61 protein-coding genes (1 of these 61 only partly in view) are annotated in these 55,491 nt (G+C 57.6%); 45 read left to right on the top strand and 16 right to left on the bottom strand.

Going from position 1 to position 55,491, the window contains the following annotated elements; genetic code table 11:
• Window positions 1-211: the 3' end of a LysR family transcriptional regulator gene (locus tag ABD827_RS13890; protein WP_344965288.1), read on the top strand. It extends 680 nt beyond the left edge of the window; only the last 211 of its 891 coding nucleotides appear in the window; its start codon lies beyond the left edge, outside the window; its stop codon occupies window positions 209-211.
• Window positions 212-336: 125 nt separating this feature from the next.
• Entirely contained in the window at window positions 337-2,850 is a 2,514-nt protein-coding gene (locus tag ABD827_RS13885) for a sensor domain-containing protein (protein ID WP_344965287.1), read from the top strand.
• An 87-nt stretch (window positions 2,851-2,937) separates the two neighbouring features.
• On the opposite strand, the gene pckA is transcribed toward ABD827_RS13885, so the two are convergent.
• The 3 genes from pckA to hslR all read right to left on the bottom strand — a co-directional run bounded on the left by pckA (window position 2,938) and on the right by hslR (window position 6,077).
• The gene (pckA, locus tag ABD827_RS13880) at window positions 2,938-4,551 is read right to left on the bottom strand and encodes a phosphoenolpyruvate carboxykinase (ATP) (protein ID WP_344965286.1); all 1,614 of its coding nucleotides are present in this window, start codon (window positions 4,549-4,551) and stop codon (window positions 2,938-2,940) included.
• 170 nt (window positions 4,552-4,721) lie between these two features.
• Complete coding sequence (gene hslO / locus ABD827_RS13875) at window positions 4,722-5,582, bottom strand: Hsp33 family molecular chaperone HslO (RefSeq protein ID WP_344965285.1); 861 nt, start codon at window positions 5,580-5,582, stop codon at window positions 4,722-4,724.
• 102 nt (window positions 5,583-5,684) lie between these two features.
• Entirely contained in the window at window positions 5,685-6,077 is a 393-nt protein-coding gene (gene hslR, locus ABD827_RS13870; protein WP_344965284.1) for a ribosome-associated heat shock protein Hsp15, read from the bottom strand.
• Between the two features lie 162 nt (window positions 6,078-6,239).
• Between hslR and nudE the strand changes: the two genes are divergently transcribed.
• Window positions 6,240-6,797: an ADP compounds hydrolase NudE gene (gene nudE / locus ABD827_RS13865; RefSeq protein WP_298716830.1), complete on the top strand. Its 558-nt coding sequence runs from the start codon at window positions 6,240-6,242 to the stop codon at window positions 6,795-6,797.
• Between the two features lie 2 nt (window positions 6,798-6,799).
• On the top strand, window positions 6,800-7,618 hold the full coding sequence (gene cysQ, locus ABD827_RS13860) for a 3'(2'),5'-bisphosphate nucleotidase CysQ (RefSeq protein ID WP_344965283.1): 819 nt from the start codon (window positions 6,800-6,802) through the stop codon (window positions 7,616-7,618).
• Window positions 7,619-7,803: 185 nt separating this feature from the next.
• Here cysQ and metJ read toward each other — a convergent pair whose 3' ends face one another.
• On the bottom strand, window positions 7,804-8,136 hold the full coding sequence (gene metJ, locus ABD827_RS13855; RefSeq protein WP_298716824.1) for a met regulon transcriptional regulator MetJ: 333 nt from the start codon (window positions 8,134-8,136) through the stop codon (window positions 7,804-7,806).
• 197 nt (window positions 8,137-8,333) lie between these two features.
• Here metJ and metB point away from each other — a divergent pair, with 197 nt between their 5' ends.
• Complete coding sequence (gene metB, locus ABD827_RS13850; protein WP_298716821.1) at window positions 8,334-9,494, top strand: cystathionine gamma-synthase; 1,161 nt, start codon at window positions 8,334-8,336, stop codon at window positions 9,492-9,494.
• The gene (metL, locus tag ABD827_RS13845; protein ID WP_344965282.1) at window positions 9,494-11,929 is read left to right on the top strand and encodes a bifunctional aspartate kinase/homoserine dehydrogenase II; all 2,436 of its coding nucleotides are present in this window, start codon (window positions 9,494-9,496) and stop codon (window positions 11,927-11,929) included. The genes metB and metL overlap by 1 nt, the downstream gene beginning before the upstream one ends.
• A 79-nt stretch (window positions 11,930-12,008) precedes the next feature.
• Here metL and proX read toward each other — a convergent pair whose 3' ends face one another.
• From proX to argE, 12 genes are all read right to left on the bottom strand, one after another.
• Window positions 12,009-13,004, bottom strand: a complete 996-nt coding sequence (proX, locus tag ABD827_RS13840) for a glycine betaine/L-proline ABC transporter substrate-binding protein ProX (RefSeq protein WP_344965281.1) — start codon at window positions 13,002-13,004, stop codon at window positions 12,009-12,011.
• Window positions 13,005-13,021: 17 nt separating this feature from the next.
• A complete protein-coding gene (gene proW / locus ABD827_RS13835) occupies window positions 13,022-14,185 on the bottom strand; it encodes a glycine betaine/L-proline ABC transporter permease ProW (protein ID WP_344965280.1) in 1,164 nt (387 codons plus the stop codon).
• Complete coding sequence (gene proV, locus ABD827_RS13830; RefSeq protein WP_344965279.1) at window positions 14,182-15,381, bottom strand: glycine betaine/L-proline ABC transporter ATP-binding protein ProV; 1,200 nt, start codon at window positions 15,379-15,381, stop codon at window positions 14,182-14,184. The genes proW and proV overlap by 4 nt, the downstream gene beginning before the upstream one ends.
• Window positions 15,382-15,632: 251 nt before the next feature.
• The gene (locus ABD827_RS13825; RefSeq protein ID WP_344965278.1) at window positions 15,633-16,058 is read right to left on the bottom strand and encodes an NUDIX hydrolase; all 426 of its coding nucleotides are present in this window, start codon (window positions 16,056-16,058) and stop codon (window positions 15,633-15,635) included.
• A gap of 373 nt (window positions 16,059-16,431) precedes the next feature.
• Window positions 16,432-16,680: a GlsB/YeaQ/YmgE family stress response membrane protein gene (locus ABD827_RS13820; RefSeq protein WP_298716804.1), complete on the bottom strand. Its 249-nt coding sequence runs from the start codon at window positions 16,678-16,680 to the stop codon at window positions 16,432-16,434.
• 75 nt (window positions 16,681-16,755) lie between these two features.
• Entirely contained in the window at window positions 16,756-17,832 is a 1,077-nt protein-coding gene (locus ABD827_RS13815) for a DUF1513 domain-containing protein (protein ID WP_344965277.1), read from the bottom strand.
• Window positions 17,832-18,878, bottom strand: a complete 1,047-nt coding sequence (locus ABD827_RS13810) for an imelysin family protein (protein ID WP_344965276.1) — start codon at window positions 18,876-18,878, stop codon at window positions 17,832-17,834. Before ABD827_RS13810 ends, ABD827_RS13815 begins: the two co-directional genes overlap by 1 nt.
• Window positions 18,875-20,260, bottom strand: coding sequence for a di-heme oxidoreductase family protein (locus tag ABD827_RS13805; RefSeq protein ID WP_344965275.1), 1,386 nt, complete (start codon window positions 20,258-20,260; stop codon window positions 18,875-18,877). The genes ABD827_RS13810 and ABD827_RS13805 overlap by 4 nt, the downstream gene beginning before the upstream one ends.
• A 317-nt stretch (window positions 20,261-20,577) precedes the next feature.
• Window positions 20,578-21,840 (bottom strand): imelysin family protein, encoded by a 1,263-nt coding sequence (locus ABD827_RS13800; protein WP_344965274.1) that lies wholly within the window; start codon window positions 21,838-21,840, stop codon window positions 20,578-20,580.
• Window positions 21,841-22,061: 221 nt separating this feature from the next.
• Window positions 22,062-22,523, bottom strand: a complete 462-nt coding sequence (gene ybaK / locus ABD827_RS13795) for a Cys-tRNA(Pro) deacylase (RefSeq protein ID WP_344965273.1) — start codon at window positions 22,521-22,523, stop codon at window positions 22,062-22,064.
• Between the two features lie 347 nt (window positions 22,524-22,870).
• Window positions 22,871-25,507 (bottom strand): phosphoenolpyruvate carboxylase, encoded by a 2,637-nt coding sequence (gene ppc / locus ABD827_RS13790; protein WP_344965272.1) that lies wholly within the window; start codon window positions 25,505-25,507, stop codon window positions 22,871-22,873.
• Between the two features lie 358 nt (window positions 25,508-25,865).
• Window positions 25,866-27,017 carry an acetylornithine deacetylase gene (gene argE / locus ABD827_RS13785; RefSeq protein ID WP_344965271.1) on the bottom strand — a complete coding sequence of 384 codons (1,152 nt, stop codon included), beginning with the start codon at window positions 27,015-27,017 and terminating at the stop codon, window positions 25,866-25,868.
• Window positions 27,018-27,267: 250 nt separating this feature from the next.
• Between argE and argC the strand changes: the two genes are divergently transcribed.
• The 39 genes from argC (at window position 27,268) to ABD827_RS13590 (ending at window position 55,129) form a co-directional block, all read left to right on the top strand.
• Window positions 27,268-28,281, top strand: coding sequence for an N-acetyl-gamma-glutamyl-phosphate reductase (gene argC / locus ABD827_RS13780; RefSeq protein WP_298716776.1), 1,014 nt, complete (start codon window positions 27,268-27,270; stop codon window positions 28,279-28,281).
• 6 nt (window positions 28,282-28,287) lie between these two features.
• A complete protein-coding gene (argB, locus tag ABD827_RS13775) occupies window positions 28,288-29,085 on the top strand; it encodes an acetylglutamate kinase (RefSeq protein ID WP_344965270.1) in 798 nt (265 codons plus the stop codon).
• Between the two features lie 9 nt (window positions 29,086-29,094).
• Window positions 29,095-30,012, top strand: coding sequence for an ornithine carbamoyltransferase (locus ABD827_RS13770; RefSeq protein ID WP_344965269.1), 918 nt, complete (start codon window positions 29,095-29,097; stop codon window positions 30,010-30,012).
• Complete coding sequence (locus tag ABD827_RS13765) at window positions 30,012-31,223, top strand: argininosuccinate synthase (protein WP_344965268.1); 1,212 nt, start codon at window positions 30,012-30,014, stop codon at window positions 31,221-31,223. The genes ABD827_RS13770 and ABD827_RS13765 overlap by 1 nt, the downstream gene beginning before the upstream one ends.
• A gap of 360 nt (window positions 31,224-31,583) precedes the next feature.
• Window positions 31,584-33,464, top strand: a complete 1,881-nt coding sequence (gene argH / locus ABD827_RS13760; protein ID WP_298716764.1) for an argininosuccinate lyase — start codon at window positions 31,584-31,586, stop codon at window positions 33,462-33,464.
• 267 nt (window positions 33,465-33,731) lie between these two features.
• Window positions 33,732-34,043 (top strand): 30S ribosomal protein S10, encoded by a 312-nt coding sequence (gene rpsJ, locus ABD827_RS13755; protein ID WP_104487277.1) that lies wholly within the window; start codon window positions 33,732-33,734, stop codon window positions 34,041-34,043.
• A gap of 19 nt (window positions 34,044-34,062) precedes the next feature.
• Entirely contained in the window at window positions 34,063-34,701 is a 639-nt protein-coding gene (gene rplC / locus ABD827_RS13750) for a 50S ribosomal protein L3 (protein ID WP_298716756.1), read from the top strand.
• A 17-nt stretch (window positions 34,702-34,718) separates the two neighbouring features.
• On the top strand, window positions 34,719-35,324 hold the full coding sequence (gene rplD / locus ABD827_RS13745; RefSeq protein WP_298716753.1) for a 50S ribosomal protein L4: 606 nt from the start codon (window positions 34,719-34,721) through the stop codon (window positions 35,322-35,324).
• Window positions 35,321-35,623, top strand: a complete 303-nt coding sequence (gene rplW / locus ABD827_RS13740) for a 50S ribosomal protein L23 (RefSeq protein WP_071473729.1) — start codon at window positions 35,321-35,323, stop codon at window positions 35,621-35,623. The genes rplD and rplW overlap by 4 nt, the downstream gene beginning before the upstream one ends.
• Window positions 35,624-35,640: 17 nt before the next feature.
• Window positions 35,641-36,465 carry a 50S ribosomal protein L2 gene (gene rplB / locus ABD827_RS13735; RefSeq protein WP_298716737.1) on the top strand — a complete coding sequence of 275 codons (825 nt, stop codon included), beginning with the start codon at window positions 35,641-35,643 and terminating at the stop codon, window positions 36,463-36,465.
• Window positions 36,466-36,486: 21 nt separating this feature from the next.
• Window positions 36,487-36,765 (top strand): 30S ribosomal protein S19, encoded by a 279-nt coding sequence (gene rpsS, locus ABD827_RS13730; RefSeq protein WP_104487230.1) that lies wholly within the window; start codon window positions 36,487-36,489, stop codon window positions 36,763-36,765.
• Between the two features lie 10 nt (window positions 36,766-36,775).
• Complete coding sequence (gene rplV, locus ABD827_RS13725) at window positions 36,776-37,108, top strand: 50S ribosomal protein L22 (RefSeq protein WP_104487232.1); 333 nt, start codon at window positions 36,776-36,778, stop codon at window positions 37,106-37,108.
• A gap of 18 nt (window positions 37,109-37,126) precedes the next feature.
• Window positions 37,127-37,819 (top strand): 30S ribosomal protein S3, encoded by a 693-nt coding sequence (rpsC, locus tag ABD827_RS13720; protein ID WP_104487234.1) that lies wholly within the window; start codon window positions 37,127-37,129, stop codon window positions 37,817-37,819.
• A gap of 12 nt (window positions 37,820-37,831) precedes the next feature.
• Window positions 37,832-38,245: a 50S ribosomal protein L16 gene (gene rplP / locus ABD827_RS13715; protein WP_204796583.1), complete on the top strand. Its 414-nt coding sequence runs from the start codon at window positions 37,832-37,834 to the stop codon at window positions 38,243-38,245.
• Window positions 38,245-38,436: a 50S ribosomal protein L29 gene (gene rpmC, locus ABD827_RS13710; protein ID WP_104487239.1), complete on the top strand. Its 192-nt coding sequence runs from the start codon at window positions 38,245-38,247 to the stop codon at window positions 38,434-38,436. The genes rplP and rpmC overlap by 1 nt, the downstream gene beginning before the upstream one ends.
• Window position 38,437: 1 nt before the next feature.
• Entirely contained in the window at window positions 38,438-38,698 is a 261-nt protein-coding gene (gene rpsQ, locus ABD827_RS13705; protein ID WP_298716716.1) for a 30S ribosomal protein S17, read from the top strand.
• A gap of 157 nt (window positions 38,699-38,855) precedes the next feature.
• A complete protein-coding gene (rplN, locus tag ABD827_RS13700; protein ID WP_087036464.1) occupies window positions 38,856-39,224 on the top strand; it encodes a 50S ribosomal protein L14 in 369 nt (122 codons plus the stop codon).
• Window positions 39,225-39,235: 11 nt separating this feature from the next.
• The gene (rplX, locus tag ABD827_RS13695; RefSeq protein ID WP_298716702.1) at window positions 39,236-39,553 is read left to right on the top strand and encodes a 50S ribosomal protein L24; all 318 of its coding nucleotides are present in this window, start codon (window positions 39,236-39,238) and stop codon (window positions 39,551-39,553) included.
• Window positions 39,554-39,567: 14 nt separating this feature from the next.
• Complete coding sequence (gene rplE, locus ABD827_RS13690) at window positions 39,568-40,107, top strand: 50S ribosomal protein L5 (protein ID WP_104487245.1); 540 nt, start codon at window positions 39,568-39,570, stop codon at window positions 40,105-40,107.
• Window positions 40,108-40,118: 11 nt separating this feature from the next.
• Window positions 40,119-40,424, top strand: coding sequence for a 30S ribosomal protein S14 (rpsN, locus tag ABD827_RS13685; RefSeq protein WP_298716699.1), 306 nt, complete (start codon window positions 40,119-40,121; stop codon window positions 40,422-40,424).
• A 22-nt stretch (window positions 40,425-40,446) separates the two neighbouring features.
• On the top strand, window positions 40,447-40,839 hold the full coding sequence (gene rpsH / locus ABD827_RS13680) for a 30S ribosomal protein S8 (RefSeq protein WP_104487250.1): 393 nt from the start codon (window positions 40,447-40,449) through the stop codon (window positions 40,837-40,839).
• A gap of 9 nt (window positions 40,840-40,848) precedes the next feature.
• Window positions 40,849-41,382 carry a 50S ribosomal protein L6 gene (gene rplF / locus ABD827_RS13675; RefSeq protein WP_298716685.1) on the top strand — a complete coding sequence of 178 codons (534 nt, stop codon included), beginning with the start codon at window positions 40,849-40,851 and terminating at the stop codon, window positions 41,380-41,382.
• Between the two features lie 9 nt (window positions 41,383-41,391).
• Complete coding sequence (gene rplR / locus ABD827_RS13670) at window positions 41,392-41,745, top strand: 50S ribosomal protein L18 (protein WP_344965265.1); 354 nt, start codon at window positions 41,392-41,394, stop codon at window positions 41,743-41,745.
• Between the two features lie 14 nt (window positions 41,746-41,759).
• Complete coding sequence (gene rpsE / locus ABD827_RS13665; protein ID WP_298716680.1) at window positions 41,760-42,260, top strand: 30S ribosomal protein S5; 501 nt, start codon at window positions 41,760-41,762, stop codon at window positions 42,258-42,260.
• Between the two features lie 7 nt (window positions 42,261-42,267).
• Window positions 42,268-42,450 carry a 50S ribosomal protein L30 gene (rpmD, locus tag ABD827_RS13660; RefSeq protein ID WP_104487259.1) on the top strand — a complete coding sequence of 61 codons (183 nt, stop codon included), beginning with the start codon at window positions 42,268-42,270 and terminating at the stop codon, window positions 42,448-42,450.
• 4 nt (window positions 42,451-42,454) lie between these two features.
• Window positions 42,455-42,889, top strand: coding sequence for a 50S ribosomal protein L15 (rplO, locus tag ABD827_RS13655; protein ID WP_104487261.1), 435 nt, complete (start codon window positions 42,455-42,457; stop codon window positions 42,887-42,889).
• 8 nt (window positions 42,890-42,897) lie between these two features.
• Window positions 42,898-44,229 carry a preprotein translocase subunit SecY gene (gene secY, locus ABD827_RS13650; protein ID WP_298716675.1) on the top strand — a complete coding sequence of 444 codons (1,332 nt, stop codon included), beginning with the start codon at window positions 42,898-42,900 and terminating at the stop codon, window positions 44,227-44,229.
• Window positions 44,230-44,255: 26 nt separating this feature from the next.
• Window positions 44,256-44,369 carry a 50S ribosomal protein L36 gene (gene rpmJ / locus ABD827_RS13645; RefSeq protein ID WP_298716673.1) on the top strand — a complete coding sequence of 38 codons (114 nt, stop codon included), beginning with the start codon at window positions 44,256-44,258 and terminating at the stop codon, window positions 44,367-44,369.
• 137 nt (window positions 44,370-44,506) lie between these two features.
• Window positions 44,507-44,863, top strand: coding sequence for a 30S ribosomal protein S13 (gene rpsM / locus ABD827_RS13640; RefSeq protein ID WP_298716669.1), 357 nt, complete (start codon window positions 44,507-44,509; stop codon window positions 44,861-44,863).
• A 14-nt stretch (window positions 44,864-44,877) separates the two neighbouring features.
• Complete coding sequence (gene rpsK, locus ABD827_RS13635) at window positions 44,878-45,270, top strand: 30S ribosomal protein S11 (RefSeq protein WP_014290661.1); 393 nt, start codon at window positions 44,878-44,880, stop codon at window positions 45,268-45,270.
• Window positions 45,271-45,300: 30 nt separating this feature from the next.
• Window positions 45,301-45,921, top strand: a complete 621-nt coding sequence (gene rpsD / locus ABD827_RS13630) for a 30S ribosomal protein S4 (RefSeq protein WP_298716653.1) — start codon at window positions 45,301-45,303, stop codon at window positions 45,919-45,921.
• A gap of 25 nt (window positions 45,922-45,946) precedes the next feature.
• Window positions 45,947-46,936: a DNA-directed RNA polymerase subunit alpha gene (locus ABD827_RS13625; RefSeq protein WP_298716649.1), complete on the top strand. Its 990-nt coding sequence runs from the start codon at window positions 45,947-45,949 to the stop codon at window positions 46,934-46,936.
• Window positions 46,937-46,980: 44 nt separating this feature from the next.
• The gene (gene rplQ, locus ABD827_RS13620) at window positions 46,981-47,373 is read left to right on the top strand and encodes a 50S ribosomal protein L17 (RefSeq protein WP_104487274.1); all 393 of its coding nucleotides are present in this window, start codon (window positions 46,981-46,983) and stop codon (window positions 47,371-47,373) included.
• A gap of 221 nt (window positions 47,374-47,594) precedes the next feature.
• Window positions 47,595-49,739, top strand: a complete 2,145-nt coding sequence (locus ABD827_RS13615; protein WP_344965261.1) for a 4Fe-4S binding protein — start codon at window positions 47,595-47,597, stop codon at window positions 49,737-49,739.
• On the top strand, window positions 49,736-51,616 hold the full coding sequence (nosZ, locus tag ABD827_RS13610; protein WP_344965260.1) for a TAT-dependent nitrous-oxide reductase: 1,881 nt from the start codon (window positions 49,736-49,738) through the stop codon (window positions 51,614-51,616). The genes ABD827_RS13615 and nosZ overlap by 4 nt, the downstream gene beginning before the upstream one ends.
• Window positions 51,617-51,624: 8 nt before the next feature.
• Window positions 51,625-52,923: a nitrous oxide reductase family maturation protein NosD gene (locus ABD827_RS13605; protein WP_344965259.1), complete on the top strand. Its 1,299-nt coding sequence runs from the start codon at window positions 51,625-51,627 to the stop codon at window positions 52,921-52,923.
• A complete protein-coding gene (locus tag ABD827_RS13600; protein WP_344965258.1) occupies window positions 52,892-53,818 on the top strand; it encodes an ABC transporter ATP-binding protein in 927 nt (308 codons plus the stop codon). The genes ABD827_RS13605 and ABD827_RS13600 overlap by 32 nt, the downstream gene beginning before the upstream one ends.
• The gene (locus ABD827_RS13595) at window positions 53,790-54,626 is read left to right on the top strand and encodes an ABC transporter permease (protein ID WP_344965257.1); all 837 of its coding nucleotides are present in this window, start codon (window positions 53,790-53,792) and stop codon (window positions 54,624-54,626) included. Before ABD827_RS13600 ends, ABD827_RS13595 begins: the two co-directional genes overlap by 29 nt.
• A 2-nt stretch (window positions 54,627-54,628) precedes the next feature.
• A complete protein-coding gene (locus ABD827_RS13590) occupies window positions 54,629-55,129 on the top strand; it encodes a nitrous oxide reductase accessory protein NosL (RefSeq protein WP_344965256.1) in 501 nt (166 codons plus the stop codon).
• Window positions 55,130-55,491: the final 362 nt, after the last annotated feature.

Here is a 55,491-nt window from a genome sequence, read left to right as displayed (position 1 = left end):
GATGCGGGCGGTGCATGCCGGCCTGGGCTGTGCCTTGATTCCGGCCGGTAGCGTGCTTTTTTCCGAATTGCCGGGGGTAGAGTGTCGGCCGCTGGCGTTACCCGCCATGGCCCGCATCGGAGCCCTGGTGATGCGCAACGACGATCAGGCCAGTCCGCTGGCCCGGGGTTTTTTCGAGGTGGCAAAGGAGTTGTGGCATCCCCTTGTGTAGGCCGCGGCATGAGTGGCGATGTTCTATGATTAGTAGTCTCATCATCGCCGATAGACGGATATTCACCGGGAACGGTTAATTGAAAGGGTTTGATGGTCTGTTGGCTCGATAAAGCGGTAATCAATATGAGCATGGATATGCGAAGCTATGGCAATCAGGATGATGGAGTGACCGAGGGGGCCACGACCGAAAAGCGCGACGAGTGGTCGGAGTTGTGTGCCCTGGCAGCCAGGTGTGCCGATGCCGAACGCGCCTGGTTTGTATTCTTCAATGCCGATGGCTGCTCGCCCTCACCCGCTGTGGATAACCAGTGGCCGCCATTACCGCAGTGGGCGGCGGCGGATTATCTGGCTATCCGGCAGCAAGCGCGGTTTTATTGCCCCGTGTCACCGGCGGCCGACCCGGGCGCGGAGCGCTACATGGCGGTGCCCGCGTCGCGCGGGTCATTCGAGGGATTGCTGCTACTCGAATACCGGACAAGAGCCCCTCGGCTTGCGCCAACCCAACGTCAGACCCTCGATATACTGACAACCCACGGCGCCATGTTATGGCGCGAGCAGGAACAACATACACATCAGAGAAAACGGGAAGGCTCGTCCCGGCGTTTTCTGAGCCGGCTAAAAGGCATGTTTGATCATGTTCCCATCCCCATTAACGGGTTCGATTCGGCAGGGCGCTGCATTCTATGGAATCATGAGTGCGAGCGGATATTTGGCTGGAGTTTTGACGAGCTGAAACAACACGCGGCGCCACTGAATCTTTTTTATCCCGATCCCGAACAGCGACGTCAGGTGATCGCCACTTTTACCTCTCTCAACAGCTCGGTATTCCGTGAATGGCGGCCCTTGAACCGAAAGGGAGACGTGCTGACCATGCTGTGGGCCAATATCATGCTGCCCAATGGCCACATGCTCTGCGTGGGGCAGGACATCAGCACACAGAAAGACATCGAAGCCCAGCAGCGGCTGGCAACCAGTGTGTTCGAGTCGAGCTATGAAGGCATCATGGTGACCGATGCCGACAACCGTATTACCCATGTCAATCCGGCCTTTACCCGCATTACCGGATATTTGCCCGAGGATGTGATCGGTGGCTCGCCGGAGTTATTGCAAGCCCAGGATCATGACGACGATTTTTATGCCGAACTGTGCCGCCATCTCGACGCCCGCGAACACTGGCAGGGTGAACTGTGGAGCCGGCGCAAGAATGGTGAGTCCTATCCACTGCTGCTGGCGGTGTCGGTGGTCTGCGACGATGCGGATCGGGTGTTGCACCATGTGATTATTTTTTCCGATATTACCCATCTGAAGCAGCATGAAGCCGAGCTCAAGCACCAGGCCTGTCACGATGCTCTGACCAGGATCCCCAACCGGCTGCTATTTGGTGAATTGCTGGAACGCTCTATTGCCGGCGCCAGGCGTAACGAGGGCAGGCTCGCGGTGTGCTACCTGGATCTGGATGGTTTCAAGCAGGTCAATGACAGTCTGGGACACGCGGCCGGTGATCGGTTGCTCATCGAAATCAGCCGGCGGCTGGGTCAGATCACCCGTAGCTGTGATGCCCTGGCCCGACTGGGAGGGGACGAGTTTGCCCTGTTGTTTACCGGACTGCACAACGATCTGGAATGTGATGAAATTCTCGATCGGGTACTGGCGGTGATCCATGAGCCGATGGAGCTGGATGGTCAGCAGGTTCGGGTGTCGGCCAGCATCGGTGTGGCGCTGTCCCCGCAGGATGCGGATGATGCGGAGCTTCTGCTGCGCTATGCGGATCAGGCCATGTATCAGGCTAAAAAGCAGGGCAAGAACACCTATGTGTTCTTTGATGCCGAACTGCATCAGCAGGAATATCACCGGCAGCAGCAGTTTGCCCTGTTGTCGGCCGCCTTCAAGCGGAACGAGTTTCTGCTTTATTACCAACCACGGGTCGACCTGCTCAGCAAGCGCATGATTGGTGTAGAGGCGTTGCTACGCTGGCGTCACCCGCAACGTGGCATAGTGGCGCCCGCCGACTTTCTGCCATTGATTATCGGCAGCGAGCTGGAATTCGAGGTGGGGCTGTGGGTGATTGAGCGGGTATTGGCACAAATGACGGCCTGGGTGGCGCAGGGGCTGGAGTTCAGAGTCAGTTTCAATGTGAGTACCGGCCAGTTGATGCATGCGGACTTTATCGATGCACTGGGCCGCCTGTTGGCCCGCTATCCACAGGTGTCGCCCTCGTTGCTGGATCTGGAGTTTCAGGAGGCGGCGGTACTGGCCGACATCGATGGTTTGATTCCGGTATTGCAACGCTGTCGCTTGCTGGGGTTGGGTATTTTGTTTGATAACTTTGGCACCGGTTATGCCTCTCTTTCTCACCTCAATCGGTTGCCGGTGGACACCCTGAAAATCGATCGCAGCTTTGTCGGTGACCTGCTGTCGCAAGGGCATGATGTCGGCATGGTGGAAAGCGTGATTCAGCTGGCGGCGGTGCTGAGAATGAGCGTGATTGCGGACGGTATGGAAGTATCGGCTCAGGGTGAGCGCTTGCAACAGTTGGGGTGTCAGTATGTGCAGGGTTATGGCATCTCTCTGCCGATGCCGGCCGAGCAGATCGAAGACTGGCTGCAGACCTGGAACGACCAGCCGTCGTCCCATTGAAACCGCATTGAATGGCAAAAGCACGTAAAAAAAAAGACCCCGGCCTTGGCCGGGGTCTTTGCTATTGCCCGTTGTTGCTAACTGTAATTACAGCTGCGGGCCGGCGGCGACCAGGGCCTTGCCCTCGGGGGTATCGGTGAACTTGTCGAAGTTGTCGACGAAGCGTTTGGCCAGATCCTGTGCCTTGACGTCCCACTCGGCCGGGTCGGCGTAGGTGTTACGCGGATCCAGAATGGAGCCGTCTTCCACGCCCTGCAGGCTGGTGGGAATGGCCATGTTGAAGTAGGGCATTTCAACAAACTCGGCATCTTCAATGGAGCCGTCGAGGATGGCATTGATGATGGCACGGGTCGCCTTGATGGAAATCCGCTTGCCGGTGCCGTTCCAGCCGGTGTTGACCAGGTAGGCTTCGGCGCCGGCTGCATCCATGCGCTTGGCCAGTACTTCGGCGTACTGGGTCGGGTGCAGGCTCAGGAAAGCGGCACCAAAACAGCTGGAGAAGGTCGGAGTCGGCTCGGTAATGCCGCGCTCGGTACCGGCCAGCTTGGCGGTAAAGCCGGACAGGAAGTGGTACTCGGCCTGTTCGCGGGTCAGCTTGCTCACCGGCGGCAGCACACCGAAGGCATCGGCGGTCAGGAAGATCACTTTCTTGGCGTGACCGGCTTTTGATACCGGCTTGACGATGTTGTCGATGTGATAGATGGGGTAGGAGACCCGGGTGTTCTCGGTTTTGGAGCCATCATCGAAGTCGATGGTGCCGTCTTCTTTCACGGTGACGTTTTCCAGCAGCGCATCGCGGCGGATGGCGGCGTAGATTTCCGGCTCGTTTTCCTGGCTCAGTTTGATGGTCTTGGCGTAGCAGCCGCCTTCGAAGTTGAACACGCCATCGTCGTCCCAGCCGTGCTCGTCGTCGCCGATCAGCTCACGTTGGGGATCGGTGGACAGGGTGGTCTTGCCGGTACCGGAAAGGCCGAAGAAAATGGCCACGTCGCCGTCTTTGCCCACGTTGGCGGAGCAGTGCATGGAGGCAATGCCCTTCAGCGGCAGCAGGTAGTTCATCATGGAGAACATGCCTTTCTTCATTTCGCCGCCGTACCAGGTACCGCCGATCAGTTGTACCCGCTCGGTCAGGTTGAAGGCGACGAAGTTCTCGCTGTTCAGACCCTGCTCTTTCCAGTTGGGGTTGGTGCACTTGGCGCCGTTCATCACCACGAAGTCGGGCACAAAGCCTTCCAGTTCGGCTTCGCTCGGGCGAATGAACATGTTTTTCACGAAGTGCGCCTGCCAGGCAACCTCGGTCACGAAGCGCACGGCCAGGCGGGTATCCGGGTTGGCACCGCAGTAGGTGTCGACCACGAACAGGCGCTTGCCGGACAGCTGCTTGGTGACCAGGGTTTTCAGCTCGGTCCAGGTTTCCTGGCTCATCGGCTTGTTGTCGTTCTTGCCCTGATCGGCCCACCACACGGTGTCGCGGGTGACGTCGTCACGCACTATGTATTTATCTTTCGGAGAGCGGCCGGTAAAGATACCGGTGTCGACGGCAACGGCGCCCAGGCTGGTTTCCACGCCCTTTTCGTAGCCTTCCAGATCCGCACGGGTTTCTTCTGCGAACAATTGTTCGTAAGAGGGGTTATGAAGGATCTCGGTAACATCGTTGATACCGTATTGAGAGAGGCCTAATTGCTGCGCCTGCGACGTCATTGTTATCTCCTGGTACGAAGGGGTTGAGTAAGCATGGTTATTGGAATAATTAATCGCGGCAGACTAGCAGGAATTGCGCGGTATTTAGGGGATCAGTGTCAAAATTTAGAGTTTTGAGCGGAAAATTAACTAAAAAGGGGCACAATGCCCCATTTTTTTTGTATTAAATGTTAATGCAGTGTCGGGGCATCATTAAAGAGGTTTTGCAGATCCGCTTCATTGAAGTGATAGTGCCGGCCACAATAGTCACAGTGCATTTCGATTTTACCTTCTTCCTTCACAATGTCGCCGGCCTCTTGCTGACCGACCTGCAACAGCGCCTGTTCGCATTTTTCCCGCGAGCAGGTGCATTGAAAGGTGACCGGCTGCGGATCGAACACCCGCACCGCTTCCTGATGATAGAGGCGATACAGAATCTCGTGCGCGTCCAGATTCAACAGCTCGTCGGCCTTGATGGTGTGGGTCAGGGCCTCGAGGTGGGTAAAGTCACCGTCCTCGCCGCCGGGCAGTTCCTGCAGCAACATACCGGCACAGCGCGGCTGCTCGTGCTGCACGTCGGTAAACAGCCAGATGCGGGTGTTCAGTTGCTCGGACTGGGCAAAGTAGTTTTCCAGGCTGGCACTCAGCGAATGTTCGCCGAGATCGACAATACCCTGATAACGCTCGCCGTCATTGGGGGTAATAGTAATGGCCAGATAGCCCTTGCCGACGAGTTCGGCCAGTTTGTCGCTGTCGGGCACCTCGCCTTCCCAGCGGGCCACACCGCGTAGCTGCTGCTGGTGGTCGCCGTTAATCACGGCCAGAGAAACGGGGCCGTCGCCCTGCAGCTGTACCGTGATGTGGCCTTCAAACTTGAGGGTGGCGGTCAGCAGGCTGGTGGCGGTCAGCAGCTCGCCCAGCAGCCGTTGTACCGGTGCCGGATAGGCCTGGGATGCCAGCACCTGATGAAAGCTCTGCTGCAGCTGTACCAGCTCGCCCCGAACCTGGTAGTTGTCGAACAGATAACGATGAAGTTGGTCGATGTGAGTCATAAAAAATCCTGTATGGGCTGAATGCCGTTATCGTCTGTATATGCGATATATAGTGTAAGTGGTTTGAGCTGCGGGGTGGGAAGCCGTTGTCCCGCGGTCGCCTCAGTTACCCTGCTTGATTTTAAGCAGGGTACGCCGTTCCTTTTTATCCGGCCGACGTTCGGGGCTGGGCGCAAACTGGCTGTTGAACTTGCGGGCCTCGGCGTTTTGCTCGCGCTTCTTGATGCTGTCTTCGGTTTCCTGAAACAAACGCTGGGCCTGCTCGGCCTTGCCCCTGTGTTCCGACAATTCCAGCACCACGACTTCCTTTTCATCGTTACCCTGGCGCAGGCGGATCAGGGCACCGACCTCTACCTGCTTGCTGGGTTTGCTGCGTTGTCCGTTGTAGTGCACCTTGCCGCCGTCAATCATGGTGCGGGCCAGGCTGCGAGTCTTGTAGAAGCGGGCGGCCCACAGCCATTTGTCCAGGCGGATGGATGAATTTTCTCCGTTCATTGCGCTCGCTCTCGTTAAAACCGAGCCTGAATTATACCAGATGCCCCGGCCCGGAGCGTATATCGGCGCCGGCAAAAGCCGGCTTGTTGTCACTTGTGGGCAGACGTTTACCGAGAGTTACGATAATCTCTGCACAGGGTGAGCGAAAAGGCGGAAACGGCCATGGCGGACAAGAAACAAAAACCTGAGATATTACATACAGAATTGGTGGCACAGAGTCGTCTTTTCAAGGTGGAGTCGGTTCATCTCAAGTTCAGCAACGGTGTGGAGCGGGTGTACGAGCGTATGCGCAACAGCGGCCGTGGCGCCGTGATGCTGGTGCCGCTGCTGGATGAAAAGACCATCTTGCTGATCCGTGAATACTCCGCCGGAACCCACAGCTATGAGCTGGGCTTTCCCAAGGGGCTGATCGATCCGGGCGAAAATGCCATGGAAGCGGGTAATCGGGAGCTGATGGAAGAAATCGGCTATGGGGCACGGGAGCTGACGCCGCTGAAACAGGTGACGCTGGCCCCCGGTTATTTTGGTAGTCGTATGGATATCTTGTTGGCGCGAGATCTGTATCCTGAACAGCGTGAAGGGGATGAACCCGAGCCGCTTGATGTGGTGCCCTGGCCTCTGGACAAGCTGGACCAGCTGATGGCCCGGCCCGACTTCAGTGAAGCACGCAGCATCTGTGGCCTGTTTATGCTGCAGGACTGGCTCAATAGAAAGGAGTAAGCATGGATATCTATGCCTTGTTGCCGGGCGTGAAGGCGGCCGCCCGTGAATCCGGCAACCTGATACTGTCGATGTATAACAGTGGCCAGTATCAGGCCGAGAACAAAGATGACGACAGCCCGGTCACCAGCGCCGATCTGGCCGCCCACGTTTATCTTAAACAGGCGCTGCGCGAGCTGGCCGATATTCCGGTGCTGTCGGAAGAAGGCACCGAGGTATCGCTGGCCGAACGCAGCAGCTGGCCCCGATACTGGCTGGTGGACCCATTGGACGGTACCCAGGAATTCATCGCCGGCAGCGGTGACTTTTCCACCATGATCGCCTTGATAGAACACGGCAAGCCGGTGCTGGGCGTGGTGTACGGGCCGGTGAACGATCTGATGTATTACGCGGTACGCGGCCACGGCGCCTTCAAGGAGGCGGACGGCGAGACTCGGCGCATCGAGGCGCGGCATCATGATACGGCCGACAAGCTGACCGGGCTGCGCATCACCATCAGCCGTCGGCAAAACGTGGACTGGGTTCGCGCGCGCCTGACGCCCACACTGGACTATCAGCTGGTGCCGCTGGGCTCCAGCTCGCTCAAATCCTGCCTGGTGGCAGAAGGCGCGGCCGACCTGTATATGCGCATCGGCCCCACTGGCGAATGGGACACGGGGGCTACCCAGTGCATAGTTGAAGAGGCGGGGGGGCGCTTGCTGGATCTGAACCTGAAGCCGCTCAGCTACAACCGGCGCGACAGCATGGTCAATCCCAATTTCATTACCCTGGGCGATGCAGGGCTGCCCTGGTCGCAGATTCTGGTCGGTGTCGAGTCTTGAAAGGCAGTGGCAACCGAAGACGCGGGGCGATGCGGCTTGCCTGCTGCCCTTTAGCAGCATTTATTGAAAGGCGCTAAAGGGCAGCCGGGGATAGCGGCGACAAGCAACGAAAGCATGCAAAGGCGGCAGCGGATGGGCCCGGTTTCGCTTGCCGCCTTGCAACCCACACCGCGATGGCCAGCGCCTTATTCTTCGTCGCTGATGGCGTAATCTTCTATTTCGATACCCAGCTCGGCCATGATGGCCCGGGCGTGTGCGGGTATCTGGTCGGGTACGTCTTTGCGCAGATCTTCATCCTGGGGCAGCGGCTGGCCGGTATAGGCGTGCAGAAAGGCCTCGCACAGCAGTTCGCTGTTGGTGGCATGACGCAGGTTGTTGACCTGGCGACGGGTGCGCTCGTCGGTCAGTATCTTCAACACCTTGAGCGGTATGGACACGGTGATCTTTTTGACCTGTTCATTTTTCTTGCCGTGTTCGGCGTAAGGGCTAATATAATCGCCGTTCCATTCAGTTTTCATTGTTCACCCGCATCAAGGTTAAAAATCCGAGCCGAATTGTAACCCTTACATTTTTTATTGGCAATCCAACAGCAAAGACTTTCAGACGTCCGGAAGGCTTGACGGCCCATTCCGGCTGGGTTACTGTGCGCGACTTGGAAGTTCCGTATTAGTAGCTAGCCAGGCTGCCTAAGCTGCCGTAGTGCAAAGGAGAGGATATGCCAGATTACCAGACCCAGACTCATGCCGTTCGTACCGGCATCGATACCGATACTCAGCATGGGGCTGTGGTGCCGCCTATCTACCTCAGCAGCACCTATTCTTTCGCCGATTTCAATGAGCAGCGCCGCTTCGACTATGCCCGCTCCGGCAACCCGACCCGCCAGACGCTGATCGATGCCCTGGCCCGGCTGGAAAAAGGCGCCGGCGCCGCCGTGACCGCCAGCGGCATGGGTGCCATCAATCTGATCATTACCTCTCAGCTGCAGGCCGGCGATCTGCTGCTGGCGCCTCATGACTGCTACGGCGGCAGCCACCGGCTGTTCAACTCCCTGGCCCAGAAAGGTAATTTCAAGGTCGAGTACGTTGATCAGACCGACGAGGCGGCGCTGGCGGCAGCCCTGGCCAAAAAGCCCAAAATACTGTGGATTGAAACGCCGTCCAACCCGCTGCTGCGAGTGGTGGATATAGCGGCACTGTGCGCGGCGGCCAAGGCCGTGGGCGCCTTGAGTGTGGTCGACAACACCTTTCTGTCGCCGGCGCTGCAACAGCCGCTGACTCTGGGTGCCGATCTGGTGGTGCACTCCACCACCAAATACATCAACGGTCATTCCGATGCGCTGGGCGGAGCCGTGGTGGCGGCCAGTGAAGAGCGGGCCGAAGAACTGCGCTGGTGGGCCAATTGCCTTGGCCTGACCGGCTCGGCCTTCGATAACTATCTGACCCTGCGCGGTCTGCGCACCCTGGGCGTGCGCATGCGTCAACACTGCGAAAACGCCGAGGCGCTGGTTACCTATCTGCAGGGCCGGCCGGAAGTCAACACCATCTATCATCCCAGTCTGCCCGGCAACCCCGGCCACGAGGTGGCGGCGCGCCAGCAGCTGGGCTTTGGTGCCATGCTCAGCTTCGAGCTGAATGTGGACGAAGCGGGCATGAAGGCGTTTTTGAAGCAGCTGAAGCTGTTCTGCCTGGCCGAGTCGCTGGGGGGGGTGGAAAGCCTGATTGCCCATCCGGCCACCATGACCCATGCGGCCATGACCGAAGAAGCCCGTCTCGTTGCCGGTATCAGCAACCAGTTGTTGCGGGTGTCGGTGGGTATCGAGGATGTTCGCGACCTGATCGAAGATTTCGACAATGCATTCAAGGTGTTAAGCAAGTAATGACCCAGCAGCAGAACGACACCGACCGCCATCGGCGTCCGGTGCACAAATTTGGCGGCAGCAGCCTGGCCGATGCCGCCTGTTTTCATCGCGTGGCCGACATCATCAACAGCCAGCGTCAGCCCGACGCCCTGATTGTGGTGTCGGCGTCGGGTAAAACCACCAACCGCTTGATTGAATTGCTCAATCTGTTTACCAGTGGTGACAATGCCGCCGCGGCGACCCTGGAAGGACTGTACAGCTTTCAGCGCGGTTTAATCGAAAATACTCTGGATGAAACGGAAGCGGCGCCCCTGCTGGCGGCGCTGGATGAAGACATCAATACCATTGCCGGGGTACTGGAAAATCACCGCCTGGACGACTATCAGCGCAGTTTTATCCAGTCGTTCGGCGAGCTGTGGTCTTCCCGGCTGCTGGCCAGCCTGCTGAACAGTCAGGGTGTGCCAGCAGCCTCGCTGGATGCACGTCGTTTTTTGCGGGTATCCGGCTCACCGGTGCAGGTGGACGAGGCACTCTCGCGCGAGCAATTACAGGGTATTCTGGCCGAGTATCCGGATCAGACACTGGTGGTGACCGGCTTTATTGCCGCCGATGCCGAAGGCCGTACCCGCTTGCTCGGGCGCAACGGCTCCGACTTCAGCGCCACCCTGCTGGCGGCGCTGGCCGACAGTTCACACAGCACCATCTGGAGCGATGTGCCGGGGGTGTTCAGTGCCGATCCCCGGCGGGTCACCGAAGCCCTGTTGCTGACCCGGCTGTCGCTGTCGGAAGCCGCCGAGCTGGCCCGACTGGGCTCGCCCATACTGCACAGCCGCACCCTGGGGCCGGTGTCGGCCAGCCGGCAACAGCTGATACTGCGCTGCAGTTACCACCCCAATGACGGTCACACCCGCATTGAACGCCTGCCCCGGCGAGAGTCGGGCGCCCGTATCGTGACCTCGGTAGACGATGCGGTACTGGTGGAAATGACCATTCCCGACCGTTATCAGGACAGAGTGAACGCACTGACCGAGTGGCTGACCCGGCGCGAGCTGGCCCCCCTGGCCTGCAAGCGGCGTCCCGAACGCAAGCTGTGGCAGATTGCCTATACCCGCGAACAGGCCGAGCAGGCCTTCTCGTTGCTGCGCGATCACCAGCCCGGTGGCGGCTTTGAAGACCTGCAACAGCGGGAAGGTTTTTCACTGGTGGCGCTGGTGGGCAAGGGCGTGACCGCCCAGGCCGAGCAGTGTCTGCATTTCTACCATGCGCTGAACGAGCAGCCGCTGGAGTTTATCCAGCCCGCCAAAAACGGCCTCAGCCTGGTGGGGGTGGTACGTAAAGTCATGCTGGAGCCCTTGCTGCTGCGGTTGCACCAGAGCCTGTTCAGTCGGCCTCGGCGTATCGGTCTGATCCTGTTTGGCCGGGGCAACATCGGCCAGGCCTGGTTAAAGCTGTATCAGCAAGAGAAGGCGCGGCTGGAGCAGACCCTGAACGTGCAGCTGACCCTGTACGGCGTGTTCGACTCCAAAGGTGCCATGCTCGCCAGCCAGGGGCTGGCCGTGGAGCAGGTGCTCAACAACTTCCAGTCCGAGTCCATGGTCTGGCCCGACTGGCTGGAAAACCTGGAAGAACACGGTTTCGACCAGCTGGTGGGACTCGACTTCACCGCGTCCGACACCCTGGTGCAGTACTATCCGAATCTGGTGCAGCAGCATATTCATCTGATTGCCGCCAACAAGCTGGCGGGCGCGGCTGAGCAGGGTTTTTATCTGCGATTGAAGCAGAGTCTGGCCGAGCATCGGGTACAGTTTCTCAGCAACGCCACCGTCGGCGCCGGGTTGCCGGTGCAGAGCAGCCTGCGCCAGCTGCAACAGTCGGGTGAGCAACTCCGTGGTATCAGCGGCATCTTTTCCGGCACCCTGAGCTGGCTGTTTCAGCGCTTTGATGGCAGCCAGCCGTTTTCCGAACTGCTGTTGCAGGCCTGGCAGCAGGGCCTGACCGAGCCGGATCCGCGCCAGGATCTGAACGGGCAGGATGTGAAGCGCAAGCTGGTCATTCTGGCGCGAGAGGCGGGTTTCGATCTGGATCCCGAACAGGTCAAGGTCAGCGATCTGGTACCCGAGGCGCTCGCCGCGCTGGAGAAAGAGGTGTTCTTCGACCGGTTGGCCGAACTGGACCAGCCGCTGGCCGAGGCGCTGGCCAGCGCGCGCGAACAAGGCGGCCTGTTGCGCCATGTGGCCCGCTTCGATGCCGCCAGTGGTGCCGCCAGCGTGGGGTTGGAAGTGGTGGCCGCAGATCACGCTTTCGCCCACCTGCGCCCCGGCGACAATGTCTATGCCATCGAAACCCGGCACTATCGGCAGAACCCGCTGGTGATCCAGGGCCCGGGGGCCGGCCGGGAAGTGACCGCCGGCGCCATGCAGGCCGACTTGTGGAATCTGCTGGCCGGTCTGTAACGAAAAAGGCTCCCGCAGGAGCCTTTTTTCATGACATTGAGTTGTCCTTCCCGAGGGCGGGAAGGGTCTTTTTTGATGCTTACTTCGCGGCCTCGAGAGCGGCGTTTACCCAGCCATCAAACTTGGCCTGATGGGCCTTGATCCAGCCGTCGGTATGGCGTTCTATGGCGGCCGGGGTGTCTTCGCCCTGTTTCATGCGCAGGTTCTGGGCGCTGATGTCGTTGGCGGAGATCTGCATCACTTCAAACAGTTTGGCGGCCGCCGGGTTGGCTTCGGCAAACTCCCGGTTGGCCACTATGTGTTGGGTGTTGGCCTGAAAACCGTAGTCCTTGCCGTTGGGCAGTGAAGTATCTACGTCCTTGCGTTCGCCGGGCAGGGAGGAGAAGGGAACTTCCAGCCAGATGACGTCCTTGCCGGGCACCAGCTCGCCGCTGATCCAGTAGGGGGTCCAGGTGTAGTAAAAAATGGGTTCATCGGCCCGGTAGCGGGAAATGGTGTCGGCCATAATGGCCGAATAGGCGCCCTGATTATGGGTAATGGTGTCGCGCAGGCCGTAGGCATCCAGATGGTGTTCAATCACTTTTTCGCAGCCCCAGCCCGGGGTGCAGCCGGTCAGATCGGCCTTGCCGTCGTCGTTTACATCGAACAGGGCGGCAATGTCCGGCTCCTTGAGTTGGCCTATGTTGGTGATGCCGTGTTGTTCGGCGGTGCGCTTGTCGATCAGGTAGCCCTGCAGGGCGCCGGTGGAATAGACCCCTTCCCGGTAGAGTTTTTCGTCACCACCGGCGGCTTTATAAAAGTCGATATGCAGCGGGTCCCAGTGGTCGGCCATAAAGGTGGCGTCGCCGTTGGCCAGGGCGATGTGGCCGGCGGCGTATTCGATTTCCTGAATGTCCTTCACGGTGTAGCCCAGTTTTTCCAGGCCCTTCATGACCAGCAGGGTCTGAAAGGTTTCCTCGGCAATGGAGCTTTTCAGGGGCTGTACCGAGATGCCGTCGCCGGGCAGGGCCGCGAGGGCGCTCAGGCTGAAGGTGGAGGCCAGCAGGCCGCCGGAAATAGCGCTTATCAGTTTCATTTTTCTCTCCTTGTCGTTTATTCCTTGTTGCCCAGCAGGCGATACAACAGACCCGCAGGGCCGGTTTGATACCAGTGATGTATACCCCGGCTACGCTTGTTCTGACCCATGGACTGGGTCAGCCGGTCCAGAATAATGGCCATTAATACAATGCCCAGGCCGCCCACGGTGGCCAGACCCATGTCGAGCCGGCCGATACCCCGCAACACCATCTGCCCCAGGCCACCGACGGCGATCATGGAAGCGATGACCACCATCGACAGGGCCAGCATCAGGGTCTGGTTGATACCGGCCATGATGGTGGGCATGGCCAGAGGCAGTTGCACTTTGAACAGCAGCTGTGACGGGCTGGCGCCAAAGGAGCGGGAGGCTTCCACCAGATCTTCCGGTACCTGGCGAATGCCCAGGCTGGTGAGGCGGATCAGCGGCGGCAGAGCGAAGATGATGGTCACGACCACGCCGGGTACGTTGCCGATGCCGAACAGCATGACGATGGGCACCAGATACACGAAGGCCGGGGTGGTCTGCATGGCGTCGAGCACCGGGCGCAGGGTGGTCTGGGCCCGGTTGCTGTAGCCGAGCCAGATCCCCAGCGGCAGCCCGATAAGCACGCAGAACACCACGGAAGTAAGCACCAGCGACAGGGTGATCATGGCCTCGTTCCAGGCGCCGATGGCGCCGATCAATACCAGTGACAGCAAACTGCCCAGGCCCAGCCGCCATCCGGATACCTGCCAGGCCAGCAGGGCCACCAGCAGGATCAGTACGGGAGAGGGAATGGCCAGCAGGCCTTGCTCCACACCGGAGAGAATAGTGTCTATGGGGGCGCGTACTGCCTGAAAACCGCTGCGAAAGTGAACGACCACCCAGTCCAGCCCATGTTCTACCCAGCGGTCGAGGGGAATCAGCGCATCCTGAAAGGGGTTCAGCCAGTCGATACCGGCTTGTTCTGCCGGTGCTTCGGGAGCGGCATCGAGCCAGCTGCTCCCGGTATCGGCCGGAGCGTCCGACTCCCAGGGGTCGGCAGCAGGTGCTTCGGCTGGAGAAGTCTGGTCCTCGGTGCCGGCATCGGCAGTGTTGCCCCAGGGGTCGGCGGCAGCTGCTTCGGCAGGAGAGGTCTGGTCCTCGGTGCCGGCATCGGTCGCCGCCGCCCAGGGATCCGGGTTTTGTTCCTTGCTCATGAAGGAGTTTCTCCTTGGCGATCCAGTATTTCCAGCAGGGCGGACTTGGTGATCACGCCCAGGTAGCGGTCCTGTTCGTCGATCACGGGCAGGGCGCAGGGTGCCTGGGCCGCCTGGCCCAGCACCTTGCCCAGCGGCGTGTCGGCGGATACCGGCTCGAGTTCGCTCAGCATGGCGGCCTGCAACTCGCTGCCGGATTTTTCTGCCTGTATGAGTGATTCAACCGATACCGTGCCCAGGTAGCGCTGCTCCCGGTTCAGTACGCAGCCATGCTGCCGTCCTGACTCGCGCAGCTGGCGCAGGGCCTGGCTGACACCGCCTTCACCTTCGGACTCCAGAGTGGGCTGCTGGTCGCTGGCCACGTCTTTGGCGCTGAATACCTGGCTGACATCCACGCCGCGAAAGAAGCTTTTCACATAGTCGTTGGCCGGGTTGTTGAGAATGTCATCAGGGGTACCCACCTGCACCACTTCGCCCCCTTCCATGATGGCGATGCGATCGCCGATGCGCATGGCTTCGTCCAGATCGTGGGAGATGAACACTATGGTGCGTTGGTCGCGGGCCTGAAGTTGAATGAGCTCGTCCTGCATTTCGGTCCGGATCAGTGGGTCGAGCGCGGAAAAGGCTTCGTCCATCAGCAGTACGTCGGGATCCACCGCCAGCGCCCGGGCCAGTCCCACCCGCTGTTGCATGCCGCCGGAGAGCTGGTCCGGGTAGGAATGCAGGTGGGCCGCCAGTCCGACTCGCTCCAGTGCTTCCCGGGCAGTTTGATGACGCTCACCCTTGGCCACGCCGTCCAGCTCAAGACCGAAGGCGACGTTGTCCTGAATGTTGAGGTGGGGCATGAGCGCGAAGGACTGGAACACCATGCTGATCTTTTTGCGCCGGGCCTGGCGCAGGGCGTGGGCGTTCATGGAGGCGATGTCTTCACCGTCCAGGTATACGTGACCGCGGGTGGGCTCAATCAGACGATTGAGCAGGCGTACCAGAGTGGATTTTCCCGAGCCGGACAGCCCCATGATCACGAAGATTTCGCCGGGGTAAATATCGAAACTGGCGTCTTTTACCGCCGTGGTTAGGGAGGTCTGCTGGAAAATGTCGTCTTTGCCCAGCCCCTGCTCCAGCAGAGGAAAGGCCCGCTCGGGCTGGTCGCCGAACACCTTGTACAGGTTGGCGACAGAAAGTTTGGGCTGCATATCCTTTGCCATTTTGTTGAGGGTTAAATTGTTTAGCTTTCTAAGTATATGATCTTACTATGCCTTAAGATGGGCTGGCAGCACAAGTCCCTTTTATGTCAGTTTTTAGCCATATAAACGACCAAATCATAGAGATGCAGGGACGGCAGGGGAATATCAAAGGCTTTGCAGGAAGCCTTTGATGAGAGAAAAACATTACAGAACGATACTTTTACGTGATGATATATGCGCATGGCTGGCGCAGGCAGGGGTTACCCTGGCCGGGATCGCTCGATAATTTCCTGCAAGTCCGGGCACAGCGGCGAGGGCAGGGCCTCGGGGCTGAACCAGGCCACCGCCTCGGCATCGTCGGCGGCCCGCGGGCTGCCGCTGCGGTACTGGCCGCCGACTGCCACCATCACATAGTGGTGGGCCAGCTCGCCGTCGTCACCGTTGGCCAGCACGTCATAACAGGCGAAGGGCGCCGTCATCTCGGCGTGAACACCGGTTTCCTCCTGCAGTTCCCGGGCCGCGCCTTCGGCCATGGTCTCACCCCATTCCAGCTTGCCACCGGGAAAGCCCCAGTGACCGGCATGAGGCGGGTACTTGCGTTTGACCAGCAGCACCTGCTGCCGGTGCCAGACGATGGCAATCACGCCGACCTTGGGTGATGGCTTGGGAGATACTGAAGGCTCCATTTGTGCTCCTTATGACAAAAATCAGGCATCACCATAACCCAGATGAGGTTGTGGTGCATGGGTGTGCGAGCCCGTGTCTTGGTCGTGTTTTATACATCGGACAAAGGGCCCGCCCCGCCGACTCGCGGTAGATACACCCCTGTACGCTCTCTGTTTCATCCCTGAAACAGAAGGCCGGTGGAGCGAATCCCTTTGTCCTCCTGATGCAGCAGCGTTGCCTGTCGGTGCCGTCAACAGATGGTGCCGGCGTCAAGAAGAGGTAACAGGGATTGTCTCAGCCGACCGTGAAATGCCAGGGATGGCATTTACGAGCCCCCATGGATGGGTTCACGGCGTGTCGGTGGAGATAACCCTGTTACCTCTCGAACCATCGTTATTTTTTCAGCAGTCGGTAAACGAACAGCAGGGCCAGGGCACCGATGATGGCGGTGAAAAAGCTGCCGAGGTTGAAGCCGGTCACCGAACCAAAGCCGAGCCGAGTACCGATCCAGCCGCCGACGAAGGCACCGGCGATACCCAGCAGCATGGTCATGATGATGCCGCCGCCGTCCCGGCCCGGCATCAGCCACTTGGCCAGCATGCCGGCCAGTAACCCAAACACAATCCAGCTTAAAATACCCATGTGATGTTCCTTGTGCCGATGATGAGGAGTGAACATGGGTCCCCGACAAACGAAGACCCTAGAGCCTAATGATAGTCAGGCGTCAATCAAAGCCCAGTGATTATCCCATTGGTAGGCCGAATAGAAGCGTTGCTCGCGACCGCCGCTGTCGAGCCGGCTGATGCCGCCCTGGCCGCTGCCCAGCCAGATGTTCTCACCTTTGGCCGAGGCGCCGGAGGCGTCGGACAGGGGGGCGATGCGGATCAGCTCGCCACTGTGACGATGCCAGAGGCCATAACAGTTGCCGGGCGGCGAGGTGGCGGCAATCAGGGTATCGGTGACGGCGATGCTGGCGATGTAATGATTGAAGCGGGCCCAGTCGAGCGTGGTGCCGCCCAGCGTTTGCAATGGCTGGCCGGGCCGGTGGCGCACGATCAGCGGCGGATAGTCGTCCGGCTCGCCTCTGTACTGCTGACCGGTGAACACCTCGCCGTCATGGGTGACCGCCAGATGGCGAATCGACAAGTGTTTGTCTGCCAGGGTGGCCTGCTCCAGCAATTCGCCGGTAGTGGCGTCGAGATAGCTCAGGCTGGGTGCCATGGTATTCAGGTTGAGTGGCTTCCGCCCCAGGGTGTGCACGCCGCCCACACCCACTACCAGGTTGCCGTTGGGCAGCAGGCGGATTTCGTGCGGGCCTATACCGAAGCCGCGATATTCCGCCACTTTTTCCAGCCTGTCTGCCGCCAGCGCGTAGACGCCGATGATGCCTTCGCTGCTGTCGTCGACGCCCTCGGTGGTAAACAGGCGGCGGCCGTCGGCGCTGAACACGCCGTGACCGTAATAATGGCGTTGGGAGTCGGCCTCGCGCACCTGCAACAGGCGCCCTTCGGCATGGTCGAACAGACTGAGAAAGCCGCCCGGGCGGCGGGCATGACAGACCGCCAGCGGCAGATGAGGATGCACCGCCATGCCGTGGCCCCGATCGGGCAGTGGCAGCTCATAGCGCAGGCTGCCATCCAGATTGAGCGCCTGCACCACATAGCGATCCTGCGCTCTACGTCCGCCGCCGATAAGGTAACTTTGCGGGCTGCGGGGCAGGGCGCAACCGGCCAGCCCCAGGCTGCACAAGACGCCGGCGGCCGACAGGCCTTTCAGAAACTGGCGCCGCTGCATCAGTCGCCGTCCGTGGAATTAAAGCCGAGGTTCAGGCCCAGCTCTTCGGGCAGGCGCTGTTTCAGCTGGTAACCCAGTTGATCGAACGACAGCTTGAAGCGCAGCAGGGCGGCGTAGCGATCCCCTTCCAGCCAGTAGCCCAGGCTGTCGCCCTCGGGCAGATGCTTGAGGGTGTCGGCAAAGGCGTGATCCAGCGCCGCGATAACGGCGGCATGACTCGGGTCTTGCTGTTGTGAATCTTGCAGATAGGCGCGGATGCCGCCATGGCGGTATTCCTGCTCCAGCGACAGCAGGCTGGCGCGCAGAAAGTGCAGCGACTGACCGCTGCGCCAGGCCTCGGCAAACAGCGGCCGTGGGTGTTCTACGGTGTTCAGCGGCAACACCAGCTTCTTTTCGATACGCTCGTAACGATGAGACAGCTGGCCCAGTATCTGGGTCAGCAGGGCGGTACTGCCCCCCTGTTGCTGCATTCGGGCCAGTTGCTGCTGGTAACCGTCGGCATCGTGCCAGGCGGTGCTCAGCCGTTGGCCATTGGCCGCCAGCTCGGCACCGATGCCGGGTAGCAGCAGGCAGCGCTGCCGGGGCGTGAGGTCGTTTTCGAGCAGATATTCCATGGCGCCCAGGGTGGTGGTGACACCTTGTTGCCGCACGGGCTGGCCCTGCTCGGCGGCGGTCAGCTGGCGTTGCAGCTGCTTGCCGGTGGTGTCCTTCTTGTCGGGCCAGAACTGAAAGGAAAAGCTCAGGCCTTCGGCATCCAGCGGGCCACCACTCTGGCCCTGATGGGCGCTCCAGGTGGCAAAGCTGCGGCGCCAATGCTGTTTGAGATCGGCTAGCGCATCTTTCTGTGTGGCAGACGATGACGGCTGGCAATAATCGCTGCCGGCCTGTTGCAATTGCTGCAGTTCGCCGGCCAGCCGGTCGGCCTGTGCGCGCATGAAGGTCAGATGATGATCGCTCAGGGTCTGCAGGGCCGGATCAAGCGGTGGCTGGCTCTGACAGGCGGTAAGAGTGCCAAGGGTGGCGAGCAGCAACAGTGTTTTTTTCATAGGGACTCCAGAAAGGCGATGAGTCGAGTGCGTTCTTCGCTGCTCATGGCGATGACGCTTTGTTTGGCGGCCTCGGCTTCGCCACCGTGCCAGAGAATGGCCTCCAGCAGGGTACGGGCACGGCCATCGTGCAGGTAATAGGCATCGCTGCCGGCCACTTCGCCGGCATAGCCCAGCCCCCAGAGTGGCGGCGTGCGCCATTCATGACCGTTAGCCTGAAACTCGGGGCGGTTGTCGGCCAGGCCGTCGCCCATGTCGTGCAGCAGCAGATCGGTATAGGGATAGATTTTCTGGTGGCTCAGCGCCACGCTGTCATGTTCGCCGGTGGTGTAAGAAGGGGTGTGGCAACCGCTGCAGCCCAGGGCCAGAAACAGCTGTTTGCCGGCGGCCACGTCGGGGTGGTCCAGATTACGGCGGGCGGGCACCGCCAGATGCTGGCTGTAGAAGGTGACCGAGTCCATGATGTCGTCGCTGACTTCAATTTGGCCACCATCGGGATACCGGTCGCAGCCCTGCGCCGGAGCGCAATCGTCGGCGGGAAACAGCGACGAGCTCAGCCCCATGTCACCGGCGAAGGCACCGGCATCCTGCTGGCGCAGGTTGGGCTGGCCCGCTTTCCAGCCGAAGCGGCCGACCACGGTCTGCTCTGCGGCAATGTCCCACACCCGGTTGGCGCGGCCGCTGATGCCATCTCCGTTGCTGTCTTGAGGATCTTCGCGCACCAGCAGGTCGGTTTCATCGATGGCTTCCAGCAGGCCCAGGCCAATCATGGGCGGGGCGATGCGGGACGAGAACAGGGTATCCGGGTGCAACGCACCGTAGCCGGGCTCGGCCACCGTCAGCCGTGGCTGGCGCAGTTCCACCTCGGTGCCGTCTTTCAGGCTCACGGTGTGGGTCTGATAGTCGATCTGTACCCTGCCCTCGGGACGGGCGCCGGGAATGGCCATGTCCTGCAGCTGGCCGCCATAGGTGGGCTCGTTGATCACGCCGTGCATCCGCAACCATTCTTCCTGCTCGGGGCTGCCGTCGCTCGGAATCGACAGCCGTACCAGCATGCTGACCGCGTTGTCGCCGGCAAATTGCGGCGGGTGGCCGCGGCCATCCTTGACGTGACAGCTCTGACAGGCGTTGGTATTGAACAGCGGCCCCAGGCCATCGCGGGCATCGGTGGTGGCGGGCGCGGTGACCCAGGGGTTGCGAAAGAAGCTGTTGCCGACCGAGAAATCCAGTCGCTTTTGAAAACTGAGGTTGGTGGCGGGCATGGAATAGGCGTTGGCACCGGTTTTGTCGGTGGTGGTGTCGCCACCGGGTTTGGCCGGGTTGGCCTGCGCATTCAGGGCCAGGGTGGCGCCGAGCAGCAAACTGCCGAGTCGAAAAAGCATAGAGACTCCAGAGTAAGAGGGACACCTGTGGCTTCAGATTGTGAGTCGGTGGCCGGGCAGCTCAGGGAGTTCGGCCAAAGGGTCAACCCCACCGACACGCCATAAACCCCTCCCTGGGGGCTCGGGCATGCCATCCATGGCATGCCACGGTCGCTGGAGTTGATCCCTTCGGCCTCTTTTCTGATATCGGCGCTACCTGTTGTAGGCTGCCTGAAGGTCTGCGTACAGTCTGATGCTCAAGGTGTGCCGTGGCGGGAAGGTACCGATGCCGTGGCGCCGCCCTCCCGCTGTATTGTTATTGATATGCGATGTTGAACTCAGAACTCGTGATCGGCGGTGTCCGGGTTCAGGTTATTGATGCCGATGGTGTTGGCGGCCAGTTCGATGGCGCGGGTCTGCTTGACCAGGCCGTCGATGGCATCCAGCACCAGCTGGTTACCGGCCGGGTTGTCGGCGGCAATCAGCTGATCAAAATGCACATTATTGAGTTCGGCAGACGCGACCAGTTGGTAGACACCCTGTTCGCTCTCGCGCATCTGAACGCCAATCTGTTTGGCGGCATCGCTGTCTTGCTGTGCCACCAGCTGCAGCAGCGAAGGGCCTTGCAGTATGCTGCCGTCGATGCGCTGGTACTCGCCGAACATCAGATTAACGATGCCTTTTTCGTTGTAATAATGAGAGTGGTGGGTGTTGTCGGAGAAGCAGTCGTGCTCGTCTTCCACCGAGTTGGCCACCAGTGCCACCTTCATCCGTTCACCGGCCAGCTCGCCCAGTGACAGGGAGCCCATGCCGAACAGCATGCGGCGCAGGCCTTCTTCGGCGGGCAGGCCAGTCAGTTCGGCGCGATAGTTGCCGTTCTGGCCGGCTTGCCACTGGCTGCTCATCCAGCCGAGATCGCTGACCAGCAGCTGACTGGCGGCCTGCAGGTAATCCCGGCGGCGGTCGCAGTTGCCGTTGGTGCAGTCTTCGCCCAACGCATAGTCGGTGTAGGGGCGCTCGCCGGCACCGGGCGCGGTGCCGTGCAGATCCTGGCCCCAGAGCAGAAACTCGATGGCGTGATAACCGGAGGCCACGTTGGCTTCGGAGCCGGCCAGTTCGTTGAGGCCGGCCAGTAGCTCGGGGGTGATGTTGCTGACATCCAACTGCTCACCGCCAACCTGCAGTGCCGTGTTGGCGACGATATTGGCGGCGGCGCCGTCGTTGCCCAGCTCGTGCTGATAGCCGTCGGCCACATAGTCGATCAGTCCCTCATCCAGCGGCCAGGCGTTGAGCTGGCCTTCCCACTCGTCGACCACCGGGTTGCCGAAACGAAACACCTCGGACTGCTGATAAGGCACCCGGGCCGCTTTCCAGGCGGTACGCGCCTGAGCCAGGGTTTGCTCGCTTGGGCTGGCCAGCAGTTGCTGAATGGCCACATCCAGTTGCTCGGCGGCCGTCAGGGAATCGGCGTAAACCGCATGGGCGATGTCGGTATAGTGTTCGACCACTTGTTTCTGGCTGACCGCTGGGGTACTGGTCTGGGCGCAACCGCTCAGCAGGGCACCGATGGCGGCGGCGAGCACGAGTTTGGGGTAAGGCATCCGGATATCCTTATGACTATGCTTTTGAGAATCGTTTGTATTATCGGGTGCGAATGGTAGCGTTTTTCGGCAACTAGCCGCAAGAACTAGCAGAAAAAATGTCTGACTTCCTACGGAAGGCGGTCATTCTTCACGCCTCACGCCTCACGCCTCACGCCTCACGCCTCACGCCTCACGCCTCACGCCTCACGCCTCACGCCTCACGCCTCACGCCTCACGCCTCACTCGGCGATGTCGGCCACCACGGCGCCGAGCAGGTTTTGCACCACCTCTGCGGCAACGGCCACCGACAGCCCGCGCTTGCCGCCGGATACCAGTACGCAAGGATAATGGCTGGCCGAGGCGTCCAGCACCGTCGGCAGGCGCTTTTTCTGGGCGAAGGGGCTGATGCCACCCACCTTGTAGCCGGTCAGTCGTTCCGCCTTGGCGGGCGGCATCATGTCGAGCTTTTTCACTCCGGCGGCCTTGGCCAGCCGCTTCAGATTGACCTTGCCGGAAGAAGGCACCAGCGCCACTACCGGCCCCTGTTCGCCTTCGGTGAGCAGCGTCTTGAACACCTGCTCCGGCGGCACCTGTAATTGTTCGGCCGCATGGGCACCAAAGTCATCCAGGGTAGTGCATTCATATTGATGTTGGGTAAAGGTGGCTTTTTGTTTTTCCAGAAACAGGATGGCGGGGGTCATGGTGAAATCCGGTGAATAAGTGAAGGAAAAATTATGCAGATAAATACAGCGGTAAGCTATAAGCCGGAAGAAAATGGGACTGGGGACTGGGGACTGGGGACTGGGGACTGGGGACTGGGGACTGGGGACTGGGGATATTCATCCCAGCCTACGCAACTGAAGGAGGGTAAAGGGGATCACAGAGCCGACTGTGACATGCCAGGGATGGCATGTCCGAGCCCACATGGAGGTGCTCGTGGCGTGTCGGCGTTGTGACCCCTTTACTCGACTGTGCAGAATGTCTCTGCTTACAGCTGATAGCTGATAGCTGATAGCTGATAGCTGATAGCTGAACGCTTACAGCTGGTTTACCCGGTATTTCGCATGCCGGCGGCGATGCCGGCGATGGTGACCATCAGTGCCTGATCCAGCACCGGGTGAATTTCTCCCTGCTGGCGCGAGCGCTTGAGCAATTCGGCCTGCAGCACGTTGAGCGGATCCGTGTAGGGATTACGCAAGGTGATGGACTCCTTGATCCAGGGTTGGTCCGACAGCAGTTCCGCTTCTTCCTTGAGTTGCAGGATCAGCGCCATGCTGGCTTTCAGCTCGTCGCGCAGTTGCCGGCCCAGCGGTTTGAGTGCGTCGGGAACCAGTACGCTGTCGTAGTAGGCGGCCAGATTGGGATCGGTTTTGAGAAACACCATTTCCAGCATGTCCAGCCGCGCACGGAAGAAGGGCCAGCGCTTGTTCATCGCTATCAGGGTGTCTTCCTGGCCGTTGGCAATCACCTGTTCCAGCCCCTTGTGAGCACCCAGCCAGGCGGGCAGCATCAGCCGGTTCTGGGTCCAGGCAAAAATCCAGGGAATGGCGCGTAGGCTTTCTACCCCGCCGTTGGGTTTGCGTTTGGCCGGGCGCGAGCCCAGCGGCAGCTTGCCCAGCTCCTGCTCGGGGGTGGCGGCACGGAAGTAAGGCACGAAGTCGGGTTCGTCACGGATGAGTCGCCGATAGTGTGCACAGGACACCTCGGCCATGGTGTCCATCAGCTCGCGCCACCGGGGCTCGGGCTCGGGCGGCGGCAGCAGGTTGGCCTCCAGCACGGCGCTGGCATAGAGCGCCAGGCTGTCGATGGCCACCTTGGGCAGACCGAACTTGAAGCGAATCATCTCGCCCTGCTCGGTAACCCGCAGGCCGCCAAGGGTCGAGCCCGGGGGCTGCGCCAGAATGGCCTGACGGGCCGGGCCGCCGCCGCGACCCAGGCTGCCGCCCCGGCCATGGAACAGGGTCAGCTTGATCTGCTCTTGCGCGCTGATACCGACCAGTTTTTCCATGGCGCTGTACTGGGCCCAGCCTGCGGCCATCATGCCCGCGTCCTTGGCCGAGTCGGAATAGCCGATCATCACGAACTGGCGACCCTGCAGATAACCGCGATACCAGGGCAGATGATACAGCTGCTCGATCACTTCGGCGCCGTTGTTGAGATCGTCCAGGGTTTCAAACAGCGGTGCCACCGGCAGCGGGAAGTCGACGCCGCATTCCTTCAACAGCAGTTGTACCGCCAGCACATCGGACGGGGCGCCGGCCATGGAGATGATGTAAATGCCGAAGGCGTCCTGCGGGTGGTCGGCGATGACCTTGCAGGTATCCAGTACTTCCTTGGTGTCGGCACTGGGCTGCCATTGGCCCGGCAGCCCTTGTCGCGGCAATAGGGGGCGACGGGAGTTGAGTTCGTTGAGCAGAAACGCCTGCTTGTCGGCCTCGCTCCAGTCGGCGTAATCGCCGAGGCCGAGGTAACGGGTGATTTCGGCCAGGGCCTGGGTGTGGCGTTCGCCGTCCTGGCGCACATCCAGCTTGAGCAGGTGGATGCCGAAGCAGGCGACCTTGCGGATCACGTCCAGCAACAGGCCGTCGGCGATTTTGCCGAGGCCGCATTCCTGCAGCGAGCGATAGCACAGCTCCAGCGGCTGGCGCAGTTGCTCGGTGGTGGTGATCAGATCCCGGGCGTCGGTGCTCTGGCCCTGTACCCGGGCGTTGAGATACATCAGGGTTTCGCGCAGATCTTCACGCAGGGTGCGCAGTATGGCCCGGTACGGCTCGTCGCTCTGATCGGCGGCCCGGTAGAGTTCATCATTGGCCTGAGACATCGACAGCTCGGACACCAGTTCCTGAATGTCGTTGAGAAACAGCGAGCTGGCCATCCAGCGGCCGAGCAGTAACACCTCGCGGGTTACCTTAGCGGTGACGAAGGGGTTGCCGTCCCGATCGCCGCCCATCCAGGAGGCGAAGCGCACCGGAGAGGCATCCAGCGGCAGTCGCACGCCCAGCTGCTCATGCAACTGGTCGTCGAGCTGGCGCATGAATTTGGGCAGGGCGGGCCAGAGGCTGTTTTCGATCACCGCAAAGCCCCATTTGGCTTCGTCGACCGGGGTCGGCCGCTGGGCGCGGATTTCGTTGCTGTGCCAGGCCTGGGTGATCAGTTGCTCGACCCGGGCCAGCAGCTCGGTTTTTTCCTGCTCGGGCAGATCCAGCTCCAGCGCCGCCAGGCAGTCGTTGAGCTGCACGTGCTTGTGAATAAAGGTACGACGGGTCACTTCGGTGGGGTGAGCGGTCAGCACCAGTTCGATATCCAGACCGGCAACGGCCTCCCTGATACTGGCCTCGTTCACCTCGGCCGTTTTCAGTCGTTCGAATACCTGACTGAGCGGGCTGGGACCGGCGTTATGCTGATATTCCCGGGAGATGGTGTGAAACTGTTCGGCGACGTTGGCCAGGTTGAGAAACTGGCTGAAGGCGCGGGCCACCGGCAGCAGCTCGTGGTCGCTCAGGTTCTTGAGGGTATCCAGCAACTGCTGCTGATCCTCGTCGTTACCCTGGCGCGCCGACTTGGCCAGCTGGCGAATGGTTTCGATTTTGTCGAGAAAGGCCTGGCCGTGGTGATCCTTGATGGTATCGCCCAACAGTTGTCCCAGCAGGCCGACGTTGGCCCTGAGTGCCGCATGATTATCCATATCTGCCTCATCTGTATAGTTGTTATAGCTTGTTGTTTCCGCTGAGCGTTATCTAGCCACCTTTCCTTATACCGGTCAATCTCGCCGAAGACAGACCGGCATTTTTGGGATCTGTTTCGCTAAATGTCAGGTGAGGGGAGGAATGACGTTGGGACTGAAGGACAAAGGGCCCGCTCCGCCGACACGCCATGAATACCTCCTTGTAGGCTCTCTGTTTCATCCCTGAAACAGAAGGTCAGCGGAGCAGATCCCTTTGTCCTCTTCCTGATAGTGGTGTCGCCTGGTGGTACTTCCCTCGGATAGCTCCGAGTCATGGAAGAGGCAATCTTGTTGCCTCTTTTCCGAACGAAACAGCTCATTACTTTGTCAGGCAGAAACGGTTGACCAACTGTTGCAGTACGTCTACGGTTGGTTTGACGAACGACAGGTCCAGGTATTCGTCGGGCTGGTGCGCCTGGGCGATGTGGCCCGGGCCCAGCACTATGGTCTGACAGCCCAGCTGGTTGATAAAGGGCGCTTCGGTGCAGTAGTTGACCGCTTCGGCCTTGTTGCCGGAGATGCTTTCTGCCGCTTTGACCAGCTCGCCGTCCGGATCGGTACCATAAGGCGGAATCGGCTCGTGCAGATGGGTCAGTTCCAGCGCCTTGGGATACTGCTCCTTGATCGGCTCCAGCGCGTGGTGCAGCAGGCCCAGCAGTTCGTCGGGGCCCACACCGGGAATGGGGCGCATGTCGAAGTGCAGTTCGCAACAGGCGCAGATGCGGTTGGGGCTGTCGCCGCCGTTGATATGGCCCAGGTTGAGGGTCGGCTGAGGCACCTTGAAGTGATGATTGCCGTAGTTTTCCTTCAGCTGGCGCTGCAGGTCCAGCAGCCGCCCCATGACCTGATGCATGATCTCCAGCGCGTTGACGCCGTTGGCCGGATCCGAGCTGTGGCCGCTTTTGCCGGTGATGCGAATGGCTTCGGACATGTGGCCCTTGTGCATCATCACCGGTACCAGGCCGGTGGGCTCGCCGATCACCGCGTAATCGGGCTTGATGGCCATGGCGCTGGCAATGGCACGGGCACCGGCCATGGTGGTTTCTTCGTCGGCGGTGGCCAGAATGCGAATCGGTTTGGTGAGCTTGCTCAGATCCAGGTCTTTCAGCGCTTCCACGATAAAGGCGAAGAAGCCTTTCATGTCGATGGTACCCAGGCCGTAAAGCCGGTTGCCTTCTTCGGTCAGCTTGAACGGGTCCTTGGTCCAGCGGCCGGGGTCGAAGGGCACGGTGTCGGTATGGCCGGCCAGCAGCAGGCCGCCGTCGCCTTCGCCCCTGGTGGCCAGCAGGTTGAACTTGCCGGGCAGGTCGGGCAGCTCGGTGACCTCGACGGCAAAGCCAAGCTGGCTGAACCAGTCTGCCAGCAGGCGAATGACCTGCTCGTTACTCTGATCCCAGCTGCTCTCGGTGCTGCTGATGGAGGGGAGGGCGATGATGCTGCGGTACATGTCCAGCAAGTTGAGCGATGTCATAGGATCTCCGTCTGAAAAAATATCTAATTTAAATTCACCACAATTGCATAAGTATGTTTTTATTGCTAGGCTGCGATTTCGTTCTTATCCGGGTAACTAGCGTAACAGATGGCCATGTCTTTCCTCCCCTTGTCACCGCGACGACGACAGCTCGCCTGAGCCATTTCTCTAGGGTGACACAAGCCCTGAAAACACGCTAGGCTGACGCCTGCATCTCAACCAAGCCGAATTCAAACTGACGGATACGCCCATGTTAAAAGCTGCAATTATTGGTGCCAGTGGTTACACCGGGGCCGAACTGGCCGGTTTAATCCAGAGCCACCCGAACCTTTCTCTGGCCGGCCTCTATGTGTCTGATGGCAGTCAGGATGCGCATAAGCCGTTCGCGAGCCTGCACCCGCGCTGGCGCGGGGTGATTGACCAGCCGCTGTTGCCGCTGGATGCCGACGCGCTGAGCCGCATTCATACCGAAGCGGATCTGGTGCTGCTGGCCACCGCCCATGAAGTGAGCCACGATCTGGCACCGGGTTTTCTGGCCAAGGGGTTGCCGGTATTCGATTTGTCCGGTGCCTTCCGGGTGCAGGGCGAAGGCTTCTACGAGCAGTTTTACGGTTTTCAGCACCAGCATGGCGACTGGTTAAGCCAGGCGGTCTATGGCCTGGCCGAGTGGAATCAGGATGCCATTCAATCGGCCCAGCTGATTGCCGTGCCCGGTTGTTACCCCACCGCCTCGCTCAGCGCGCTCAAGCCGCTGCAGTCCGCCGGCCTGATTGCCGCCGGCAGCAAGCCCATTATCAGTGCCGTATCCGGCGTCAGCGGTGCCGGTCGCAAGGCAAGCATGGCCAACAGCTTCTGCGAAGTCAGCTTCAAGCCTTATGGCGTGCTCAATCACCGCCATCAGCCGGAAATCAGCCATCATCTGAGCAACCAGGTGGTGTTTCAGCCGCATCTGGGCAACTTTATTCGCGGTATTCTCGCCACCATTTATGTGCAGCTGAACGACGACGTCAGCGACGAACAGATTGCCGCCGCCTATCACCAGGCTTACGATGGCCAGAAAATCGTGCGTCTCACCGGTCAGTGGCCGCAAATCAACGACGTGGCGGGTACGCCTTTCTGTGATCTGCACTGGGCGCGGGACGGCAACCAGCTGATCGTGGTGTCGGCAATCGATAATTTGTTGAAAGGCGCGGCCAGTCAGGCCATTCAGTGTATCAATATTAATCAGGGATTCTCGCCGCTGGCGGGTCTGGTTCAGGAGTAATCAAGGATGACAACGCAACCTTCATCGCAGTCGCCGCTGGTCATTAAACTGGGTGGCACCCTGCTGGAAAGCGACAAGGCCCTGGCGGCCCTGTTCACTACCCTCAAGGCCTTTTTCGACGACTCGGGCCGTCCGCTGCTGCTGGTGCATGGCGGTGGTGTGCTGGTAGATAACCAGCTTAAGGCCATGGGCCTGACCTCGACCAAGAAAGACGGCCTGCGGGTGACCCCGTTCGACCAGATTCCGGTGATTGCCGGCGCCCTGGCCGGCACCGCCAACAAGCTGCTGCTGGCTCAGGCCATTGCCCATGGCATCAATTCGGTCGGCCTGTGCCTGGCCGACGGCGGCCTGTGCCGGGTCAGCCAGCTGGATCCCGAGCTGGGTGCGGTCGGTCAGATTGAAGGCGGCGATGCCACCCTGGTCAGCACCCTGCTCAACGGCGGCTTTTTGCCGGTTATCAGCTCCATCGGCATTACCTTCGACGGTCAGCTGATGAACGTGAATGCGGATCAGGCGGCTACCGCCATTGCCGAAATTCTGGATGCGGATCTGGTGATGCTGTCGGACGTGAGCGGTATTCTCGACGGCAAGGGCCAGCGGATTGCCGAGCTGAGCGAAGCGGACGCCATCGAGCTGATGCAACAGAACATCATCAAGGACGGCATGGCGGTCAAGGTCAAGGCGGCGCTCAAGGCCACCAAGACTCTGGGCAAGCCGGTGGCCGTGGGCAGCTGGCGCTACCCGGAACAGTTGTTGTCGCTGCTGGCCGGCGAGTCCGAGCACGGCACTCGGATTTCCCATTAAGGAGGCGTTATGCAGCATTTACTGAGCCTGAAAGATTACAGCAAACAGCAAATAGAGCAGATCCTGCACCTGGCCAGGGATCTCAAGGCCAACCCGGCCAAGTATGCCGATGCCCTCAAGGGCAAAAGCGTGGTGACCCTGTTCGAGAAGCCCTCACTGCGTACTCGGGTAACCTTCGACATCGGCATCAACAAGCTCGGTGGTCATGCGGTGTATCTGGACAGCCAGAACGGCGCCATGGGCAGCCGGGAAACGGTACAGGACTTTGCCGGCAACCTGTCGCGCTGGTCCGATGCCATAGTGGCGCGGGTATATGATCACCAGACCCTGGTGGAAATGACGAAATATGCACAGGTACCGGTGATCAATTCGCTGTGTAACCTGTATCATCCGTGTCAGGCGCTGGCAGACTTCATGACCATTGCCGAGCATCATGAGGATCTGAGCAAGGTGCACCTGGCCTATGTGGGCGATGGTAACAACGTGACCAACTCGTTGTTGCTGGCCGGTGCCATTCTGGGCTCGACTGTCACCGCGATATGCCCTCGAGGTCATAACGTGGATGCACAGATCCTGAAGGAAGCCGAAGCCCTGGCCGCCGTGAGTGGCGCCAAGGTGCGGGTGACCGACAGCTTCGATGATCTGGAACCGGTCGATGTGATCTATACGGATACCTGGGTCTCCATGGGCGACGAAACGCCGCTGGAGCAGGTAAGGGAAATCTTCATGCCGTATCAGATCAATCAGGACCTGCTCGAAAAAACGGGAGCCAAACAGGTTCTGCATTGCCAGCCTGCCCACAGGGAGTGGGAAATAACTTCCGAGGTGATGGATGGCCCGTCCTCCTTTATCCTCGACCAAGCTGAAAATCGCATGCACGTCCAGAATGCCGTGCTGCTGACATTGATTAACAGGGATATTCATTAATGAGCCAATTCAAAAAAATTCTGCTGGCCTACTCCGGCGGTCTGGACACGTCTGCCATCATTCCATGGCTGAAAGAGAACTACCAAGGTTGTGAAATCATCGCCTTTGTCGGTGATGTAGGCCAGGGCGCCGACGAGCTGGAAGGCATCGAAGCCAAGGCCCTCGCCTCCGGTGCGGTCAAGTGCATCGTGGCCGATCTGAAAGACGAGTTCGTTAACGACTACGTCTATCCGACCCTGACCACCGGCGCCATCTACGAAGGTACCTACCTGCTGGGTACTTCCATGGCTCGCCCGGTCATCGCCAAGGCCATGGCCGAAGCGGCCCTGGCCGAAGGCGCCGAAGCCATTGCTCACGGTTGTACCGGCAAGGGTAACGATCAGGTACGCTTTGAAGGTGCCGTTGCGGCGCTGGCTCCGCAGCTGGCGATTATCGCTCCCTGGCGCATCTGGGATATGCGCAGCCGTGAAGACCTGCTGAACTACCTGGCCGAGCGCAACATCAAGACCACCGCCAGTGCCACCAAAATCTATTCTCGTGATGCCAACGCCTGGCACATTTCCACCGAAGGTGGCGAGCTGGAAAGCACCTGGAACGAGCCGTCCGAGCATGCCTGGACCTGGACCGTGTCTCCCGAGCAGGCACCCGACAAGGCCGAGACCCTGTCGCTGACCGTTGAGCAGGGCCGCATCGTAGCCGTTGACGGCAAGCAGATGAGCCCGTATCAGGTGCTGGTAAACCTGAACGAGCGTGCCGCCAAGCACGGCGTAGGCCGGGTCGACATCGTCGAAAACCGTCTGGTGGGTATGAAGTCTCGCGGCTGCTACGAAACTCCCGGTGGCACCGTCATGATGGCGGCGCTGCGCGCGGTAGAAGAGCTGGTGCTGGACAAGCCGACTCGCGCCTGGCGTGAGCGGGTGGGTGCCGAATTCTCCCACCTGGTCTACGATGGCCGCTGGTTCACCCCGCTGTGCAAGGCGCTGCTGGCCTCGGCCAGTGCCATTGCCGAGGACGTGTCCGGTGAAGTGGTACTGAAGATGTACAAGGGGCAGGTGACTGCCATTCAGAAGTCGTCACCCAACAGCCTGTACTCGGAAGAGTTCGCCACCTTCGGCGAAGACGAAGTGTACGACCAGAGCCACGCCGAAGGCTTTATCCGCCTGTACTCGCTGGCCAGCCGCATCAAGGCGCTGAACAGCCTGAAGAAGTAAGCGTTACCGAAAGGTGGCATCGTGATTTCAGGGGGCTTTATGCCCCCTGTGTTGTTTAAGCCAAAAGCTAGAAGCCGTAAGCTGTAAGTTAAAGATAAAACATAAACCCTACAAAATCGGTCGAATGAATTCGACCCTACGATTGGTTCGAGTCTTTTTGTAGGGTCCAATTCATTGGACCAAAAACCGTAGCGCGGCCTCAAAGGGATCGATTGGTTTGGATGTTTTCTTTAGCTGACAGCTTAAAGCTTACGGCTTACAGCTCTGTTTTAAGTATAATATCGCGCAACAATCAGGCAGACCGTTCACAGGTTTGGCTAAGCATTAATTTTAGCAATGTCGTTAAGGAGTACAGCGGTTATGGCACTTTGGGGTGGACGTTTCAGTCAGGCGGCAGATGCCAAGTTCAAGCAGTTCAACGATTCTTTGCGTTTCGATTATCGTCTGGCGGAGCAGGATATCGTCGGCTCCATTGCCTGGTCCCGGGCTCTGGCCAAGGGCGGGGTGCTGACGGCAGAAGAGCAGCAGAAGATCGAGCTGGCACTCAATGACCTGAAACTCAAGGTCATGGAAGATCCGAGCCAGATCCTGCAGTCCGATGCGGAAGATATTCACTCCTGGGTTGAAGGCCATCTGATTGCGGCAGTCGGCGATCTGGGCAAGAAACTGCATACCGGGCGCAGCCGTAACGATCAGGTGGCGACCGATCTCAAGCTGTGGTGCAAGCAGCAGGTGCCGCCGCTGCTGGCCCGGCTGGATGAGCTGCAGAAGAAGCTGGTGAGTGTGGCCCGTGAACAGCAGGCTACCGTGCTGCCCGGCTATACCCACCTGCAGCGTGCCCAGCCGGTGACCTTCGCGCACTGGTGCCTGGCATATGTCGAAATGCTGGAGCGGGACTTTACCCGGCTGCAGGACGCCCAGAAGCGCATGGATACCTGCCCGCTGGGCTCCGGTGCCCTGGCCGGCACCGGTTTTCCTATCGACCGTCATGAGCTGGCCCATTCACTGGGCTTTTCGTCGCCGACCCGCAACAGCCTGGACTCGGTGTCCGATCGTGACCATGTGCTGGAGCTGATGAACTGCGCCGTTAATTCCATGATGCATCTGTCGCGCTTCGCCGAAGATCTGATTTTCTACAACTCCGGCGAATCCGGCTTCCTCGAATTGTCCGATCGGGTCACCTCCGGCTCGTCCCTGATGCCGCAGAAGAAAAATCCGGATGCGCTGGAGCTGATCCGCGGCAAGACCGGCCGGGTATTCGGTGCCTATGCGGGCATGATGATGACCCTGAAGGCGCTGCCGCTGGCCTACAACAAGGACATGCAGGAAGACAAGGAAGGCCTGTTCGACGCGCTCGACACCTGGTACGACTGCCTGGAAATGGCCGAGATGGTGTTGCACGACATCAAGCTCAACGAAGAGAAAACCCGGGAAGCGGCGCAGGGCGGCTATTCCAACGCCACCGAAATGGCCGACTACCTGGTGTCCAAGGGCATTCCGTTCCGGGAAGCGCACCATATCGTGGGTGCCATAGTAGTACACGCCATCAGCAAGAAGCTGCCGATGGAAGAGCTGCCGATGGAAGATTTCAAGGAATTCAGTCCGCTGATCGAAGACGACGTCTACGGCAAGCTGTCGCTGGAGTCCAGCCTGGCCAGCCGCTGTGCCCTGGGTGGCGTGGCGCCGGATCAGGTCGAGTTTGCCCTGACCAGCGCCGAGCGCCGGCTCACGCAGCGTGATACCTCGGGTATTCATGTACGCAGTGCGCGGCTGACCGATCTGGATGCCATCGAGCGGATGGTGAACTACTGGGCCAATATCGGTGAAAACCTGCCTCGCACCCGCAAGGAGTTGATCCAGGCGGTGGGCGAATTTGCGGTCACCGAGACCCAGGGGCAGATCAGCGGTTGTGCCTCCCTGTATGTGTATGACACCGGGCTGGCGGAAATTCGCTCCCTTGGCGTAGAGCCGGGCTTCCAGAACCAGGGCCAGGGCCGGGCGCTGGTTGAAAAAGTGCTCAAGAAAGCCGAAGACATGGCCATCGATCGGGTCATAGTGCTGACCCGGGTACCGGAGTTCTTCATGAAGCTGGGCTTCAGCGCCACCAGCAAGGCGATGCTGCCCGAAAAAGTGATGAAAGACTGCGATCTGTGCCCGCGTCAGCATGCCTGTGACGAAGTGGCGCTGGAAGTGGTGCTGAAGGGCAAGGCCGGTCTGCTCGGCCAAAGCGCGGTTGCCTGAAACCAACACCGGTCGTTCGCCATCAAGCCAGGTGACTTGATTAACCTGCTTAAAAAATAACACGACCGGCTTGCATGCGCCGCTCAAATCCGTATAATTCAGCTCGCTTGGTGTATTACCGAGCGAGCCGAAAGGCTCCTGTCAGGTAGCTCCTGGCGATACAGGCCCCCGATATGGTGGGCACCGTTGTTAAATCACACCCCCTCTTTTATCTAAAAGAGCAGGCGGTGCTGATTTCATGTTCTTTATCCAATTGGAGCTCTGGTAATGCAGAACCAAAGAATTCGTATCCGCCTGAAGGCGTTCGATCACCGTCTGATCGATCAGTCTACCGCGGAGATCGTAGAAACTGCCAAGCGCACTGGCGCCCAGGTTCGCGGTCCTATCCCGCTGCCGACGCGCAAAGAGCGCTACACCGTACTGACATCTCCACACGTGAACAAAGATGCACGTGATCAGTATGAAATTCGTACTCACAAGCGTCTGGTAGACATCGTTGAGCCGACTGATAAAACAGTTGATGCTCTGATGCGTCTGGATCTGGCTGCTGGTGTCGACGTCCAGATCAGCCTGGGCTAATAACGGAGAGGTTTTATCAATGGCAATCGGTCTAGTAGGTCGTAAGCTGGGTATGACCCGTGTCTTCACCGAAGACGGCGTGTCCACCCCGGTCACCGTTATCGAAGTAGATGCCAACCGTGTTACCCAGGTTAAAACTCTGGAACTGGATGGCTACCAAGCTGTTCAGGTGACCACTGGCATCAAGAAAGCGAATCGTATCACCAAGCCTGAAGCGGGTCTGTTCGCTAAAGCTGGTGTTGAAGCGGGTCGCGGTCTGTGGGAATTCCGCCTGGGTTCAGGCGAAGGCGAAGGTATCGAAGTCGGTTCCGAGCTGAAAGTAGACATTTTCACCGATGTCAAGAAAGTAGACGTTACCGGTACTTCTAAAGGTAAGGGTTTCGCTGGCGCTGTTAAGCGTTGGAACTTCCGTACCCAGGATATGACCCATGGTAACTCCTTGTCACACCGCGCTCCGGGTTCAATTGGTCAAAACCAATCCCCTGGCAAGGTGTTCAAAGGCAAGAAAATGGCCGGTCACATGGGTGCTGAGCGTGTAACTACGCAAAACCTGGAAGTGGTCCGCGTTGATGTTGCTCGTAACCTGCTGCTCATTAAAGGTGCAGTCCCTGGTGCGACTAACGGCAACGTCATCGTTAAACCTGCCGTTAAAGCGTAACGTCTGAGGAGATAGTAATGGAATTGGTAATGAAAGACGCGCAAGGCGCTCTTGAAGTTTCCGAAACTACCTTCGGGCGTGAGTTCAACGAAGCGCTGGTGCATCAGGTTGTAGTAGCCTATGCCGCCGGTGCTCGTCAAGGTACTCGTGCTCAGAAGACCCGTTCCGAAGTGTCTGGCGGCGGCAAGAAGCCGTGGCGTCAAAAGGGCACTGGCCGGGCCCGTGCCGGTACCATCCGCTCCCCGATTTGGCGTGGGGGTGGTGTGACTTTTGCTGCTAAGCCGCAAGATCACAGCCAGAAGGTCAATAAGAAGATGTACCGTGGTGCCATCAAAAGCATCCTCTCTGAGCTGGTACGTCAAGAGCGTTTGATCGTGGTTGAGAAATTTGGTGTGGAAGCACCGAAGACTAAAGAACTGCTGGCCAAACTGAAGCAATGGGATCTGACCGATGTTCTGATCGTCACTGCCGAAGTGGACGAGAACCTGTTCCTCGCCTCACGTAACCTGTACAAGGTTGACGTGCGTGACGTGGCTGGTATCGACCCGGTTTCTTTGATCGCGTTCGACAAGGTATTGGTAACTGCCGACGCAGTTAAGCAAATCGAGGAGATGCTGGCATGATCCGTGAAGAGCGTATTCTGAAAGTTCTGAAGGCGCCGCATATCTCTGAAAAAAGCACCATGGTTGCCGAAAAGACCAACACTATCGTGTTCAAGGTTGCCAAGGATGCTACCAAAGCTGAAGTTAAAGCTGCGGTCGAGAAGCTGTTCGAAGTTGAAGTCAAAGATGTTCGCACGTTGCTGGTGAAGGGTAAAACCAAGCGCACCGGTAACCGCATGGGCCAGCGTTCCGATTGGAAAAAAGCCTACGTGACCCTGAAAGAAGGTCAGGACATCGACTTCATCGGCGGCGCCGAGTAAGAAAGGAGTAAGTTAAAATGGCAATCGTAAAATGTAAGCCTACTTCTCCGGGTCGCCGTCATGTAGTCAAGGTCAGCAACCCGGAACTGTACACAGGCAAGCCGTTCGCCGCCCTGCTGGAGAAAAAGTCCAAGTCAGGTGGTCGTAACAATGCTGGTCGTATTACCACTCGCCATATCGGTGGTGGTCACAAGCAGCACTATCGTCTGGTTGACTTCAAGCGCAACAAAGACGGTATCCCGGCTAAAGTTGAGCGTCTGGAATATGATCCTAACCGCTCCGCCAACATTGCTCTGGTGCTGTACGCAGATGGTGAGCGTCGCTACATCCTGGCACCGAAAGGTGTTCATGCTGGCGATCAACTGCTGTCTGGCGATGCTGCCCCGATCAAGGCCGGTAACTGCCTGCCGATGCGCAACATCCCCGTGGGTAGCACTGTGCACGCCATCGAGATGAAGCCTGGCAAGGGCGCGCAGATTGCTCGCTCCGCCGGTACCTACGCCCAGATTCTGGCGCGTGATGGTAGCTACGTCACCCTGCGTCTGCGTTCCGGCGAAGTACGTAAAGTACTGGCCGAGTGTCGCGCAACTCTGGGTGAAGTGGGTAACTCCGAGCACATGCTGCGTCAGCTGGGTAAAGCCGGTGCTACGCGCTGGCGTGGTGTTCGTCCTACCGTTCGCGGTGTGGCGATGAACCCGGTAGACCACCCGCACGGTGGTGGTGAAGGTCGTACCTCTGGTGGCCGTCACCCGGTTACTCCTTGGGGCAAGCCGACCAAGGGTGCCAAAACCCGTAAAAACAAGCGTACCGACCAGTTCGTGGTACGTCATCGTAACAAGTAATAGTTTTTTAGAGGTATCACCATGCCACGTTCTCTCAAGAAAGGTCCGTTTATCGACCTGCACTTGCTGAAGAAGGTAGAGAAAGCGGTGGAAAGCGGGGAAAAGAAACCAATTAAGACTTGGTCCCGTCGTTCAATGATCATTCCGAACATGATCGGTTTGACCATCGCTGTCCATAATGGTCGTCAGCACGTGCCTGTTTTCGTTTCCGAGGAAATGATCGGCCACAAGCTGGGCGAATTTTCACCGACTCGTACTTATCGCGGCCATGTCGCTGATAAGAAGGCCAAGAAGCGTTAAGGGGTAAAAGATGGAAGCTATAGCTAAACACCGCTTTGCTCGTACTTCTGCCCAGAAGGCGCGCCTGGTAGCCGATCAAGTCCGTGGTCTGACCGTAGACAAGGCACTTAACGTCCTGACTTTCAGCCCTAAAAAAGCTGCCGTTCTGGTTAAGAAAGTACTTGAATCTGCCATTGCCAATGCCGAGCACAATGAAGGTGCGGATATCGATGAGCTGACAGTGGCAAAGATCTTCGTTGACGAAGGTCCCACCATGAAGCGTATTCGTCCTCGTGCCAAGGGCCGCGCGGACCGTATCATGAAGCGTACCAGCCACATTACTGTGGTTGTGTCCGACCGCTAAGAGGCTAGGAGATAAGCAATGGGCCAGAAAGTACACCCGAATGGTATTCGCTTAGGTATCACCAAGCCTTTTAATTCGACCTGGTTTGCGAATACCAAGGACTTCGCTGATAACTTGCACAGCGACTTCCAAGTGCGTCAGTACCTGAAGCAGGAACTGAAAAACGCTTCCCTTTCACGTATCGTGATCGAGCGTCCGGCCAAGAGCATCCGTGTGACTATTCACACTGCTCGTCCGGGCGTGGTTATCGGTAAGAAAGGTGAAGACGTGGAAAAACTGCGCAAGCACGTAGCCAAACTGGCTGGCGTTCCTGCACAGATCAACATTTCCGAAGTGCGTAAACCTGAGCTGGACGGACAGCTGGTGGCCGATTCTATCGCCTCCCAGCTGGAGCGCCGTGTCATGTTCCGTCGCGCTATGAAGCGTGCGGTACAGAACGCGATGCGTATCGGTTCCAAAGGCATCAAGGTGGAAGTGAGCGGTCGTCTTGGCGGCGCTGAAATCGCGCGTACCGAATGGTACCGCGAAGGTCGTGTGCCTCTGCACACCCTGCGTGCCGATATCGATTATGCAACTTCTGAAGCATCTACCACTTACGGCATCATCGGCGTAAAGGTTTGGATATTCAAGGGTGAAGTTCTGGGCGGCCTGCAAGCCGTAGCTCAAGAGCCAGCTCCGTCCAAGCCCAAGCGCAAAGGCCGCGGTAAGTAAGGAGACTCGGATATGTTGCAACCAAAACGTACGAAATTCCGTAAAGTCCACAAAGGCCGCAATCGCGGTGTGGCGACCTCAGGTAACCTGGTTTCTTTCGGTACCTTTGGTCTGAAGGCGACGACTCGTGGACGTATTACTGCTCGCCAGATCGAAGCAGCACGTCGTGCCATGACCCGTCACGTCAAGCGTCAAGGTAAAATCTGGATCCGTATTTTCCCGGACAAGCCGATTACCGAAAAGCCCCTCGAAGTTCGTATGGGTAAAGGTAAAGGTAACGTGGAATACTGGGTTGCCCAGATTCAGCCGGGCCGTGTCCTGTACGAGATGGACGGTGTACCTGAGGCTCTGGCTCGTGAAGCCTTTGCACTGGCCGCTGCCAAGCTGCCGGTTAGGACCACTTTCATAACTCGGACGGTGATGTGATGAAAGCACAAGATCTGCGTGAAAAAAGTGTTGAAGAACTGAACCAGGAACTGCTGGGCCTGCTGCGTGAGCAATTTAACATGCGCATCCAGGCAAGCACCGGTCAACTGGAACAGACTCACAACATCAAAAATGTACGTCGCGACATCGCGCGTGTTAAGACTGTTTTGAATCAAAAGGCAGGTGCGTAAGATGAGCGAAACTAACGTTCGTACTCTGCAGGGCAGTGTAGTAAGCGACAAGATGGACAAGTCCATCACCGTAGCTATCAGCCGTTTCGTGAAGCACCCGATCTACGGGAAGTACATGAAGCGCACTACCAAGCTGCACGTGCACGACGAAAATAATGAATGCAAAACCGGTGACGTCGTGACTATTCGCGAATGTCGTCCGCTGTCCAAGACCAAGTCCTGGACTCTGGTAAAAATCATCGAGCGTCCGGTTCAAGCCTAACGTTCTCTGATATACTTACCTGGTCAAACGGCCCTGCACGGGGCCGTTTGTTTTTTTATTGTACTCTTTCGCTTTGGCAGTGCTATAATGCCGCGCCTTCAAAGGCAGCCAATATCCCGAAAGGGTTTTAAAGTAGTCACTTTAGCGGAGCACTAACATGATCCAAATGCAAAGTATGCTGGACGTGGCCGACAATTCCGGTGCGCGTAGCGTAATGTGTATTAAGGTCCTGGGTGGTTCGCACCGCCGCTACGCCGGCATCGGCGACATCATCAAGGTTACTGTCAAGGAAGCAATTCCGCGCGGTAAGGTTAAGAAAGGTGATGTAATGAACGCGGTGGTCGTTCGCACTCGGAAAGGCGTTCGTCGTCCGGACGGCTCTGTCATCCGTTTCGACCGCAATGCGGCCGTGATTTTGAATAGCAATCAACAGCCGATCGGAACTCGTATTTTTGGTCCTGTGACGCGTGAACTTCGTAATGAGAAGTTCATGAAGATTGTTTCACTGGCACCTGAAGTACTGTAAGGAGTCAAACGATGGCAGCTAAAATCCGTCGCGATGACGAAGTCATCATTCTTACCGGCAAAGACAAGGGCAAGCGTGGCACCGTCACCAAAGTTCTGGTCAATGAAGGTAAAGTAATCGTTGCAGGTCTCAACCTGAACAAGAAACACCAGAAGCCGGTACCCCAACTGGGTCAGGCTGGCGGTATTATTGAACAGGAAGCGCCTCTCGATGTATCTAACGTAGCGCTGTTCAACTCTGCCTCTGGCAAGGCTGATCGCGTTGGTTTCCGGTTTGAAGACGGCAAAAAAGTTCGTTTCTTCAAGTCCACCGGCGAACTTGTGAAGTAATTGGAGTTTATACGATGGCGAAACTGCATGGTTACTACAATGAAACTGTAGTAAAGGAACTGTCTAGTCAGTTCGGGTATAAGTCTATCATGCAAGTCCCTCGGATTGAGAAAATCACCCTGAACATGGGTGTGGGTGAAGCTCTGGCTGATAAAAAGATCCTGGATAATGCCGCTGCCGACATGGCTGCCATTTCCGGTCAAAAGCCATTGATCACCAAAGCTCGTAAATCCGTTGCTGGCTTCAAAATCCGTGAAGGCTACCCCATTGGTTGTAAAGTAACTCTGCGCGGCGAGCGTATGTGGGAGTTCCTGGAGCGTTTGATTTGTATCTCTATTCCCCGGATTCGTGACTTCCGTGGCCTGAACGCCAAGTCGTTCGATGGTCGTGGTAACTACTCCATGGGCGTGCGTGAGCAAATCATTTTTCCTGAAATCGATTATGACAAGGTAGATCGTGTGCGTGGTATGGATATTACCATTACCACCACTGCCCAGTCTGACGAAGAAGGTCGTGCTCTGCTGGCTGCCTTTAACTTCCCATTCCGTAAGTAAGGTGTAGGGTTATGGCAAAACAATCAATGAAAGCTCGCGAAGTCAAGCGCGCAAAGCTGGCTGATAAATTCTCGGCCAAGCGTCAAGCACTGAAAGACATCATCTCTAACGTGAACACTTCCGACGAAGCACGTTGGGATGCAGTGCTGAAACTGCAGCAATTGCCCCGTGACGCAAGTCCCTCTCGTCAGCGTAACCGCTGCAACATCACCGGTCGTCCGCACGGTTTCCTGCGGAAGTTCGGTTTGAGCCGCATCAAGGTGCGCGAACTGATGATGAAGGGTGAAATTCCAGGCCTGAAGAAGGCTTCTTGGTAAGCGAACACGGGAGTAATACACAATGAGCATGCAAGATCCGATCGCGGATATGCTGACCCGCATCCGCAACGGTCAGGCAGCCAACAAAGTTGCTGTCACCATGCCTTCTTCCAAAGTAAAAGTGGCTATCGCCCAGGTACTGAAAGAAGAAGGTTATATTGCTGACTTTAACGTCGTTGGTGAGACCAAGGCCGAACTGGAAGTGACTTTAAAGTACTTCGAAGGCGAAGCTGTGGTCGAACTGATCCAACGCGTCAGCCGCCCAGGTCTGCGCATCTATAAGAAGCGCGACGAACTGCCGAAAGTAATGGCAGGTATGGGTGTAGCTATCGTTTCCACGTCCCAAGGTGTGATGACCGACCGTGCCGCGCGTAAAGCGGGTATGGGCGGTGAGATCATCTGCTACGTTGCATAAGGAGTAGATATGTCTCGCATTGCTAAGGCACCTATCGAAATTCCTGCCGGCGTAGAAGTGACGTTGAACGGTCAGGAAATCACCGTCAAGGGTGGCAAGGGTACCTTAAACCGTACTATCAATGCTGCCGTTGAAATCAGCCAGAATGATAACGTGCTGACGTTTGCCCCGCGTGAAAACGCAGCAAACGCAACTGCCCAGGCCGGCACCGCCCGTTCCCTGGTCAACAACATGGTTATCGGTGTTACCGAAGGCTTCGAACGCAAGCTGCAGCTGGTTGGTGTTGGCTATCGTGCCCAGATTAAAGGCAATGCAATTGCACTGTCTCTGGGTTTCTCTCACCCGGTTGAGCATGCGCTTCCTGAAGGCGTGTCAGCTGAATGTCCGACCCAGACTGAGATTGTTCTCAAGTCCGCGGACAAACAGCAGATCGGTCAGGTCGCTGCCAATATTCGTGCGTACCGTAAGCCCGAGCCTTACAAAGGCAAAGGTGTTCGCTATTTCGGCGAACAGGTGCGCAGTAAAGAGGCTAAGAAGAAGTAAGGTAACACTATGGACAAGAAAGCAGCTCGTATCCGCCGTGCTACCAAAGCACGTAAAAAGATGCTGGAACTGGGTGCGACTCGCCTGGTGGTTCACCGTACTCCGCGCCACATCTATGCACAGGTTATTGCACCTAACAGCACCACTGTTCTGGCTTCCGCGTCTACCGTGGAAAAGTCAGTACGTGAGCAGGTGAAGTATACCGGTAACGTAGATGCCGCCACGGTAGTAGGTAAAGCCATCGCTGAGCGCGCTATTGAAAAAGGCGTAACAGTTGTCGCTTTTGACCGTTCCGGTTTCCAATATCACGGTCGCGTAGCCGCACTGGCTGCAGCTGCACGTGAAGCTGGTCTTCAGTTCTAAGGGTGGAGTCGAAAATGGCAAAAATCGAAGCTCAAGCCGGTGAACTGCAAGAAAAGCTCATTGCAGTAAACCGTGTTTCAAAAGTTGTAAAAGGTGGTCGTATCTTCTCCTTCACCGCTCTGACGGTAGTAGGCGACGGTAACGGTCGTATTGGTTTCGGTTACGGTAAAGCCCGTGAAGTTCCTGCCGCCATTCAAAAGGCGATGGAACAGGCTCGTCGTAACATGCGTACAGTTGGTCTGAACAACGGCACCTTGTTCCATCCGGTAAAAGGTCGTCACTCTGGTTCAAACGTATTCATGAAGCCTGCTTCTGACGGTACCGGTATCATTGCCGGTGGTGCAATGCGCGCCGTACTGGAAGTTGCCGGTGTACATAACGTACTGGCCAAAACTTACGGTTCCACTAACCCGAACAACGTAGTTCGCGCTACCATCGACGCTCTGGCTCAAATGAAGTCGCCCGAGCAAGTCGCTGCCAAGCGTGGTCTGCGCGTTGACGAAATACTGGGGTAATGCGCCAATGGCTAACAAGACTGTAAAAGTAACACAGACTCGCAGCTCCATCGGCCGTTTGCCTAAGCATAAGGCAACGCTGCGTGGCCTGGGTCTGCGTCGCATTGGTCACACCGTCGAGCTGGAAGATACAGCTTGTGTACGCGGTATGATCAACCAGGTTTACTACATGGTTAAGGTTGGGGAGTAATCGCATGCGTTTGAATACTCTGTCTCCGGCCGCCGGCTCCAAGCCCAGCGCCAAGCGCGTTGGTCGTGGTATCGGTTCCGGCCTGGGTAAAACCGGTGGCCGCGGCCACAAAGGTCAGAAATCCCGCTCTGGCGGAAAGGTTCGCAACGGTTTTGAAGGCGGTCAGATGCCTCTGAAACAGCGTCTGCCGAAGTTTGGTTTCACTTCCCGCAAGGGTCGTGTTACTACCGAAATTCGTCTGAGCGAACTGGCTAAAGTTGAAGGCAATGTGGTGGATCTGAACACCCTGAAGCAGGCTGGCTTGGTTACCAAGAATATCCAGTTTGCCAAAGTGGTTCTGTCTGGCACTATTGACCGTCAAGTAACTGTGGTTGGTCTGGGCGTCACCAAAGGTGCACGTGCAGCCATCGAAGCAGCCGGCGGTAAAATCGAGGAATAATAAGTACTATGGCCAAGAAACCAGGATTAGATGCTAAAAGCGCACAGGGTGGGCTGGGTGAACTGAAGAGTCGTTTACTTTTCGTTCTTATCGCGATCGTTGTATTTCGCGCCGGCTCCTATGTGCCTATTCCTGGAATTGACGCCGCCGTACTTGCCGACTTGTTCCAGCAACAGCAGGGCACCATCATTGAAATGTTCAACATGTTCAGTGGTGGTGCTCTGGAACGAGCGTCCATACTGGCGCTGGGGATAATGCCGTATATTTCTGCGTCCATTATCATCCAGTTGCTGACTGTGGTTCACCCCACCTTGGCTGAGCTCAAGAAGGAAGGTGAATCTGGCCGTCGAAAGATCAGTCAGTACACCCGGTATGGCACTCTGGTTCTCGGCACCATCCAGGCCATCGGTATCGCCACTGGTTTACCGAATATGATGCCAGGACTCGTGGTTAACGTGGGTCTTGGTTTCTATTTCACGGCAGTGGTGAGTCTGGTCACCGGTACCATGTTTTTGATGTGGTTGGGTGAGCAGGTAACCGAACGAGGCATTGGCAATGGTATCTCGTTGATTATCTTCACGGGTATTGTTGCTGGTCTGCCATCGGCCATTGGTGCCACGGCAGAGCAGGCGCGTCAGGGGGAATTGCACATATTGTTGCTGTTGCTGCTGGCCGTGATTGTGTTTGCGGTAACCTATTTCGTGGTATTTGTTGAGCGTGGCCAGCGCCGCATTGTGGTAAACTACGCCAAGCGTCAACAAGGCCGTCAGGTATTCGCAGCACAGAGTACACACCTGCCCTTGAAAGTGAACATGGCGGGGGTTATTCCGGCAATTTTCGCATCCAGCATTATCCTGTTCCCGGGTACCGTAGCCTCTTGGTTCGGCCAGGGGGAGGGGTGGTTTGCCAATATCCTGCAAGAGGTCTCACTGACTCTTCAGCCTGGTCAACCGCTGTACGTGATGCTGTATGCCGCTGCCATTATCTTCTTTTGTTTCTTCTATACCGCGTTGGTGTTCAACCCGCGTGAGACGGCAGATAACCTGAAGAAGAGTGGTGCTTTTGTTCCGGGCATACGTCCGGGCGAGCAGACAGCGCGCTATATCGATAAAGTGATGACTCGCCTGACTCTGGTCGGTGCCCTGTATATTACCTTTATCTGTTTAGTGCCACAGTTTTTGATGACAGCCTGGAACGTCCAGTTCTACTTTGGTGGTACCTCGCTGTTGATTATTGTGGTCGTCATCATGGACTTCATGGCTCAGGTGCAAACCCACATGATGTCCCATCAGTATGGCGATGTCCTGAAAAAAGCGAACCTGAAAGGCTACAACCGCTAAGGTTCGGTTATTTACGGAGTTAAGCAATGAAAGTTCGTGCTTCCGTTAAGGCAATCTGCCGTAACTGCAAGATCGTTAAGCGCCACGGCGTGGTACGTGTACTTTGCTCTGAGCCTAAGCATAAACAGCGCCAAGGCTAAAAAAGTTACGGTTTGACTTGTAAATTAAAGGCGAGCTGGCTAAAGTAGCCAGCCACCTTTGTTGGGTGTCTGTGTCATTACGTATCCTAGACGGGCTTTGTAATGGCTTTATATATTTTAATTTGTAGGAGTGCATAGTGGCCCGTATCGCTGGCATTAACATTCCTGACCATAAACATGCAGTTATCGCGTTAACTGAGATTTATGGCGTCGGCCGTACCCGCTCCAAAGCCATTTGTGCTGCAGCCGGTATCGCTGAGGATGTGAAAATAAAAGAATTGGATGAAGCTCAGGTAGAATCCCTGCGTGAGCAAGTGGCAAAATTCACCGTAGAAGGTGACCTGCGCCGCGAGATCTCCATGAACATCAAGCGTCTGATGGACCTGGGTTGTTACCGAGGTCTGCGTCATCGTCGCAGCCTACCCCTTCGTGGTCAGCGCACCAAGACCAATGCGCGTACGCGCAAGGGTCCTCGTAAACCGATCAAGAGATAACGGGAAGGTAGATCATGGCTAAAACTCCGGCTCGTAGTGCGCGTAAGCGCGTTAAAAAGCAGGTGAGCGACGGCATTGCCCACGTTCATGCATCTTTCAACAACACCATAGTAACTATTACTGACCGTCAGGGTAATGCTCTTTCCTGGGCAACTGCTGGTGGTTCAGGTTTCCGTGGTTCTCGTAAATCCACCCCGTTTGCTGCTCAGGTAGCTGCAGAACGTGCCGGTGAGATTGCCAAAGAATACGGCGTTAAGAACCTGGAAGTAATGGTGAAAGGTCCGGGTCCGGGCCGTGAGTCATCCATTCGGGCGTTGAATGCTGCGGGTTTCCGCATCACCAACATCACCGATGTGACTCCCATCCCGCACAACGGTTGTCGTCCTCCGAAGAAGCGTCGCGTATAACACTTCTTGTAGGATAGTTGGAGAAAGAACATGGCAAGATATCTGGGTCCCAAGCTCAAACTGAGCCGTCGCGAGGGCACTGACCTCTTCCTGAAGTCAGGCGTTCGCGCGATAGATTCAAAATGTAAAATTGATACTGCACCTGGTCAGCACGGCGCTCGTAAAGCCCGCCTGTCCGACTACGGTGTACAGCTGCGTGAAAAGCAGAAAGTTCGTCGTATCTATGGCGTACTGGAAAAGCAATTCCGCAACTACTATAAAGAAGCTGCTCGCCTGAAAGGCAATACCGGTGCGAACCTGTTGCAGCTGCTGGAAGGTCGTTTGGACAACGTTATTTACCGCATGGGTTTTGGTGCCACTCGCGCCGAGTCTCGTCAGCTGGTTAGCCACAAGGCGATTCTGGTAAACGGTAAAGTTGTCAACATTCCTTCCTTCCAAGTTTCTCCCGAGGATGTTATCAGCATTCGCGAGAAGGCCAAGAAGCAAGCCCGGATCAAAGCCGCTCTTGAGGTTTCCGGTCAACGTGAAAAGCCGACTTGGGTAGAAGTTGACGCTACCAACATGCAAGGCGTTTACAAGCGTCTGCCTGAGCGTAGCGACCTGTCTGCCGAAATTAACGAACAGCTGATCGTCGAGCTTTACTCCAAGTAAAGCTGGCTTCTATAGAGAGGACACAATGCAGGGTTCTGTAACAGATTTTCTTAAGCCGCGTCTGGTTGATATCGAACAGATCAGCCCGACTCATGCCAAAGTGACTCTCGAGCCGCTGGAGCGTGGCTTTGGTCATACATTGGGTAATACGCTACGTCGTATTCTGCTTTCTTCCATGCCCGGTTGTGCAATCACCGAAGTCGAATTAGACGGCGTATTGCATGAATACAGCAGCAAGGAAGGTGTTCAGGAGGATATCCTGGAAATCTTGCTTAATCTGAAAGAGATTGCTGTCAAGCTGGAAGGCAAGGACGAAGTCACCCTGTCGCTGACCAAAACTGGTGCAGGTCCCGTAACGGCAGGCGACATCACCCATGGTGATGACGTTGAGATCGTTAACCCAGAGCACATCATCTGTCATCTGACAGGGAATGATGCCGAAATCAGCATGCGTCTGAAAGTGCAGCGCGGTCGTGGCTATGTTCCTGCCTCTACCCGTGCACATACCGAAGACGACGAGCGTCCTATTGGTCGTTTGTTGCTGGATGCGGCTTACAGCCCCGTGGTTCGTATCGCCTACAATGTTGAGGCGGCCCGTGTTGAACAGCGTACCGATTTGGATAAGCTGGTTATCGACATGGAAACCAACGGCACTCTGGATCCCGAAGAAGCCATCCGCCGTGCAGCCACTATCATGGCTGAACAGCTGGAAGCCTTCGTCGATCTGCGTGACGTGAGCGAACCGGAAGAGAAAGAAGACAAGCCTGAGTTCGATCCTATCCTGCTGCGTCCTGTCGACGATCTGGAACTGACAGTTCGTTCTGCGAACTGTCTGAAGGCTGAAGCGATCCACTACATTGGTGATCTGGTACAGCGTACCGAGGTGGAGTTGTTGAAGACTCCCAACCTGGGTAAAAAATCTCTTACCGAGATTAAAGACGTGTTGGCGTCTCGTGGTTTGTCTCTGGGCATGCGCCTTGAGAACTGGCCGCCTGCCAGCATCGCTGATGAATAAACCGGGTCACGGGTTTTACAGATTTAGTTAGGAAGGATTAGGTCATGCGCCATCGTAAGAGTGGTCGTCAACTTAACCGGAACAGCAGCCACCGTCAGGCAATGTTCCGCAACATGGCTAGCTCCTTGGTTCGTCATGCAGTTATCAAGACGACTCTGCCCAAGGCAAAAGAGCTGCGTCGAGTGGTTGAGCCTCTGATCACATTGGCTAAAAGCGACACCGTCGCCAACCGTCGTTTGGCATTTGCCCGTACTCGCGACAGCGAAGTAGTTGGCATCTTGTTCAACGAACTGGGACCTCGCTACCAGGAGCGTCCGGGTGGTTACACCCGCATCCTGAAGTGTGGTTTCCGTGCTGGCGATAACGCACCTATGGCTTATATTGAGCTGGTAGGTCGTGATATCGAAGCAACAGAAGCAGCCGCTTCTGAAGAATAAAATCAAAAGCCGGGTTCGCCCGGCTTTTTCTTTTAATAATCCTCATCTGCCCCCTTCTTCTTTGCTATACCTTCTTCATCTGATCCTTTTTCTTTTAATAATCCTCATATGACCCCTTTTTCTTTGCTATACCTACCTCATTACTGATCTGGATCAAGCCGGAACAGCCCTTTTTGTATCACCATAATCTGTAAATAAAATGCAACTTTAAGGTTGGCCATATGTCTGTGTTGCGGATCCTTGTCTGCCTGTTATGGTTTGGTGCCGGCATCATCCAGGCCGCCGAACGCCCGATAGCCGAGCAACGGCTGTCGGACTGGTATCCAGGTGCAACCATCGACGCCATTGAGCAGCCCTTTGCCGGCTGGAGAATCGAGAACGCCGAAGAGGCGCCCCGCTATGCCTTTCTCAGCCGCCAGTTTGCCGATATACCCGCCTATTCAGGCAAGCCGGTAGAGATGCTGTTGGCCATGGACGAACAGGGCCGGCTGGATCACAGCCTGGTGATGGAACACCATGAGCCGATATTGCTGGTCGGTATTCCCGAAAAAAAACTCACTGCCTTTGTGCATCAGTATCAAGGCATCACCGCCTCAGAGCGTGTTCAAGTGGGCCTGTCACGCCGGGATGATATTCATTCGGTGGACGGGATCACCGGTGCCACCGTGACCGTGATGGTGATTAACCAGACGGTGATGCGCGCCTTGCGTGAGGCCCATCGGGCGCTGGCTGGAGGAGAAACCGTTATCGCCGGCGAGCAGCCGCCTGAGGCTGCCACTCTGGTACAGGCGTGGCAGCCTCGAAGCTGGACTGCGCTCGATGAACGGCAGTTGGTGCGCACGCTGAAACTGACGGAAGGCGAGGTAGAGCAAGCCTTTGCCGGCACCAAGGCCGCCTCGCGCAAGCCGATCGATGCTCCCGACGAAACCTTTATGACCTTGCATTTTGCATCGCTGCGGGTGGCCGAAGCGGGTATCAACTTGTTGGGCCAGCAGCAATACGATCGGCTGATGGATAGTCTGGCTCCCGATGACCAGCCGATACTGGTGGTGGCCAACAGCGACTATAGTTTTCGCGGCAACGGCTTTGTGCGTGGCGGTATTTTTGATCGGGTGCGGTTGTGGCAGGGGCCCGAAGAAATCGCCTTTCGTGATATGGATTATCAGCGCCTGGCCCCGTCCGACCTGAAGGCCGACGGCGTTCCTCGCTTTGGTGAGCTGGCCATCTTTATTGCCCGTGATAGCGCCCTGGATCTGACTCAACCCTGGCAGTTCGAGCTGATGGTACGCCGCCAGGTGGGCGCGCTCGACAGCGAGTTCGCCAGTTTCTATGCCGACTATGATCTGCCTGAGGCGTACCTGAACCTGCCGGCGCCGGTCGCGCCTGTGTCTGCCGGCCTGCCCATGGAAGAGGACACTCCGTTATGGGTCAGCTTGTGGCAAATGAAGCAGGTGCAGATCACCGTGCTGCTGACCGGCCTGGTGGTGCTGATGGTGATTCTGTTTATGCAGGATTGGCTGGTACGGCGCCCGACCCTGTTGCACCGGGTGCGTGTCGGCTATCTGTGCTTCACTCTGTTCTTTATTGGCTGGTATAGCCTGGCCCAGCTGTCGGTAGTTAACGTCTTTACCTTTTTGCACGCCCTGTTCAGTGACTTTCAGTGGTCATCGTTTTTGCTCGATCCCATGATGTTTATCTTGTGGAGTTTTGTGGCCTTGACGTTGCTGTTGTGGGGCAGGGGTATCTTTTGTGGCTGGCTCTGCCCCTTTGGCGCCCTGCAGGAGCTGGTTAACGAGATAGCGCGCAAGCTGAAAATCAGGCAGTTTACTGTGCCCTTTGCCATACATGAACGTTTGTGGGCTCTCAAATATCTGATCCTGCTGGGGCTGTTCGGCCTCTCGCTGCAGTCGCTTGCCCTGGCCGAGCAGGCGGCGGAAGTGGAACCGTTCAAGACCGCTATGACCCTGCGTTTCATGCGCGAGTGGGGCTATATCGCCTACGCCCTGAGCTGGGTGGTAATCTCGATATTTTTGCGCAAGGCCTATTGCCGCTATGTGTGCCCACTCGGGGCGGCGCTGGCAATACCTGCCCGGCTTCGACTGTTTGACTGGCTCAAACGACGCCATGAATGTGGCAACCCCTGCCAGCTCTGTGCCAAGGAATGCGAGGTGCAGGCCATTCACCCTGACGGTCGCATCAACGCCAACGAATGCCATTACTGTCTGGACTGCCAGGTCACCTATTTCAATGAACGTAAGTGCCCACCTTTGGTGATGAAGGCGAAGAACCGCCGTCGTCGCGAGCTGGAGCGGGAAGCGGCCCGTATCAAGATAACCAATGTGGAAACCACAAGGAGTGTCGAATGAGTAAGCATGATAATCATCAAGAGCCGAGTGAGCACGTCAAGCTGAGCCGACGCCTGTTTCTGGGGGGATCTTCCGCCCTGCTTGCCACGGCAGCCGCTGGTGGCGGCCTGAGCCTGGCGTCGTCACCGGCATTGGCGGCCGAGGGAGTCAATGTGGCGCCTGGTGAGCTGGATGAATATTACGGTTTCTGGAGTGGCGGTCATCAGGGAGAGGTGCGGGTACTGGGTGTTCCTTCGATGCGCGAGTTGATGCGTATTCCGGTGTTCAACGTGGACTCGGCCACCGGGTGGGGCATAACCAATGAAAGCAAGCGAGTACTGGGTGATAGTCACAAGTATCTGAACGGTGATTGCCACCACCCCCATATCTCCATGACCGACGGACACTACGATGGCAAGTATCTGTTTATCAACGATAAAGCCAACACTCGGGTGGCGCGCATTCGTCTCGATATCATGAAATGCGACAAGATGGTCACCATTCCCAACGTACAGGCCATTCATGGCCTGCGGCTGCAAAAGGTGCCCCATACCAAGTACGTATTCTGCAACGCCGAATACATCATTCCGCACCCCAATGACGGCAGCAACCTGAAGAATCTGGACGCGGCCGAGCAGTACACCATGTTTAACGCGGTGGACGCGGAAACCATGGAAGTGGCGTTCCAGGTGATGGTGGACGGCAACCTGGACAACACCGATGCCTGCTACACCGGTAAGTACGCGGCTTCTACCTGCTATAACTCGGAAGGTGCCACCACGCTGGGCGGTATGATGCGTGAAGAGCGCGACTGGGTGACGGTGTTCAATATTCCTCGCATCGAGGCGGCAATCAAGGCCGGCGACTTCACTACCCTTGGAGACTCCAAAGTACCGGTGCTGGATGGTCGCAAAGGCTCCAAACTAACCCGCTACGTGCCGGTGCCGAAGAACCCCCATGGGCTCAACACCTCGCCCGACGGCAAGTACTTTGTGGCCAACGGCAAGCTGTCGCCCACGGTGTCGATGATCGAAATCGACAAGCTGGACGATCTGTTCAACGACAAATTCGACGATCCCCGTGCGGTGATCGCCGCCGAACCCGAGCTTGGTTTGGGGCCGTTGCACACCACCTTTGACGGCCGTGGCAACGCCTACACCACTTTGTTTATCGACAGCCAGGTGGTGAAGTGGAACATGGCGGATGCGGTCAAGGCCTATCACGGCGAAGACGTGAACTACATTCGCCAGAAGCTGGATGTGCAGTACCAGCCCGGTCACAACCATGCGTCTCATACCGAAGCCCGGGATGCGGACGGTAAATGGCTGGTGGTATTGTGCAAGTTCTCCAAGGACCGTTTTCTGCCGGTGGGCCCGCTGCATGCGGAGAACGACCAGCTGGTGGATATTTCAGGCGAAGAGATGAAGCTGGTGCATGATGGCCCCACCTATGCCGAGCCCCACGACTGTATTCTGCTGCGTCGCGACGTGCTCAATCCCAAGAAGATCTGGGATCGCAACGACCCCTTCTTTGCCGAAACCGTGGCCATGGCCGAAAAGGACGGTGTGGCCCTGGAGCGAGACAACAAGGTAATTCGCGACGGTAACAAGGTACGGGTTTATATGACCTCGGTGGCGCCCACCTACGGTCTGACCGAGTTCACCGTGAAGCAGGGAGATGAAGTCACGGTAACCGTGACCAATCTGGACATGATTGAGGACGTGAGCCACGGCTTCTGCATGGTCAACCACGGTGTCAGCATGGAGATTAGCCCCCAGCAGACGGCATCGGTGACCTTTGTTGCCGACAAGCCCGGGGTGCACTGGTATTACTGCAACTGGTTCTGTCATGCCCTGCACATGGAAATGGTCGGACGCATGCTGGTCGAACCGGCATAAGGTGCGCCATGAACAAAGGATGGCTGCTCTCGTTGCTTTTATTGACCTGGTCGGCGGTGGCGGAGGTACGGCTGACACCGGCCTCCGTGGCCGGGCTGGCGAGTGTTGCGGCCGGCGAAACCGTGATTCTTGAGCCGGGTGTTTACCCGGCTTTACAGGTGACTCAAACACTGACACTGAAGGGAGAGGCCGGTGCCGTGATCGATGCCGGCGGTGAGGGTCACGGCCTTTATCTGGCTGCCCCCGATGTTCATGTGTCTGATCTGGCTATTCGTAACTGGGGGGCGGATCTGGGAGCGCTGGATGCAGGCATTTTTATTAGCGGCCAGGCCAGCGGTGCCGAAGTGGCTCGGGTACAACTGCAGGGCCCGGGGTTTGGCATCTGGGCCGAAAGTGCCCAGCGGCTGAATATTCATCACAACGATATTGAGGGGGACACTTCGCTTCGCTCCCAGGACCGGGGCAACGGCATTCACCTCTTCGACGTGGGCGACAGTCTGGTGGCCGGTAACCGAATTAGCCGGGTGCGCGATGGCATTTATATCAATTACAGTCACCACAACCGTCTGATCGGAAATCGCATGAGCGAGCTGCGCTACGGCATTCACTACATGTATTCCAACAACAACGACGTCACCGGCAACCATACCCGGCAGACCCGCACCGGCTATGCGCTGATGCAGTCCCGGCAATTAACGGTGGTGAATAATACCTCGGAGCAGGATGAGAACTACGGCATCCTGATGAATTACATCACCTATTCTCGCATCACGGGTAACCGGGTGAGCGAAATCAGGGCCAACAGTCGGCTGATCAACCCCAGGGGCGCCGAGGGCAAGGCGATGTTTGCCTACCAGGCGGTGGGGAATGAAATCAATGACAATTGGTTGGCCCACAGCGATCTGGGCCTGCACATGACCGCGGGCTCGGAGCAGAATCACATTTATGGCAATGCCCTGGTGGGCAATCGCACTCAGGTGCGCTACGTATCGAACCGCCCACAGGAGTGGTCCAGGGATGGCCGGGGCAACTACTGGAGCGATTATCTGGGCTGGGATCTGGATCAGAACGGGGTGGGGGATATTCCCCACGAGCCCAACGATGGTATGGATCGGGTCTTGTGGCAGTACCCGGCGGCGCGTTGGCTGCTGAACGCCCCTGTCGTCAGCTTGTTGCGCTGGATACAACAGCAGTTTCCGGTGTTTCGGGGGCCGGGAGTGACCGACTCCTACCCGCTGATGGCATTGCCGAACACCATGGCCGAGGAGAAGCGCGATGAGCATTATTCGCTTGCGGCAGGTCGTTAAGCATTTTGCCGAACGGGAAGTACTGAATAACATCTCGCTGGAGGTAAAGCCCGGTGAGGTCCTGGGGTTGCTGGGTCATAATGGCGCCGGCAAGACCACCACCATCAAGCTGATTCTCGGCCTGCTCAGGCCCGATGGCGGCGAGGTCAGGGTGATGGATCAGGATCCGGCGGGCCGTGACTTTCGCGAGCTGCGCCGGCACCTGGGCTTTTTGCAGGAAAACGTCAGTTTTTACGATCAGCTCAGCGGTGCCGAGGTGATCACCTATCTGGCCAAGCTTAAGGGCGTGTTTCCGGCTCAGGGCATGGCATTGCTGGAGCGGCTGGGGCTGGCCGAGGCCTCAGGGCGCCGGGTGAAGACCTATTCCAAGGGCATGCGTCAGCGACTGGGTCTGGCCCAGGCGCTGCTGGGGCAACCGAAAGTACTGTTGCTGGATGAACCCACGGTGGGACTGGATCCGGTGGCTACCCATCATTTTTATCAGCAAATCGACGAGCTTCGTCGCCAGGGCTGCGCCATTGTGCTGTGCTCCCATGTACTGGCCGGGGTGGAACCCTATCTGGATCGGGTCGCGGTGATGGGGCAGGGAAAGTTACTGGCGGTCGGCCACCTGGACGCCCTGCGCGCCGAGTCTCGTCTGCCGGTGACCCTTACACTGCAGGGCAGGGAGCTGCATCGGTCTTTGCCGGAGCGGTTTTGGCCATTGGTGACCGAGGCGAGTGAGCAGCAGCTGGTGCTGCAGACGGATGTCGCCGGACAACGAGTGCTGGCAGAAGTGATCTGCAGCCTGCCTGATATCGAGCAGTTTCAGTGGCAACAGCCCAATCTGCCCGAATTGTATCAACATATTTGCTATGGAGCCGCCGATGCGAACACTGCTGATTATTGCCCGTAAGGAATGGCTGGATGGCATTCGCAACCGTTGGGTGCTGGCCATTACCATAGTGCTGTGGGCCATGGCGGTGGGGCTGGCCTATTTTGGTGGTGTCACCTCCGGCCTGGTGGGCTTCACCTCCATTGAGTCCACCCTGGCGAGTCTGGCCAGTCTGGCGGTAGTCATACTGCCATTGATTGCCTTGATGCTGGGCCACGACGCCCTTATCGGCGAGGCCGAGCGGGGCACCCTGTTGCTGTTGATGACCTATCCGCTCAGTTCCGGCCAACTGCTGACCGGCAAGTTTGTCGGTCAGGCGCTGATGCTGGCGGTTGCCACCGGCCTGGGGTTTGGCAGCGCGGCCCTGACTCTGTTGTTGTTTACCCCGGATCTCGATGCAGCCCTGGTGGCACATTTGTTCGGCGCCCTTATTCTTTCGGCCATTTTACTCGGCTGGATTTTCCTGGCCATGGCCTATGTCCTCAGCGCCTGGGTCAGCGAAAAGGGCAAGGCCGCCGGTGCTTCGCTGCTGCTCTGGTTCTTTTTTGTGGTGGTGTTCGATCTGTTGATGTTGGGCTTGCTGGTGGGATTGCCGGAGCAGCTCGACTTCGCCTCGCTGCCATATCTGATGTTGCTGAACCCGGCGGATGTCTTCCGTATTTTCAATCTGGAACTGTTGTCGGATAGCGGCATTAAAACCGGTGTGATGGTGGCGAGCGGCGAGCTGGCTCTGAGTTCGACCGGGCTGCTGGCCTGTCTACTGGTATGGCTGACAGTACTGGTGGGGCTGGCCCGCTTTCTGTTTGAACGTTCACTGACAAGGATATAAGCATGCGTATGTACGGGCTTTTGTTGCTGGGTTTGCTGCTGGCTGGTTGTGGAGAGAGTGATGTGCAAACCCAGATCCGGCGGGCGGTGGCCATTGAGCAGGGAGATGAATGTCATTTGTGCGGCATGGTGATCAGCCGCTTTTCCGGCCCCAAGGGAGAAGCCTATGAGCAGGGCGTCGAGGAGGTTCGCAAGTTTTGCTCCACCCGGGATCTGTTGAACTGGGCGTTGGAGCCCGAGAACCGTCACGCCCGTCAGGAAATGTGGGTGCATGACATGAGCGAGGTGCCCTGGGACAAGCCCGATGATGAACACTTTATCAATGCCGAAACCGCCTGGTATGTCGTGGGCTCGAGCCAGACCGGTGCCATGGGGCCAACGGCCGCCACTTTTAGCGACCAGGCGGTGGCCGATGCTTTTGCCAGTGAGTATGGCGGCGAGGTACTGACCTTTGATCAGCTGACTCTGGGCAAACTCAATCAAAATAACCACGGTACGCACTAATATTGTGGGTAAAGCTGTGGTTAAGTTGTGCTTTTGCTGGGTGTTTAGGCTGTTGGTCACCAAGGGCCTGTTTTTGTCAAAAAAGCCCTTGCGCAAAATCAGCGGTTCCCTATAATGCGCATCCACTGACACGGGGCAACCGGCCTACGGTCACAAGGGTTTGAGAGACAGAAAATTAAGTCGCTTTAAACGCTTGACGAACAAAACGGAATGCGTAGAATACGCATCCCTGACCTGGACAAGGTCAGCGCTCTTTAACAATATATCAAGCAAACTGTGTGGGCACTCGCAGGTAGTTGGGAAACAAAAAATATTGTTTTTCAATGTCTTGTCGAAGTGCACTAGAAATAGCAAAACTTCAG

Origin of the sequence: Oceanisphaera sediminis (genome assembly GCF_039539745.1) — a bacterium.
GTDB classification, from domain to species: Bacteria; Pseudomonadota; Gammaproteobacteria; order Enterobacterales; family Aeromonadaceae; genus Oceanimonas; species Oceanimonas sediminis.
The sequence above is the reverse complement of the archived record's forward strand: the minus strand, read 5'-3'. Positions and strand labels throughout refer to the sequence as shown.

Bases quoted from the DNA above. Each gene is read 5' to 3' on its own strand.
- ybaK (WP_344965273.1), bottom strand. From the start codon at position 22,523: ATGACCCCCGCCATCCTGTTTCTGGAAAAACAAAAAGCCACCTTTACC.
- proW (WP_344965280.1), bottom strand. From the start codon at position 14,185: ATGAGCAAGGAACAAAACCCGGATCCCTGGGCGGCGGCGACCGATGCC.
- hslR (WP_344965284.1), bottom strand. From the start codon at position 6,077: ATGAACGGAGAAAATTCATCCATCCGCCTGGACAAATGGCTGTGGGCC.
- ABD827_RS13600 (WP_344965258.1), top strand. From the start codon at position 52,892: ATGAGCATTATTCGCTTGCGGCAGGTCGTTAAGCATTTTGCCGAACGG.
- cysQ (WP_344965283.1), top strand. From the start codon at position 6,800: ATGGATATCTATGCCTTGTTGCCGGGCGTGAAGGCGGCCGCCCGTGAA.
- rplP (WP_204796583.1), top strand. From the start codon at position 37,832: ATGTTGCAACCAAAACGTACGAAATTCCGTAAAGTCCACAAAGGCCGC.
- ABD827_RS13815 (WP_344965277.1), bottom strand. From the start codon at position 17,832: ATGCAGCGGCGCCAGTTTCTGAAAGGCCTGTCGGCCGCCGGCGTCTTG.
- ABD827_RS13590 (WP_344965256.1), top strand. From the start codon at position 54,629: ATGCGTATGTACGGGCTTTTGTTGCTGGGTTTGCTGCTGGCTGGTTGT.
- rplB (WP_298716737.1), top strand. From the start codon at position 35,641: ATGGCAATCGTAAAATGTAAGCCTACTTCTCCGGGTCGCCGTCATGTA.
- rpmD (WP_104487259.1), top strand. From the start codon at position 42,268: ATGGCTAACAAGACTGTAAAAGTAACACAGACTCGCAGCTCCATCGGC.
- rplO (WP_104487261.1), top strand. From the start codon at position 42,455: ATGCGTTTGAATACTCTGTCTCCGGCCGCCGGCTCCAAGCCCAGCGCC.
- argE (WP_344965271.1), bottom strand. From the start codon at position 27,017: ATGACATCGCTCAACTTGCTGGACATGTACCGCAGCATCATCGCCCTC.
- rpsC (WP_104487234.1), top strand. From the start codon at position 37,127: ATGGGCCAGAAAGTACACCCGAATGGTATTCGCTTAGGTATCACCAAG.
- ppc (WP_344965272.1), bottom strand. From the start codon at position 25,507: ATGGATAATCATGCGGCACTCAGGGCCAACGTCGGCCTGCTGGGACAA.
- rplN (WP_087036464.1), top strand. From the start codon at position 38,856: ATGATCCAAATGCAAAGTATGCTGGACGTGGCCGACAATTCCGGTGCG.
- rplF (WP_298716685.1), top strand. From the start codon at position 40,849: ATGTCTCGCATTGCTAAGGCACCTATCGAAATTCCTGCCGGCGTAGAA.
- rplC (WP_298716756.1), top strand. From the start codon at position 34,063: ATGGCAATCGGTCTAGTAGGTCGTAAGCTGGGTATGACCCGTGTCTTC.
- rpsN (WP_298716699.1), top strand. From the start codon at position 40,119: ATGGCAAAACAATCAATGAAAGCTCGCGAAGTCAAGCGCGCAAAGCTG.
- ABD827_RS13770 (WP_344965269.1), top strand. From the start codon at position 29,095: ATGCAGCATTTACTGAGCCTGAAAGATTACAGCAAACAGCAAATAGAG.
- metL (WP_344965282.1), top strand. From the start codon at position 9,494: ATGACCCAGCAGCAGAACGACACCGACCGCCATCGGCGTCCGGTGCAC.
- rplR (WP_344965265.1), top strand. From the start codon at position 41,392: ATGGACAAGAAAGCAGCTCGTATCCGCCGTGCTACCAAAGCACGTAAA.
- secY (WP_298716675.1), top strand. From the start codon at position 42,898: ATGGCCAAGAAACCAGGATTAGATGCTAAAAGCGCACAGGGTGGGCTG.
- ABD827_RS13810 (WP_344965276.1), bottom strand. From the start codon at position 18,878: ATGAAAAAAACACTGTTGCTGCTCGCCACCCTTGGCACTCTTACCGCC.
- ABD827_RS13625 (WP_298716649.1), top strand. From the start codon at position 45,947: ATGCAGGGTTCTGTAACAGATTTTCTTAAGCCGCGTCTGGTTGATATC.
- pckA (WP_344965286.1), bottom strand. From the start codon at position 4,551: ATGACGTCGCAGGCGCAGCAATTAGGCCTCTCTCAATACGGTATCAAC.
- rplQ (WP_104487274.1), top strand. From the start codon at position 46,981: ATGCGCCATCGTAAGAGTGGTCGTCAACTTAACCGGAACAGCAGCCAC.
- nosZ (WP_344965260.1), top strand. From the start codon at position 49,736: ATGAGTAAGCATGATAATCATCAAGAGCCGAGTGAGCACGTCAAGCTG.
- ABD827_RS13805 (WP_344965275.1), bottom strand. From the start codon at position 20,260: ATGCTTTTTCGACTCGGCAGTTTGCTGCTCGGCGCCACCCTGGCCCTG.
- ABD827_RS13605 (WP_344965259.1), top strand. From the start codon at position 51,625: ATGAACAAAGGATGGCTGCTCTCGTTGCTTTTATTGACCTGGTCGGCG.
- rplW (WP_071473729.1), top strand. From the start codon at position 35,321: ATGATCCGTGAAGAGCGTATTCTGAAAGTTCTGAAGGCGCCGCATATC.
- proX (WP_344965281.1), bottom strand. From the start codon at position 13,004: ATGAAACTGATAAGCGCTATTTCCGGCGGCCTGCTGGCCTCCACCTTC.
- argC (WP_298716776.1), top strand. From the start codon at position 27,268: ATGTTAAAAGCTGCAATTATTGGTGCCAGTGGTTACACCGGGGCCGAA.
- argH (WP_298716764.1), top strand. From the start codon at position 31,584: ATGGCACTTTGGGGTGGACGTTTCAGTCAGGCGGCAGATGCCAAGTTC.
- metJ (WP_298716824.1), bottom strand. From the start codon at position 8,136: ATGAAAACTGAATGGAACGGCGATTATATTAGCCCTTACGCCGAACAC.
- ABD827_RS13765 (WP_344965268.1), top strand. From the start codon at position 30,012: ATGAGCCAATTCAAAAAAATTCTGCTGGCCTACTCCGGCGGTCTGGAC.
- proV (WP_344965279.1), bottom strand. From the start codon at position 15,381: ATGCAGCCCAAACTTTCTGTCGCCAACCTGTACAAGGTGTTCGGCGAC.
- nudE (WP_298716830.1), top strand. From the start codon at position 6,240: ATGGCGGACAAGAAACAAAAACCTGAGATATTACATACAGAATTGGTG.
- rplD (WP_298716753.1), top strand. From the start codon at position 34,719: ATGGAATTGGTAATGAAAGACGCGCAAGGCGCTCTTGAAGTTTCCGAA.
- rpsS (WP_104487230.1), top strand. From the start codon at position 36,487: ATGCCACGTTCTCTCAAGAAAGGTCCGTTTATCGACCTGCACTTGCTG.
- rpmJ (WP_298716673.1), top strand. From the start codon at position 44,256: ATGAAAGTTCGTGCTTCCGTTAAGGCAATCTGCCGTAACTGCAAGATC.
- rpsE (WP_298716680.1), top strand. From the start codon at position 41,760: ATGGCAAAAATCGAAGCTCAAGCCGGTGAACTGCAAGAAAAGCTCATT.
- ABD827_RS13825 (WP_344965278.1), bottom strand. From the start codon at position 16,058: ATGGAGCCTTCAGTATCTCCCAAGCCATCACCCAAGGTCGGCGTGATT.
- ABD827_RS13800 (WP_344965274.1), bottom strand. From the start codon at position 21,840: ATGCCTTACCCCAAACTCGTGCTCGCCGCCGCCATCGGTGCCCTGCTG.
- rpmC (WP_104487239.1), top strand. From the start codon at position 38,245: ATGAAAGCACAAGATCTGCGTGAAAAAAGTGTTGAAGAACTGAACCAG.
- rplE (WP_104487245.1), top strand. From the start codon at position 39,568: ATGGCGAAACTGCATGGTTACTACAATGAAACTGTAGTAAAGGAACTG.
- hslO (WP_344965285.1), bottom strand. From the start codon at position 5,582: ATGACTCACATCGACCAACTTCATCGTTATCTGTTCGACAACTACCAG.
- rpsQ (WP_298716716.1), top strand. From the start codon at position 38,438: ATGAGCGAAACTAACGTTCGTACTCTGCAGGGCAGTGTAGTAAGCGAC.
- ABD827_RS13820 (WP_298716804.1), bottom strand. From the start codon at position 16,680: ATGGGTATTTTAAGCTGGATTGTGTTTGGGTTACTGGCCGGCATGCTG.
- ABD827_RS13595 (WP_344965257.1), top strand. From the start codon at position 53,790: ATGCGAACACTGCTGATTATTGCCCGTAAGGAATGGCTGGATGGCATT.
- rplX (WP_298716702.1), top strand. From the start codon at position 39,236: ATGGCAGCTAAAATCCGTCGCGATGACGAAGTCATCATTCTTACCGGC.
- rpsH (WP_104487250.1), top strand. From the start codon at position 40,447: ATGAGCATGCAAGATCCGATCGCGGATATGCTGACCCGCATCCGCAAC.
- rpsJ (WP_104487277.1), top strand. From the start codon at position 33,732: ATGCAGAACCAAAGAATTCGTATCCGCCTGAAGGCGTTCGATCACCGT.
- rplV (WP_104487232.1), top strand. From the start codon at position 36,776: ATGGAAGCTATAGCTAAACACCGCTTTGCTCGTACTTCTGCCCAGAAG.
- ABD827_RS13615 (WP_344965261.1), top strand. From the start codon at position 47,595: ATGTCTGTGTTGCGGATCCTTGTCTGCCTGTTATGGTTTGGTGCCGGC.
- rpsD (WP_298716653.1), top strand. From the start codon at position 45,301: ATGGCAAGATATCTGGGTCCCAAGCTCAAACTGAGCCGTCGCGAGGGC.
- rpsK (WP_014290661.1), top strand. From the start codon at position 44,878: ATGGCTAAAACTCCGGCTCGTAGTGCGCGTAAGCGCGTTAAAAAGCAG.
- metB (WP_298716821.1), top strand. From the start codon at position 8,334: ATGCCAGATTACCAGACCCAGACTCATGCCGTTCGTACCGGCATCGAT.
- ABD827_RS13885 (WP_344965287.1), top strand. From the start codon at position 337: ATGAGCATGGATATGCGAAGCTATGGCAATCAGGATGATGGAGTGACC.
- argB (WP_344965270.1), top strand. From the start codon at position 28,288: ATGACAACGCAACCTTCATCGCAGTCGCCGCTGGTCATTAAACTGGGT.